The organism is Campylobacter sp. IFREMER_LSEM_CL292, assembly GCF_025771615.1.
Lineage (GTDB): Bacteria > Campylobacterota > Campylobacteria > Campylobacterales > Campylobacteraceae > Campylobacter_D > Campylobacter_D lari_D.
The window spans coordinates 57,672-114,883 of record NZ_JAKMQP010000003.1; the positions used below are offsets into that span (position 1 = coordinate 57,672).

The window sequence follows — 57,212 nt, forward strand, 5'->3', positions numbered from 1 at the left end:
ATCCTTTTTCATTTTAAAGCATAAATTTGAGTAAAAATTGTAGTATCATTAGTAATAAAAATCAAAGAAGTAAAAATGAATTTAAAAGAACTAGACTTAAAACACATTTGGCACCCTTGCACGCAAATGAGCGATCATGAGTTTTTACCTTTAATACCTATAAAAAAGGCTAAGGGAATGTATTTGTATGATTTTGATGAAAAATCCTACATAGACTGCATTAGCTCTTGGTGGGTAAATATCTTTGGTCATTGTAATGAATACATCAATGAAAAAACCAAAGATCAACTTCAAAATTTAGAGCATGTCTTGCTTGCAGGCTTTTCACATGAGCCTATCATAAAGCTTTCTCAAAGACTTTGCAAGCTTTTACCTTTTGATAAATGCTTTTTTGCAGACAATGGTAGTTCAGCCATAGAAGTGGCTTTAAAAATGAGCTTTCAATACCACTTAAACAATGGCTCTAAAAAGGATAAATTTTTATCGCTTAGCAATTCTTACCATGGAGAAACCCTAGGTGCATTAAGCATTGGCGATGTAGCACTTTATAAAAAAACCTATGAGCCTTTACTTTTAAAAAGTATCACAACGCCTGTACCAACAAGTAAAAACTATACAAAAGAACTCGAAATTCTAGAAAGCATTTTAAAAAATCATCATCATGAAATTTGTGCTTTTATACTTGAGCCTTTACTTCAATGTGCGGGCAATATGCATATGTACGAGCTTGGGTATTTAGATGAGGCAGTTAAACTTGCTAAAGATTATGGCGTGCAAGTGATATTTGATGAGATAGCCACAGGTTTTGGACGCACAGGGGAAATGTTTGCGCTTGATTATTGCTCACAAAGTATTGATTATATATGTCTTTCTAAAGCTATCACGGGTGGGTATTTACCACTTTCAGTGGTGCTTACTAAAGATGAAATTTATGAGAAATTTTATGATAGCTATGAGAGCCAAAAGGCCTTTTTACACTCTCACTCTTACACGGGTAATGCCCTAGCTTGTGCAGCGGCTAATGCGACTTTGGATATTTTTGAAAAAGAAAATATCATCGCAAAAAATAAAATCAAAAGTGCTTTTATAAAAACTCAATGGGAAAGTTTAAAAGAATTTGACTTTTTAGGAAATTTTAGAAATTTAGGCATGGTAAGTGCATTTGATATACAAAAAAGCAAATATCAAAGAGCAGGACTTGAAGTCTTTCAAAGAGCCTTAGAAAAAGGATTGCTTTTAAGACCACTTGGAAATACAATTTACTTCATGCCACCATATGTTATAAATGAAGATGAAATTAATTATGTCATGCAGTCTTTAAGAGAAATTTTCAAGGATTTTTGAAAGTTTTTCGCACACTTTATCATCAAATTCTATGATAGGAATTTTAGCGTAATTGCTTATAAAATCCTTGCTAAAAGTATCTTGAGTTTTTAAGATTAAAGCAAGGATTTTAATATCTCTTTGTTTTAGTGCTTCTATGCTTAAAAGCGTGTGATTGATACTTCCTAGATAGTCTTTTGCGACTAAAATCGTAGGGTGCTTAAACGCACTCATATAATCAATCATTGTTTTTTCATCATCAAGGGGCGAAAAAAGCCCGCCAGCTAGCTCGATAATGAGTTTTTCACTTTGTGGAATTTGTATATCAAAAGCTTTATAATTTAAATTCTCTAAAATCCTACCTTTGTGCGGGGAAGCAGGGGTTTTTAAAAACACACCTTCTTTGAAAATCTTAGTTTTTAGGCTAAACTCAGCTACTACCTCGCTATCTTTTGGCATACCTGCTTGAATAAGCTTAAAATAATCAAAACCCAATTCTTTACAAATTCTAGCACTTAGATAAGTTTTACCAACATCTGTGTCTATACCACTAATGTATATTTTCATTTTAAACCTATGAAAGTATTTTTAAACCCACGGTGCAAGCAATGATAAGAGCGATCAAAAGAAGCTTTAAAAAGCTTTTGCTTTCTTTATAAAAAAGCACCCCTATGATAACCCCGCCTGCAGTTCCAGCTCCTGTCCATATAGAATAAGCCACACTCATAGCAATACTTTGCATGCTAAGGCTTAAAAATCCAAATGAAAAAGCAAAACACACTATCAAAGCTAAAAGATAAAGCTTATTTTTAGTGCTTACAAGTTGTTTCATGATAATCACACCAAAAATTTCAAAAGCGGTCGCTAAAAATAAAAAAAACCATTCCATTACTTAGCTTCCTTGCTAATGATTTTAAGGCCTATGATACTTAAAAGCAAAATGGCTATTAAAGTAAGCTTGGTAATAGAGCTTGGCTCATTGAAAATAAACATCTCATTAAGCACCACTCCAACCGTGCCAATACCTACAAAAACACTATAAGCAATACTTACTTCAAGTCTTTCACAAGCTTTTAAAAAACATGTAAAAGATATACAAACTCCAATGGCTGTTAAAGCATAATGCCAAATTTCAGTAGAGTATTTTAAACCACTTACCCAAAAACACTCAACCAAACCACCTAAAATTACCATAAACCAACCAAAATTAGAGCTTATTTTTGTTCTTTCAATCATAATCTACCTTTTTTTTAAAAGTGCAAATTATAACCAAAATTACAAAATAATAAGCTCCTTGGTATTAAATTTTCTTACTTTCTACCTCTTTTAATATATCTTGAGAAATATCCCCTACTTCTTTAGTAGTTTCATTAGTAAAATTAGCTATTTTTACATTTTCTTTTGTGACATCTTCTAGTTGAATTATCGCATCATTGATTTGTGAAATACTTTGAGTTTGTTCATGCATTGATATAGAAACATCATTAACGCTTTGAACTAAAATATTTACATTAGCTTCTATCTCGCCTAAACTTCTTTCTGTCTTTTCAGCCAAATGACGCACCTCATCAGCAACCACAGCAAAACCTCTGCCATGTTCGCCCGCACGAGCAGCTTCTATGGCAGCATTTAATGCTAATAAATTTGTTTGTTCTGCTATGTCCTTGATCACATTTACTACTTCTTTAATATTTTCAGCTTGAGAAACAACCTCTGTAGTTTTACCTCCAACATTTTGCATAGAAATGTTTATTTGCTCTACTGCTTTTATGGATTTTTCCAAAGAATTTGATTGAGAATAAGTTCCATCAACAAGTTTTTGCATAAATTCTTCTAGTTTTTCACATTGTATAGTTAGTTTATGTGCAAATTTAGAAGAAGAAATCAACATCTTTTTGATTTCTGAACCTAAAACATTTGTTGTTATTTCTACACTTCCTTTTGCATTTTCAACCTGTGTTGAAAAATCTAAAGCCTTATAACTTTCAAGCACTCTATCAAGCTCGTTGATGTTTGATCCTATTTTCTCTTCTAAAATATCAAGCAATTCATTTAATACATTTTTTAACTCTATTAGTTGAGGATTTATAGGATCATTATCAATTCTAACAGATAAATCTCCAAGCTCTATCTCTTTCAACTTTTGAACACTTTCAAACACAGCCTTCTTGTCTTGTTTTAAATTCTTTTGGATATTTTTTATACCATTATTGATTTCTTTACCAATAATAGCAAATTCATCATTTCCTTTGATATTTAAATCTATATCCTTCATATCGCCTTTGTAGTTTAAACTTTCAAAAAAATCTTCTAAAGCTTCTTTAATAAATATAATTTTCTTAAGAAAATGCTCTATCATACCGCCCAAAATAACGATAATAACAAGGACAAAAATCACACCAAATATAACTTGGGTAATTAAAAGTCCGTTTAAAACCTCATCATAATCACTCAAAGCATTAGAAGAACACAAAGTTAAAGAATTTTCTCCCATAATACATACAGCTAAGCGTTCTTGACCTTTAAGTTTATACAAAATCAAATCAGTAGTTTCATTTGGAGTTACACTTGCAACATTAACAAAAATTTTTAACACTTCTTTAACTTCATTGTCTTCATAAAAATCTATATTAGCAGAAGAATGAGCTATCATTTCCTTTCTTTCATTGATTAAAAACACATTATTACTTGCAGTAGTTTTTAATCTTCCAAAAGCATTGCGTATATCATCTAGAAAAAACTCACCTGCTAAAACTCCATAAAATTTCCCATCAATAACAATCGGAATTGACACTGACAAAGCTATTTTTTTAGTTACGACATCTAAAAAAGGTTCTGAAATGCTTACCTTATTTTTATTTTTTGCATTTTGATACCACACGCGTTCTCTAGCATCAAAACCATCTTTTTCTTGATTTAAAATAAAATGTTTTCCTTTAGAATTAATATCTACATCAATTAAGCTACCATCTTTTTCATACCCAACATAAATAGCATTAAAAGAATAAAAACCAAACATCTTTTCTAAAAAAGAACCAATATATTCCTCACTTACATTTTTATGTTCAATAATATTTGCAGCGATTTTTTTAATATTCTCTATCTTAGTATTGAAGTATAAATCTGAAAAATTTTTTCCATTTTTAACACTTTCTTGCTTTCCACTTACAATACTTTGAAGAATATCCGTTTTAGACGAATAATAATTTAGTCCAACAAAAATACCAAATCCAACAACCAAAATCAAAGCTGTGAAAAATGATATTTTCTTAGCTACAATAGTTTTAAACATTAAAATACCTCCTAATTTTGCAATAAATATAAAAACATTTTAATTAATTTCTAAAAAATTTTTCAAAAATAACACCTATAAAAATAAAAAGTAGAATTTTTGTCCTAAAAATACTCATTTATTAATTAAATTTTAGTTATATTTAATTTTTATTAAATATAATAAATAATTTTAAAAAAGGAGTAAATAATGAAATTTTTAACCTGTAGTAAAAGAATTTTATTGACATTAACTAGTTTAATATTTTTACTAAGCAATAATGTCTTTGCAAAAGATTTTGAACCTATCATCGTTATACATGGTGGAACAAGTGGCTTAGGACTTACCAAAGAAGAATTTGCCAAAAGAGAAAAGGTAATGAAAGAATCTTTAAAAGCAGGTCAAAGCATACTTGAAAAAGGAGGAAGCTCGGTTGATGCAGTTATAGCCGCTATTAAAGTAATGGAAGATAGTCCTGAATTTAATGCTGGGAAAGGTGCTGTTTTTACCTCTGATGGATTTAATGAGCTTGATGCATCTATAATGGATGGAAAAAATTTAAAAGCAGGCGCAGTTGCTATGGCTAGGACGATTAAAAACCCTATAGAAGCAGCAAGACTTGTTATGGAAAAAACACCCCATACTTTAATAGCGGGCGAGGGTGCTGATAAATTAGCCAAAAAACATGGCTTAGAAATAGTAGGACAAAAATACTTTTTTACAGAGCACAGATACAAACAACTTCAAGAAGCTAAAAAAAGCAAGGAAGTTTTATTAGATAGTGATAAGGCAAAAGCTCATCTTGGTGTAAGCACCGAGCCATATTTAGGCACAGTAGGTGCAATAGCTTTAGATAAAAACGGCAACCTAGCAGCAGGTACAAGCACAGGTGGCACTACAAATAAAATGACAGGACGCATTGGGGATTCTCCTATCATAGGAGCAGGAAATTATGCAAATAATGACTCAGTAGCAATTTCTTGCACAGGAACAGGTGATATTTACATAAGAGTAGCTGCAGCTCATGAAGTTGCATCTTTGTATAAATACAAAAAACTTTCAGTGCAAAAAGCAGCCCAAGAAACTATCAAACAAGTTGCAAAACTTGGTGGTACAGGCGGAATTATTTCAATAGATAAAAATGGAAAAGTTGGTTATGCTTGGACTAAAGATAAACTTGGAATGTATCATGGACAAGCAAAAATCGGCGAAGAGCCAAAAGTATTTTGGCCGCTTGGAAATTAACGCAGTTTAACTTTTTTAATGCCTCGAAGTTTAAAAATCTTTGAGGCTCCACTTTCAAAAAACTTTTCATCTATTATTTTATCTGCATTTTGCATAGCCCAATTTAGATCAAATTTTTTTCCATGAATGTTTGCAGAAGTAGAATAAAGCCAATCAAACTTTTTTAAAAATTCCTCATGAGTGCAATCTTTCACAACGCGTATTGCTTTAGAATTAGGATATAAAAAAGTAGTTTTTTTGGATTTTCTAATAGTATTTTTAAAATGATTTGGCACTCTTGTAAGTTTTTTAAGCTCACTAAATTTAGCTGTGGTAATCAAACAATCTTGCTTTAAGGGCCTTTTTTTTAAAGTATTAAGGGCTTTTAAGTCCTTACTTAAAAACCCTGCTGTTGTATCAGTTTGAGCAAGATAAATCATGTTTTTAAGTATTCTTGTAAGCTCTTTACTTCAAGACATGATTTATTTTGTATAGCTTTGATAGCTTTAATCCCCGCATAAGCTGCTCTTAGATTTGTAAAATATGGGATTTTAAAGCGTAAAATATTTGCTCTAATTTTTTTAGTGTCGCCTTTAAAACTATGCTCATCGCTAGTATTTATAGCAAGTTGAATTTGAGAATTTTTTAATTTATCCTCTACATTCGGGCGTCCTTCAGAAATTTTATGCACAAACTCACACTCCAAGCCCGCTTCTTGTAAAACTTTATAAGTTCCACTCGTAGCAATGATTTTAAATCCTAGCTTAATATACTCATTAGCTAAATCTACTGCATATTTTTTATCTTGCTCTCTTAGTGATAAAAACACATTACCACTTTCTGGTAAGAAATTTGAAGAAGCAAGTTGGCTTTTTGCATAAGAGTTATCAAAGTCTTTACTTACCCCCATAACTTCACCGGTTGAGCGCATTTCAGGTCCAAGCTCAAGATCGCTTCCGCTAAGTTTAGCAAAAGGAAATACCACTGATTTTACACTAATATGTTTTGGCTTTTTAGCTCTTAAAATTCCGTTTTTTTCCTCTACCACTTTAAAGGTGTCATAAAATTTCAAGCTTTCTCTTAAATTTCCTTGCCACATCACGCGTGTTGCAACCTTAGCTAAAGGAATTCCTGTAGCCTTACTCACAAAAGGCACGGTTCTACTAGCTCTTGGATTTACTTCTATCATATAAAGTTTATTATCATAAATAGCAAATTGTATATTTAAAAGTCCTACTACACCTAAATTTAAAGCAATATCTTTTGTTTTTTGCTCAATCATTTCAAGCATAGCTTCATCAATATTTACAGCAGGTAAAGAGCAAGCGCTATCGCCTGAGTGAATTCCTGCTTCTTCAATATGCTCCATAATACCTGCTACATAAACTTCTTTTCCATCACTTATCGCATCTACATCAAGCTCAGTTGCATTGTCTAAGAATTGATCAATTAATACCGGAGATTTATCACTCACATCTACTGCTTCTTGCATATAAAGTCTAAGCTCACTCTCATCATGCACTACACGCATTGCACGACCACCCAAAACATAACTTGGTCTAACAAGCACAGGATAACCTATCTCATTTGCTTTTATAATCGCTTCTTCTACACTTATAGCTGTGCCATTTTTAGGTTGATTTATACCTAGATCTTCAATAAATTTAGCAAATTTCTTTCTATCTTCAGCTAAATCTATTACCCTTGCACTTGTTCCTATAATCTTTGCCCCAAAAGCACTAAGGCGTTTTGCAAATTTAAGCGGAGTTTGACCACCAAAATGCACTATCACTCCATCGGGTTTTTCTCTATCAATAACTGCTCTTAAATGCTCAAAATCAATTGGCTCAAAATACAAAATATCGCTTGTATCATAATCTGTTGAAACCGTTTCTGGGTTACAATTATACATTATAGTTTTTACGCCCATATCTTTTAGAGCAAAAGAAGCATGCACGCAAGCATAATCAAACTCAATGCCTTGTCCTATGCGGTTTGGTCCACCACCTATAATCATCACTTTTTTATCTTTTTTATCTTTACTTTCTTTTACTTGCGTAGCTTCATTTGTATTAATACTTGAGTATAAATACGGGGTCAGTGCTTCAAATTCTCCTGCACAAGTATCTACTTCACTATATTGAGCGATGATTTTGTGTTTAATTCTTGCATAATAAATATCATTTTGGCTTAACTCAAGATTATCTTTTTGATTAATTAAGCTAGCAATTTTTTTATCTGAAAAACCTAAGGTTTTAGCTTTTCTTAATAGTTGCTTATTACTTAAAATATCCATATCTATTTGATTTTCAAATTCCACTATTTCTTTGATTTGGTTTAAAAACCAAGGATCTATTTTGCAAAGCTCAAAAAGCTCTTGTGTGCTAAAACCTTCTCTAAAAGCTTGTGCTATATAAAGCAAGCGTTTTTCATTAGCTTGGCGAATTTTTGCTAAAAGCTCATTTTTATCACATTCTATAGTATCAAACCCACTTAAATTTCTCTCAAGTGAGCAAAGTGCTTTTTGAATGCTTTCTTTAAAAGTTCTCCCTATAGCCATAACCTCACCCACGCTTTTCATAGCAGTGCCAAGCTCTGTGCTTGCATTTGGGAATTTTTCAAAAGTAAAACGAGGAATTTTAGTTACGATATAATCAATTACCGGTTCAAATGAAGCAGGAGTTCCTGTGATATCATTTTTAATCTCATCTAAACTAAATCCAACTGCTAAAAGCGTAGCTACCTTAGCTATAGGATAGCCCGTAGCTTTACTAGCTAGGGCTGAAGATCTTGAAACCCTAGGATTCATTTCAATAACTATCATTCTACCATTAGTTGGATTGATAGCAAATTGCACATTTGATCCACCTGTATCTACTCCAATTTCTCTTAAAATAGCAAAAGAAGCATTACGCATCGCTTGGTATTCTTTATCAGTCAAAGTTAAAGCAGGAGCTATAGTAATAGAATCGCCTGTATGAACTCCCATAGGATCGACATTTTCAATAGAGCAAACGATAATACAATTGTCATTTTTATCTCTAATGACCTCCATTTCGTATTCTTTCCAACCAAGTAAGCTTTCTTCGATTAAAATTTCATGGATAGGGCTTAGCGCTAAAGCAGTATTTGCAAGTTCTGCAAACTCATCCATATTATACACCACGCCACTTCCTGCACCACCTAAGGTAAAAGAAGCTCTAATCATCAAAGGAAAACCAATCTCATCAACAGCTTTTAAAGCCTCTTCATAATTATACGCATACATAGATTTTGGTAAATCCATGCCGATTTTTTTCATACATTCTTTAAAAACTTGTCTGTCTTCGCCTTTTTTAATCGCTTCAGGATTTGCACCTAAAAATTTTACATCTGCAAGCTCGCCACTTTCATAAACTTCCATAGCAACATTCAAAGCAACTTGGCCACCCATAGTAGGTAAAATCGCATCGATTTTTTCTTTTTTGATAATACTTAGAATACTTTCTTTGGTAATTGGTTCTATATAAGTTGCATCAGCAAATTCAGGATCTGTCATAATCGTAGCCGGATTAGAATTGATCAAAACTACTCTATAACCTAGCTCTTTTAAAGTTTTTGCCGCTTGAGTTCCTGAGTAATCAAACTCACAAGCTTGACCTATAATGATAGGCCCACTGCCTATTAATAATATATTTTTTATATCTGTTCTTTTTGGCATGTATTTTCCTAAGCTAAATTTTTAGCCAAATTATAACAAATATAAGTTTTTTAGAAGTTGAATTTAACAAAGAATTTAGCTCTTAAAGAGCTAAATTTTATTGACGCTTACCAAAAGTTATAGCATAAGCTTCATTTCTTACATCAAATAAAGGATCTTGTGGTGGATTAACCCCTTGAGGTACATCCGAAGGAAAATATACATCAAAATTACAATCTTCATCGCTCAAGGCATTAACCTTAAAAGTCCCAACTAAACTTTCTTTGTGCTTACCACTCCATAAAGCCGTTGTTTCATTGGTAATATCATTTTTATTTGCATATACTAAATACATTTTATACTCAACCGGCTTATTAGCTTTTACACGATTTTGAAAATCTTCTTTTAAAAAATCACTACTCGCACTTTTCATTTGTGCTTCATTTAAATATGCCACACCTTCACTTGGAACTAATTTCCATCTTGCTGGTAAATAGTTTTCTCCGTTTGCTTGTTTAAAATAAAAAGTATGAATACTAAAAAATGGAGTATTTGCTACACTTTTACTAATGCCAATTTTATCAGTATATGCAGCAAAATTTCTATAAGAATCAACCTCTTGCATCATCTTGCTTATTTTTTCTTGATCGACTTTACCATTTACAGGAAGTCTCATTTCAAAAAACTGACCGAATTCTTTAGGATTTTTTGCGAAATTTATTTCTGTATTTAGCATAACCATAGTCCAAGAAGCAGAATCTTTAGGATCAGTAATTCTAATAGCCATACCTCTTGTTTTGCTTTTATCATCTTTAAAAGCTCCACCCAAAGAATATCTTACTTGGATTGGCAAACTTTTTTGTGTTAACAAAGGCACATCAACTTCTTTATTAATAGACAAAGCTGGCTCAAAAGTTCCCATAGCACAAAAGCCTTTTGCATGATTAACTTTTGCTTTTGGATTTTTAGGATCAGCATTAAGTTGATAAAAAATATCTGCTATTTTTTGTGCATCATATTCCACTTCATTTGCATAAATAGCACCACTTAAACAGCAAAAAGCTAAACAACTACTGATATATTTTTTCATTTAATCTCCTAAATTTTTAAAATTCGGAGATAATTCTAATATTTAATAGTAAATAATAATTTATATCAACTAAAATAAATAACTTTTTATTAAAAATTTTCTACCATATAAAAATAACTTGGTACTTTCATTTTTACATAAGGTTTAACATATGCATTTTGATAGGCACCTTCTTCTTCTATTTTAAAAATTTCGCCTACTGGAATTCCTGAAAAGAAAATCTCATCTAAGCCACTTGTATAAACCTTATCGCCCATTTTAAGTTCAAGCCATTTAGGAATATATTTAACTAAAACATAATCATTTCTACCATGAGCTATACCTGGTGCTTGTTCCTTACCTATATATACGGAAAAAATACACTCTTCATCACCTTGTAAAAGTCCCAAAGCTCTACCATTTTTTTCTATAACTATGCCTGCTGTATAGCCATTATAAATTAAGCCTTTAATTTTTCCTTTATAATCCACATCAAGCCAAACCTTATGATAATCGCTAATTTGAGCATAAGAAGTTGCCTTAACTAAACTAACATTAGGATAATAAAAACTTGAATTTTTATCACTTAAAATATTGTTTAATTCATTGGCAAAGTTTTTCATATAGATATTGTTTTTTTCAAGCTCAGCATTTCTTTCTCTTAATTTTTTAATTTCTTGAGCTTGATTAAAATGCTCATTAAATTTATCTTTTAAAAGATTAATGCTTTGAGAAAACTGATTAACAATAGCAATATTTAAATCTAAAACATTTCGTTTTATTATATCTCCATAATAAAACGAAACAAACACTAAAAAAGATAAAATTAAAACACTAAGAATTTTACTCTTCATTCGTTAGTTGGTGCAATAAAGAAATTTCTTCCAAAGCTTTACCTGTGCCTTTTGCTACTGCTAAAAGTGGCTCATCAGCTACATATACTGGAAGTTTTACAATTTCAGATAAATATTTATCAAGACCGCGTATTAAAGCTCCGCCTCCTGTTAAAACAACACCATTTTCAACAATATCAGCTGCAAGATCAGGCGGCATCATTTCAAGAACGATTTTTAATGCATCAGCAATTTCTTTTAAATGCTCACGCATAGCCTCTCTTACATCTTCACTTGTTAACTCTATTCTATTTAACAATCCTGTTACTTGATCGCGTCCTTTAACTACCATAGAAAGCTCTTTTGGAAGCTGAACTGCTGAGCCTATTGCGATTTTGATTTCCTCGCCCGTTCTTTCACCTATGACAAGATTGTATTTTTCTTTTACATAATTTACTATACTAGTATCAAGCTTATCACCAGCTGTTCGGATAGATTTTGAAATCACAAGACCGCCCAAAGAAGTAACACCAATTTCAGTAGTACCACCGCCAATATCTACCACCAAGCTCCCTTGAGGCTCTCTAATTGGTAAATTTGCACCAATAGCTGCTGCCATAGGCTCTTCTATCAAAAATACTTCTCTAGCACCCGCACTTAACGCACTTTCTCTAACTGCCTTTCTTTCAACTTGAGTTAAACCATAAGGAACTGAAATGATAATTCTAGGTCTTAAAAAAGATTTTCTTCTATGAGTTTTTTCTATAAAATAACGGATCATTTTTTCAGTCATATCAAAATCAGCAATCACACCATCTTTCATAGGACGGATTGCTTCGATATTACCTGGGGTTTTTCCTACCATTTCCTTAGCTTCTTTTCCAACAGCTAAAATTTTAACCCTACCATATCTTTCACGCTCTACCGCAACAACCGAAGGTTCATCAATCACTATACCTTTATCTTTTACCAAAACTAAAGTATTTGCAGTACCTAAGTCAATCCCCATATCGCTTGAAAAAAATCCAATTATTTGATCTAAAATCATTCTCAGCCTTTAACTTTTTTATTTTTTATAAATAAAGGTTTTGCACCTTCTTTGATCACTTCTTTAGTAATTACTATGCTATATCCATTATACTCTGGCAAATCAAACATCAAATCTACCATCATTTCTTCAATAATACTTCTTAAACCTCTAGCGCCTGTTTTACGCTCTAGCGAAAGCTTAGCAATCTCTCTTAGCGCTTCATCTTCAAATTTTAATTCCACATTGTCAATAGCAAAAAGTTTTTGATATTGCTTAATAATGGCATTTTTTGGCTCAGTTAAAATACGCACCATGCTTTCTTCATCAAGCTCTTCTAAAGAAGCAAGTACATGCAATCTTCCTATAAGTTCAGGAATAAGCCCAAAATGCACCAAATCATCAGGCTCTAGTCTTTGAAGTAAAGCTTCTTTTTCATCTTTTTTATCATCAGTAAAAAAGCCCATGACATTATCGCCTAATTTTCTTTTAATAATATCACTAATACCATCAAAAGCCCCGCCACACACAAATAAAATATTAGTTGTATCTATTTGTATGAAGTCTTGATTTGGGTGTTTTCTACCGCCTTTTGGTGGGATATTTACCAAAGATCCTTCGATAATTTTGAGTAAGGCTTGTTGCACGCCCTCACCACTTACATCTCTTGTAATGGAGCGATTTTCGCCCATTCTTGCGATTTTGTCTATCTCATCGATAAATATAATCCCTTTTTGTGCTCTTTGCACATCTCCATCAGCAGCTTGCAAAAGACGAGTAAGGATATTTTCAACATCTTCTCCCACATAACCTGCTTCAGTTAAAGAAGTCGCATCACAAATTGCGATAGGAACATCTAAAAATCTAGCTAAAGTCTGTGCCAGTAAAGTTTTTCCACTTCCCGTTGGGCCTACTAATAAAATATTTGATTTTGCTAATTCTGTATCATCATCTTCTAAGTCAGATCTAAAAAGCCTTTTGTAGTGATTATACACCCCTACACTAAAGATTTTTTTAGCTCTATCTTGCCCGATAACATATTTATCTAAATATGCTTTTAATTCCTTAGGAGTAATATCTTTAAAATTTTCTTTATCAACTTCTTTATTTTTTAATTCTTTTTCCTCTCCAAAGAAAATATTGCAAGCACTTTCGGCACAATACTCACATATAAAGGCATTATTATAATCATTTACTAAAATTCTTCTTTCACTTGTTTCTATTTCATTGCAAAAACTACATCTTTTAACCATGACTTTTTTCCTTATATATAGGAATTCCTCTTTTTGTTTCTAAGATAAAATTACACATTTTTTTCACATTTTCACTAGAAGTATTTTCTAGCAAACTTAAAGCATTATCTTTTAAATTTCCTTGTCTGAATAAAAATTTAAAAGCCTTACTTAAAACATCCACTTCTTCTTTATCAAAGCGTCTTCTAATGCCTACTAAATTTAAACTTCTAATGCTTGCTCGATTTCCTTCAGCTAAGCAAAATGGCACCACATCTTGAGAAAGCGCACTAGCACCTGCTATCATACACCCCTCACCTACCTTAACAAACTGATGTATTGGAGTAAGTCCACCTACCACAGTATAATCTCCAAGTTCCACATGACCTGCTAAAGTAGCATTATTTGCTAAAATAATATTATCTCCAAGCAAACAATCATGTGCAATATGAGAATAAGCCATTATAAAAGCATTATCACCTATTCTTGTAAAACCATCGCCCTTAGCTGTACCTGAATTTATAGTAACAAATTCTCTAATAACTGCATTTTTTCCTATAATAACACCTGAATTTATCTCATCTTTATAAGATATATCTTGTGGGATATCTCCAACTATGGCATAAGAAAAAACTTTAGAATTTTCACCTATGCTTACATTAGGTAAAATTCTTGCACCTTGTTTGATGATAGTATTTGCACCTATATTGGCATTTTTTCCAACATAGGCATAGGCCTCTACTACAACACCATCTGCTATAATAGCTCCATCTTCTATAACAGCACTTGGATGAATTTTGCTCATCATTTATCTACTATCATAGCTTTAAGTTCAGCTTCTGCAACCAATTGTCCATCAACAAAAGCTTTTCCTTGAAAAATCCACATATTTCCACGATTTTTCACCACACTCATCTCATAATCAAGCCTATCACCTGGACGCACTGGATTTCTAAATTTAGCATTATCAATACCTGTAAAATACACTACTTTAGTGCTTGGATCTACCTTATCATCCATACTTTCAAATGCTAAAACCCCTCCAGTTTGTGCCATACCTTCTAAAATTAACACACCCGGGTAAATTGGATGATCTGGAAAATGTCCCATAAAAACATGGTCGCTTATACTAATATTTTTATAACCTCTAACAACTTCTTTATTTTTTAATTCTACGATTTTATCTACAAGTAAAAATGGATACCTATGTGGTAAAATTTTTTGAATTTGCATTACATCTATCATAAATTTAGCCTTAAAATATATTCAAAATTCAGATTTTACAAAAAAAATATTAACAAACTAGTTAAGTTTTATAACTTCACAATCTTTTCTTTACTATCAAAATAAATTTCACTTTTTGCTATAAATTCATAAGCGCCTTTTGTGATATTTTCAACAATAATCACCGGCGAAAGATCATAAGCACCAAAATGCTTTTGCCTTATTTTGATTTCTTGCTCTATTTTTAAAGGATTTTGTAAAAAATCTTCAAAATTTTTAAATCGCATTTTGCACAAACTATTTAAATAATCAAAACTCCATAAATTAATCTCATCCTTTACGCTTTTATAGCACTTTAAATCCTCTTCTAAAATACTAAATTTAGTGTAAGAATTTTTAAAATGAGAATAAAATAAAACATGAGTTTTTATGGCTTTTTTGTTTTCTTTTATCAAAGCTCTTAGTAAGCGATAATTTAAAAATTTCTCTCTTTGAATTTCAAATTTAACACCCTTTTTTTCTAATTTTTTTACTTGATTGTAAAATTTTATCTTTTCTTCTATGCTTGAAGGTAATATTTGTTTATTTATAGGACTCATAAGCTCATCTATAAAAGCTTTTTGGCCTTTTTGTTTAGAAAGTGCATAAATACACCCACAATAATTTTGATGATAAAGCATATCTTGCTTAGCTAAGGCAAATTGTCTTTGCGTGCCTCCATTTTTTCTAAAATCAGGTGCCAAAAACTCTATACCAAATTTATCGCATTCTTTTTGTAAAGCTAATTTTAACTGCTCTAAGTCTTTTTTAGGGGATGTTAAAAGGGTTGTTGTAAGTTTTTTTTCACCAATTTTTTGAGCAAATTCAACACTTTTATGCATTCTAAAATCAAAACAAATTTGACATCTTGCGCCTTTTTCAGGCTCGTCTTCATAACCCTTTACACCCTCAAGCCATTTTTCATACTCATATTCACCTTTATAAAGTTTAATGCCTAATTTATCACAACTGCGTTTAACATCTAAAAATCTAAGTTCATGCTCACTATATGGATGAATATTTGGGTCATAAAAATACCCAATGATTTTCTCTTCAGGATAGGTTTTACTTAATTCTTGTATAAAATAATGGCTATCCACGCTACAGCAAATATGCACTAGCATAATTCTTTTAACACCTTAAAAGCATGATCTTTAGCTTTTACATTTTTATAAATTTTTAAGATTTTTCCATTTTCATCAATCACAAAAGTAGATCTTATAAGCCCTTCATACTCTTTACCATAATTTTTCTTTAAACCCCAAGCACCATAAAGTTTACAAATTTCTTTTTCACTATCGCTTAATAAAGTGTGTTTTAAATCATATTTTTTTATGAAATTTTCATGCGATTTAACACTATCTGGACTAATACCTATAATCACAGCATTTTGCTCTAAAAAATCCTCATAACTTTGACTAAATTCACAAGCTTGTGTGGTACAACCTGGGGTGTTATCTTTTGGATAAAAATACAAAATAATTTTTTTACCCAAGAAATCACTTAAAGAAATTTTAACTCCATCTTGATTTAAAAGTTCAAACACAGGAGCTTTATCACCAATTTGCAATTCTTTCATTTTTTATCTTTCAATCTTAATTTTTCTACACTTTCGCCACCAAAAGCAATATTATATGGCTCAATATCTTCTAACATAATCACTATATTTTGCTTTGGCTTGTTGTATTTTGTATGTAAAAGTTCTGTAATATCTGCTATTAACTCTTCTTTTTGTGTTTTGCTAAATTCTGGTTTAGCTAATTTGATATTTATAATTGGCATGATTTTTCCTTGTTTCAAATATAATAATTTTACTATATTCTAGTAATTATTAGTATATTTTTGATAAAATTAGTTTTATTTTCAACAAAAAGGCTTAGTTATGATTAGGGCAAAAAAAATTTGGATGGATGGAAAAATCATTGATTTTGATGATGCAAAAATTCATGTTTTAACACATTCATTACATTATGCAAATGCAGTTTTTGAAGGAACAAGAGCTTATAAAACACAAAATGGTTTAGCAATTTTTAGATTAAAAGAACACACCAAAAGACTTTTAGAGTCTGCAAAAATTACTTTAATTAATTCTCCTTTTTCTCAAGAAGAACTTGAAAATGCACAAGTTGAACTTTTAAGAGCAAATGATTTTCAAAATAACACCTATTTGCGACCATTAATCTTTTTAGGTGATGGTACTATGGGAGTTTATCATGCTAAAGCTCCTGTTAGGGTAGCTATTGCTGCTTGGGAATGGGGTGCTTATTTAGGCGAAGAAGGCTTAGAAAAAGGTATTAAGGTTAAAATTTCTTCTTTTGCTAGAAATAGTGTAAAATCTAGCTTAGGTAAAGCAAAAGCAAGTGCAAATTATTTAAATTCTCAAATGGCTAAATATGAAGCTATAGAAGCAGGATATGAGGAAGCCTTAATGCTCGATGAAGAAGGTTTTGTAGCAGAAGGAACAGGTGAGTGTTTTTTTATGATTAAAGATAATAAGCTAATCACACCACCAAATGATTTTTCATTAAAAAGTATCACTCAAGATACTGTTTTAAAAATTGCACATGATTTGGGCATAAGTGTAGTGCGTCAAAGAATTTCAAGAGATGAAGTTTATGTAGCTGATGAAGCATTTTTCACAGGAACTGCAGCAGAAATAACTCCGATAAATAATATTGATGCAAGAATTATAGGAGATGGAAAAAGAGGTGAGCTAACGACAAAGCTTCAAAATGCGTATTTTGATATAGTTTATGGACGCAATGAAAAATACGCTTCTATGCTAACTTATATTTAACAAAGGAACTAAATGCCAGCTGATTTGAATGATTATTTTAATAAAAAAAACAATCAAAACAACAATAAGCAAAATTTAAACTTCAAAACACCAGAATTTAATTTCAAAGGTTTTGGGAAATTTTCCCCATTAATTTATAGTGCAATTGCAATTATTTTAGTTTTTGCACTTTTTAAACCTTTTGCAATAGTAAATTCAGGGGAAATGGGGATCAAATCCACTACAGGTAAATACAGCCCTACCCCACTTGAACCAGGACTTCATTTTTTTATGCCTATACTGCAAAAAATCACTATCGTAGATACTAGAGTAAGACAAATCAACTATGCTTCAATCGAAGGAATAAATGAAAATTTACAAATAGGATCAGGCGTTGTTAATAAAAATAGCATTTCGGTACTTGATTCAAGAGGCTTGCCTGTATCTATTGATGTAACCGTTCAATACAGATTAAATCCTTTACAAGTTCCTCAAACTATCGCGACATGGGGGCTTAATTGGGAAAATAAAATCATAGATCCAGTAGTAAGAGATGTTGTAAGAAATGTTGTAGGTCAATACACTGCAGAAGAGCTTCCAACAAATCGTAATACTATAGCGGTGCAAATTGATCAGGGTATTAGAAAAACTATTGAAAGCCAACCAAATGAGCCAGCAGAGCTTCAAGCAGTTCAGCTTAGAGAAATTATCTTACCTATAAAAGTAAAAGAACAGATCGAAAGAGTACAAATTGCTAAACAAGAAGCTGAAAGAACTAAATATGAAGTTGAAAGAGCTAACCAAGAAGCACTTAAAAAAGCGGCTTTAGCTGAAGGGGAGGCAAATGCAACTATTATTAGTGCTAAAGGTAGAGCAAGTGCGGTAAAAATTGAAGCTGATGCACAAGCATATTCAAATAGAGAAATAGCAAAAAGTTTAAATAATCCTTTACTTGATTTAAAACAAATTGAAACCCAAAAGCAATTTAATGAAGCACTTAAAGTCAATAAAGATGCTAAAATTTTCTTAACACCAGGCGGAGCTGTGCCAAATATTTGGGTTGATAGCAAAGATAATAAAAGAACAAGTTCAGTAGCAAATTAAAAAATAAAGAAGTGATAATGAATGTTCAACATATCCGAGAGCAAATGATCTTTTATACAGCTCATTTGCACTTGATCGATTTTTTGTTAATGGCTTTAGTTGTATTCTTTTTCATTATCACTTTATTTATTGCTTTGATTGTTAGAAACAAACCTACTTTTGCTTTTATTATAATTTTTTTAGGAATTTTATGTTCACTTAGTATTGCGTATTTGGGATATTTTTTAATTGATACTAAAGTTAGATCCAGAATAGCTAGCTTAGATAATGCTCAATTTTTTGTATATGATAATTCTTTAAGTGTTGATTATAGCTTGACAAATACTTCTAAAAAAAGTTTTAAATTTTGCAAAATAAAAGTAGAAGTATTTAGAAAAAGCGATGAAAATAATACTTTTAAAAATTTAATACATTTATTAAAACCATTAAGAAGTAAATCTACCACTATCGAAAAAACAATAAGTCCCAACCAAACTATTAATCTAAAAACCAAATTTTCCGATTTTAATGAAGGTCAAGATTTTGACATTAAAATTAATTCAAAGTGTTTTTAATGGGATATTTTACTTTTTTTCATATTCTTATCATTTTTATTATGCTAGCTTCAACTTTCCTTACTTGGATTTTATTCTATTTAAAAATACAAAACAAAAAATATATAATAATTTTTTGCATAATAAGTTTTATATTAGCCTCAATCTTAACTATTTCTTTATTATTAACTATAGATCAATACACAAAAAAAGCTAGTTTGAGTAATTTTTCAACCTACAGACGCTTAGCTACAGAAAGTATTATTATAAAAGGTAGAGTAACCAACGATACTAATTTTAAAATTTCAGAATGCTTTTTAGAACTTAGAATTATTGATAATAATAAAAAGCATGAAATCAGTGGAGAAATTTTTAATCAACAAAATTTTAATAGCATAAAAAAAGCAAATCAACAACAAAGAGATGTTTCGTATAATATTAACATTGCAAATCAATTATCAGGTCATACCTACAAAGACTTTTCTTTTGAAGTGGGATTGCCACCTCATTTTCAAAGTTATAAAATTTTTAAACAATTAAAATGCAGATAAGGATTATTTAATAAAATAATCCCCATCAAAACTAATCAAAGAATATTTTCTTTCATTGCCTATGCTTGAAACTAGCTCATTAATATCTAAAAAAGTCAAACTATCTGCACCTGTATATTCTCTAACCTCTTCAATACTCTTATTAGCTGAAATTAACTCTTCAAAAGTTGGAGTGTCTATACCATAAATATCAGGAAATTTGATTTCTGGACAAGCTATAGCCAAATGAATTTTTCTAGCACCTGCTTGTCTTAAAAGTGTGATGATTTTTTTAGAAGTTGTTCCTCTTACTACACTATCATCAATCACCACTATATCTTTGCCTTCTAAAACTTTCTTCATAGGATTTAATTTCAGTTTTACTTTTAAATTTCTCATTTCTTGAGTTGGCTCTATGAAAGTTCTTCCAACATAGTGATTTCTAACTATGGCCATTTCAAGTGGAATTTTTAAATATTGCGCAAAACCTATAGCAGCACTTACTCCACTATCAGGAACAGGCACTACAAAATCTACTTTTTCTTTAAATTTTTTAGCCAAGGCTTCACCCATTTTTTTACGCACTTCATATACACTTTTACCTTCTATAATACTATCAGGTCTAGCAAAATAAATATATTCAAATGCACAAATTCTTGGATCTGTTTTATCAAAAACTTGAATGCTTTCAAACTCATCACTACCTTGAGTAAAAACTAGCATTTCACCGGGCTTTATATCGCGGATAAATTCAGCTTCTATCAAATCAAAAGCACAAGTTTCACTCGCTACAATATATCCACCATCTTTTAATTTTCCCAAAGATAAAGGTCTAACCCCATAAGGATCTCTTACCACAAAAAGTTGATTTTTACTGGCCAACATAAAGCAATATGCACCCTTACTTTGCATTAGACTTTCTATAAACCTATCTTTTAAAGTTTCTTTTTTGCTTTTTGCTATTAAATGTACAACATTTTCTGTGTCCATATTAGAATGAAAAATAGCTCCATTGTCAATTAACTCTTTTCTAACTTCTTCTTTATTAATCAAATTTCCATTATGCACTAAAGAAATATCACCCAAAGAACAAGTAGCTGCAACAGGCTGTGCATCATGCAAAGAAGAATTTCCGGCGGTAGAATAACGATTATGCCCTATAGCTATACTACCTTTTAAATCTGCTAAAATTTGAGTATTAAAAATTTGTCCTACTTCACCTTTAGCTTTATGAGTTTTGATATTTAAACCATCACTTACACTAATTCCACTTGCTTCTTGGCCACGATGTTGCATAGCAAATAAAGCATAATAAGCCACCGTGCTTGCATTTTTTGAATTAATTACTCCAACTACCGCACACATTTAAATTCCTAAACAATCGTCTATATCATATAAGCCATTTTCTTGAGAAACCAGCCATTTAGCACATCTAATAGCCCCCATAGCAAAAGTAGCTCTTGAAGTAGCACTATGATTTAATTCTATAAATTCACCATCATTATAAAATCCAACTCTATGAGAACCCACTATATCACCACCTCTTAAGCTCATCACTGCGATTTCATCTTTACTTCTTTGACCAATAATCCCATCTCTACCACTTACTCTAACCTTTTCCAAATCTAAATTCCTAGCCTTAGCGACATTTTGTGCTAAAGTCATAGCTGTACCACTTGGAGCGTCTTTTTTCTTATTATGGTGCATTTCAAGTATTTCTATATCAAAATCCCTTAAAGCTTCACTTGCTAAACATGAAAGTTTTTTTAAAATAGCTACACCCAAAGACATATTGGTAGCATAAAGAATTGGCATAGTAATGCTTGCACTTTGCATTAACTCATTTTGCTTAGCATCTAATCCTGTAGTACCTATCACTAAAGGTTTAGGATTGCTTCTTGCGTATAACAACAAATCCTCACAACCTTTCGGGGAAGAAAAATCAATTATTACATCGCATTTGTTAAAAAATTCTTCATAGCTTGATCCTTGATAAAAAAATGCACTTGCTTTAGCATCTTTTTGATCTTGTAAACAATTTTCAATTTGTTTACCCATGCGACCATTGCTCCCATGAATTCCTATACATATCATAAATTTATCCTTTATATTTGCAGTGAGAAATTGTATCACTAAGTTAATTAATACAATATTACATACCATGAGCAAAAGTTTCCAAAAAGTTTCCAAAAAACTTTAAATTTATAACACATTTTTAAAAGGAGTTTTATGAAAAGAAGAACATTTTTGAAAGGTTCAGCTTTGGGTTCTATGGTAGCATTTTTTGCTAGCTCAAATTTAAATGCGAGTTTATTAAAAGATAAAGATTTGCTAAATTTTAAAGAAATACCTGCTAGCACAGAAGATAAAGTTATCGTACCAGATGGCTACAAAGCAGATATTTTAATCTCATGGGGCGATCCTCTTTTTAGTAAAGCATCTATTTATGATGAAGAAAAAAATATCGATAAAAAAGCTGTGGAAAATGCTAAATTAACTTTTGGAGACAATAACGATGGTATGAGTTTTTTTCCTCTTTCAAAAGATAGGGCTATACTAGCTATTAATAATGAATATATAAATCCTGAAATTATATTTAAACATCAAGGTAAAAATCTTAGCTTAGAAGATATTTTATATGAACAAGCAAATTTAGGAGTGAGCATTTTTGAAATAAAAAAAGAAAAAGATCAATGGTCTGTGGTGCTTGATTCTAAATACAACCGCAGAATCGATGCAAATACAAAAATGAGCATTAGTGGTCCAGCAAAACAACAAGTACTTCAAAATGAAAATTTTATATATGGAACTTTAAATAATTGTGCCAATGGAAAAACACCTTGGGGGACTTATCTTACTTGCGAAGAAAATATAAATGATTTTTTTGGAAGTTTAGATGAAAAAATTAAATTTTCAAAAGAGCAACTTAGATTTGGATTTAAAGCTCAAAGTCAATATGGGTGGGAAAAATTTGATGAAAGATTTGATTTAAGTAAAAATCCAAACGAGGCAAATAAATTTGGATGGGTTGTAGAAATTGATCCATTTGATCCAAACAGCATACCTATAAAAAGAACAGCTCTTGGAAGATTTAAACACGAAAATGCAGAATTAATTGTAGAAGATGATGGAACTGTTGTAATTTATATGGGAGATGATGAAGCCAATGAATTTATTTATAAATTTATAAGCAAACATAAATATAAAAAAGGTCTAGATACTAGCAAAATTTTAGATGAAGGAACCTTATATGTAGCACAATTTAATGGAAAAATAGGAGATTTTAGAGGGAGTGGAAAATGGATTGAGTTAGAATATGGTAAAAATAACCTTAATAAAGAAAATGGTTTTAACTCTCAAGCAGATGTGTTAATCAATGCTAGAATTGCTGGATCTATTGTAAATGCAACTCCTATGGATAGATGCGAATGGATAGCAAGCCATAAAGAAAGTGGCTCAAAAGAAGTATTTGCTACCTTAACAAACAATAAAAAAAATAATAACCCAAATCCAGCAAACCCGAGAACAAAAAATATTTACGGACAAATAATTAAATGGGAGCATAAAAATTCTCATAAAGATGATGAATTTACTTGGGAAATTTTTGCACTTGCAGGAAACCCTGATAATCAAACAAGTTTAAATAAAGGCTCAAACAACATTACAAGTAATAATAAATTTAATTCCCCCGATGGATTAAGTTTTGATAGAGATGGTCGCCTTTGGATACAAACTGATGGAAACTATTCTAATCAAGAAGAATTTGAAGGCATGGGAAATAATTGTATGTTAGCAGCTAATCCAAAAACAGGGGAAATAAAAAGATTTTTAACAGGACCAATAGCTTGCGAAATAACAGGAATTACTTTTAGTCAAGATTATAAAACTATGTTTGTTGGAATTCAACATCCAGGAGAGAAATTAAAAGGCAGTCAATTTCCTTATGGAAAAACACCAAGATCAAGTATAATAGCAATAAGTAAAATTGATGGCGGAGTTATTGGAAGTTAATCAATTTACACTAGAAATTCTAGTGTAAATTTTCAATATAAGCTAAAGCGCTAAGCGCTGCAACCGCTCCATCACCTGCTGCACATATTACTTGTTTTGGAGCATCTTTTCTTAAATCACCTGCTGCAAATAACCCTGCTATATTAGTTTGCATTTTAAGATCAACGCTAACTTGACCACCTTCTTCCATAGCACATAAAAACTCACCATTGTCTTGTTTTAAGATTTCATTTCTTACATTTAATCCAACAAAGGTAAAGATTCCAGGCACATCAAGCTCTCTTTTAGAACCATCATTAAATGCTATTTTAATTTTATTAACACCCATATTATCACCGCAAACCTCATCAACAACCGCATTTGTGATCAATTCTATTTTGTCATTATTTTTTACTTTTTCAACTGTTGAAGGTGCTGCTCTAAACTCATCTCTTCTGTGGATTAAATACACTTTTGAACAAATATTAGCTAGATACAAAGCTTCTTCTAAAGCAGTATCTCCCCCACCTAAAACAGCCACTTCTTTATTTTTATAAAAAAAGCCATCGCAAGTTGCACAAGTACTCACACCTTTACCAAAAAATTCATCCTCGCCTTTAAAACCAGCACGACGCGGAGTAGAGCCTGTGCAAACAATAACTGCTTTTGCCTGTTCGTTTTTACCGCCTTCCAATTTTATATTAAAACTTCCATCAGAATTTTTACTAATTTGCTCAACACCTACCATCTCATGTTTTAAACCAAAACGCATACATTGTTCATTCCAAGGAGCCATAAAAGAAATTCCATCTAAAACTTGAGCAACTCCAGGATAATTTTCTATCTCTGAACTCGAAGTAATCTGCCCACCAGGCATACCTTTTTCAAACATTACAACATTTTTTAATCCGCCTCTTGTAGCATATAAACCTGCGCTCAAACCTGCAGGTCCACCACCTATAATAGCTAAATCTAACATGATATTTTCCTTATAGTTTTATTTATAAGTATTATACAAATTTTTCTTTAATTATAAATAATAAAAATTATTAAATAGTAAAAAATATAAAGAAAAGCCACAAAAAGTGGCTTAAGATTATAAAAGTGAGTTTAGTTTATCTGCTAAAGCTTGTTTTGATTGAGCACCAACTAGTTGATCAACCACTTCACCATCTTTAAAAAAAATGATAGTTGGGATAGATCTTACACCAAATTGTGCAGCCAAATCACCTTGCTCATCTGTATTTACTTTACAAATTTTAGCTTTACCATCAAAATCATTTGCAAGCTCATCAATTACCGGTGCAAGCATTCTGCAAGGTCCGCACCATGGAGCCCAAAAATCTACTAAAGCTACACCTTCTTTTGCTTGTGCAAAATTTTCTGTAGTTAAATCAATATATTTTCCCATTTTTTTCTCCTTTGTTTTTTCAAATTCTATTAAAATAGAATAAACATTCCCTTAATAACTAATGTTCTCTAAAAGTTTTATATCATCTTTATATACGCAAAGTAAATCTAGTTGATAATTTTCATCATTTTTATGTTTCATAAAGTAATATTCTATAGTCTTAATAATTTTATTATATTTTTTATTATCCAATCTATATTCTACCTCATAATCACCTTGCGTACTTTTAACTTCAATAAAATGTAAAATTTTATCTTTTTTAGCAATAATATCAATTTCTCCAAATTTAGAATGAAAATTCCTTTTTAAAATTTCAAATCCTTGTATTTTTAAAAATTCACACGCTAACTCTTCTCCTTTTTTACCAAAAAGATATTCAAATAATGCCATTACTCTTCTATTCTCATCATAAAAACATCATCTTTTACAAATTCCTGTTCTCTAAGCTTTTGAGTTAAAATTTGTATATTTTTTTCATAAGTTTGATGAGTGATGAAAAATAAAGTGCTATAATCTTGCTTTTCTTTTTTAGGTTTTTGCAAGAAAGTATCGATTGAAATTTGATGTTCGCTCATTAATTGTGTGATTTTTGATAAAACTCCTATTTTATCTAATACCTTTAATCTTAAGTAATATCTTGTATAAATTTCATCTTTACTTAAAAGTTTATAAGAAGTATCATTTAAATACCCAAAAATAGCACTATTTTTTTCTTTTCTTGCTATATCGATTAAATCAGCTATAACAGCACTTGCAGTTGCCCTGCCACCTGCTCCTGGGCCATAATATAAACTTTCACCCAATACATCTCCATCAATACTAATAGCATTCATTACCCCATCAACTTTTGCTAGTATTTTATCTTTGCTAAGCATGGTAGGATGAACTCTTAATTCTATTTTTTCATCTTTAATCTTAGCAATACCCAAATGTTTTATGGTATATTCAAATTCTTTTGCAAAATAAATATCCTCATTACTTACTTTGCTAACACCCTCAATCAAAATATCTTCAGGTTTTACTCTTAATCCATAGGCAATATTTGCTAAAATCAAAAGTTTATGCGCTGCATCAAAACCCTCTATATCAAAAGTGGGATTAGCTTCAGCATATCCTAAATCTTGTGCTTTTTTTAACACCTCTTGGAATTTGGTATTATCTTCGGTCATTTTACTTAAAATATAATTGCTTGTGCCATTTAAAATACCTTTAATAGAAACAATATTATTAGCACTCAAGCCCTCTTTTAAAATTTTAATAATAGGAATTCCACCCGCCACACTCGCCTCATAACCAAAAGCTGTATCTTGTGCTAATTTTTCAAGCTCATAACGATGATAAGCAAGCAAAGCTTTATTAGCAGTTACCACTGCTTTTTTTCTTTTTAAAATTTTTGAAATTATCTCAAAGGGTAAATCAATACCACCCATTAACTCCACAAATACATCAATATCTTCACGCTCTAAAACCTCATCAATATCATTTACCACAGGAATTAATGCATTTGGTTTTGGATTTCTTGCCAAAGCAATTACTGGAATAATTTCTTCATCACATCTTGCTTTGATTAAATCTTGATTTTTTAGCAAAGTTTCTACAACAGCACTTCCTACCGTACCATATCCCAAAATTGCGATTTTCATTTTATTCTCTTAAATATTTTTTTATATTTCTTGCTGCTTGACGAATGCGATTTTCATTTTCTATTAAAGCTATTCTAACATACTCATTACCCGCTTCACCAAAACCAACTCCAGGACTTACCGCTACATTTGCTTTTTGCAAAAGCTGTTTAGAAAATTCCATACTTCCAAGGTGAGCTTTACTTTGAGGGAGTTTTGCCCAAACAAACATACTTGCATTTGGTTTTTTCAGCTCCCATCCTGCCTGAAAAAATGAATCAAGCAAGACTTCTAATCTTTTTGCATAAGTTGCCTTAATCTCTTCAACACAAGTTTGATCTCCATCTAAAGCTATAGTAGCAGCAACTTGTATAGGAGTATACATACCATAATCAAACCAAGACTTGATTTTTTTCAAAGCCGCAATTAAGCGTTTATTACCCACTACAAAACCTACACGCCAACCTGCCATATTGTAAGACTTTGAAAGTGTATAAGTTTCTACCGCTACATCTTTAGCACCTTCAACTTCAAAAATAGAAGGGGTTTTATAAGAACCAAAAGTCAAATCTGCATAAGCAATATCAGAAATAATATAAAATCTTTCTTTTTTTGCCATTGCAACTAATCTCTCATAAAAACTTCTTTCCACAGTGACTGTTGTAGGATTGTGCGGAAAATTTACTACTACATATTTTGGACGCGGAATACTTTCATGTAGTGTTTTTTGTAAATTTTCAAAAAAAGTATTTTCATTTAATTCATAATTTTCATTAAAATCAAAATTCATAGTTGCTACATTACCACCTGCTATGATAAAAGCTTGAGTGTGTATAGGGTAAGCGGGTGTAGGTACAATAGCTACATCTCCTGGATTAATAACGGCTCTTGCTAAATTTACAAAGCCTTCTTTAGAGCCCATCGTTGCAACTACTTCACTTTCAGGATCTAAATCAACATCGTATTTTCTTTTATACCAATTACAAATTGCAAGTCTTAGTTTATAAATTCCACTCGAAGCAGAATAACCAGAAGTTTTTTCTTTATTTGCACTTTCACAAAGTTTATCTATAATGTGTTGAGGAGTTTTACCATCAGGATTTCCCATAGAAAAATCTATTATATCCTCCCCTGCTCTTCTTGCTGCCATTTTAATCGCATTAACTTCAGCAAAAACATAATTTGGAAGTCTTTCTATGGTATTAAAATGAATTTCTTCAAACATTTTCCATCCTTTTTAGCGTCTTAAGTAAATTTTTAAACCCCTTTTTATGTTATCAAGGCTAAACATATCGCCAATGATAGCATATTTTGCACCCAATGGTATATTTACATTTACTTCATTTTGTTTGTGTGTGTTTTCTATACCTTGAATAAAATTTAAATTTTTATCTAAAAATTGAATTTTACAAAACCAAGAATCAAGATTGTGCGCGCTAAGCTCTATACTTTTTGCTCCTTGTAAATCAACAATATATTCCCTTAAAGGCTTATTTAATTGAGTGATGGTATTTAGTGGAATTTGAGTATTAACTTTAGGTTTTGCTTTTGAAAAATCTAGCTCATACTCATAATTTAATTCTGAAATTTTAGAAATATCTTTAATAAAAACAGAGCTTGATAACAAGGCTTTATAGAAAACTCCTGGATCAAGCATATATTGAGAATCTACAGCTAACTTATAGGTGATATAATTTTCCCTTAAAGTTAATTCAGTTGGTATAAAATACACATAGCCTAATTCATTTAAAGTATCATTAATAGTTTTAAAAAATAAAACAGAATCAGCTTGAGCTTTAAAACTAAAAGTTAGAGTTTTTGGCTCATTTAATATAAAATTTGCCAAAGAATTAGTTTTTAAAATTTGAGAAATAGTGTAAATATCTACGTTTCCGCGTTCATCTTTATAATCATTCCTTGCAAACAAAAGCTCTAATTTCGCATCTTTAGAATTATCATTAACAATATGTTTTGCAACTTCTAAAGCACTTAGTGCAAAAGCGTTAAGAGTAAAAAAAATGGAAAATATTAAAATTCTTACCATAATTTTCCTCTATTTTCTTTGATAAATTCAGCTTTTGTAATTTGTTTGATTTTACCATCTTTAATCATTAAAAATTTAGACACACCGTTTTTAAACTCTAAAGTATTATTATTTTCATCGTTTAAGCTAAAAGCAGCGTGGCCTGTGGTAATTAACATATCTTTATCCAAAGGTAAAACATAATCATTTTTAATAGTTAAAGAGCTCTTTCTAAAAGTTTTTAAATCCACCATACCAAGCCAAAGCTCTGCACTTGGTTTTATAATGCTTTCATTGAGTAAAATCATATTTTCTTCAGGCATATTTGAGCTAACATTATCTTCTAATGTTTTTTCTGTATTATTGTTCTCGCTTATTGGTTCTAAAATAGTCGCGTTTGTTTCATTATTTTCCATAGCATCATCAGCAAAAAAATTAAGAACTGGTGTTTCATTTTCATCAACTTTTTCTTCTAAAACAACCTGCTCTTGATTTAATACATTGGTGGTATTTTCATCTAAAGTAGAACTTTGAAAAAATCTTGAAACACCCCAGGCCAAAGCTACTATCAAAAGTACTACTACTATAATCACAATATACCATACACTTGAGCTTTCTTTGGTATATGAGTTCATTCTAGGTGAAATATGCACATGATTTTTTTTCTCAATACCATTTTCTTCTAAATAGACATGATATTCTTCTAAAAAATTAGAAAAGTCAAGCTCATACTCTCTTTGTAAAATTTTAATAAAGCCATTTACATTAAAGCGAGATAAAGACTTAAAATCTTTCTTAATGATATATTCAAGACAAGCTATTTCTATTTGTGTTCTTTTTTGAACTTCTAACAAATTTAAATCTTCTAATTTTTTCCAACTATCCATTTTTCATCCTATCGCAAAGTATTGCAAATGCTGCACTAACATTTAAACTATCAAAATCATTGTGCATTTTTATACCTACGCACTCATCGCATTTTTTAAGTACCTTTGGCGCTATACCAAAACCTTCACTTCCCATAATCAAAACTTTTTTATCTTTGGCCTTGATAGTATGTATATCACTACCTCCGCTTGCACTAGCATAGATATAAAAACCTTTTTGTTTTAACTCATTTATCATGCTTAAAATATCATCATTTAAGACTATTTTCATATCTAAAGCTGCTCCACTACTTGCACGAATAACTCCATCCATAGCCACGCTTTTAGCTACCAAAATAACCCCATCAGCACCTAAAGCATAAGCACTACGCACGATAGCACCTATATTTCCAACATCGCTAATATTATATAAAATAACTATAAAATCTTTTTCTTTTAAACTCTCAAAAGAGCTAAATTCAAATTCATCAATTTCCATTAAAAAACCTTGATGATTTCCACCTCTTGCCAAACTTTGTGCGGCTTTAAAATCGAGTTTTTTAATTTTTTTTGATGCCCTTGTTATTTTTGTAAAATCAGCTTTTTCACATTCTTTCGCTAAATAAATTTCTTTAATTTTTTCTTCATGCTTTTCTAAGATATAAAAAAACACTTGCTTACCATAAACTATCATTTTTAAATAATAACCAAATTCAACTTAAAAGCAGTTTTTGATAATTTTCTTTTGGAGATTTTGCATTGATTTTCGAAAGAAGTTTTGCCTTTGCCTTTAAAGATAAATCAAGCTCATAAATATCTTGCTCACACAAGGTATTTTGATGAAATTGCTTTTCTTTAGCATTTACCACTACACACCACTCACCGCGTAAATCCATTGTTTTTAATTTTTCCAAAACCTCTAAAGCTTCTGCTCTAAATTTAGTTTCAAATTTCTTTGTTGCTTCTTTTATGATAAAAATTTCTCTTAAAGGATCAATTTTACTAATTTCTTCTACTAAATTAAGTATTCTAGTGGGTGCTTCATAAACTATACTAGGATAAGGATTAAGCATTAAATTTTCAATATCTTTTTGTCTTTGAGGATTTTTATTGGCCAAAAAACCCATAAAAATAAATTCTTTTTTACAAAATGCGCTTGAAACCAATGCAAGCAAAGCGGCATTTGATCCTGCTAAGACTTCATAGTCAATATTGTTTTTAATAGCATATTCGATTAAAAATTGCCCCGGATCGCTAATACCTGGCATACCTGCATCACTTAAATATGCAATATCTTGTTCAAAAAAATTACCATCTATTTTTGCTAAAAAATCTTTTTCATTATGAGTATGTAAGGCTAGATATTTATCAGGTTTTATTTCTAAATTAAATTTTTCATTAAGAAGATGAATTAAAGATTTGCAAACTCTTGTATCTTCACATAAAAAGAGCTTGCATTTTTGTAAAATTTCTAAAGAATGAAAAGAAATATCGTTTAAATTTCCTATAGGTGTAGGAATAAAATATAACATTATTGCATTGCGTATTTTTTCTTAAATTTCTCTACACGACCCGCAGCATCTACGATTTTTTCACTACCTGTAAAGAATGGGTGGCAGCTTGAACAAATATCAACTTTAATTTCTGATTTATTTGACTTAGTAGTAAAAGAATTTCCACAAGCACAACTAACTTTACACTCTACATATTCTGGGTGAATTTCTTTCTTCATTGTTTATCCTTTTTCAAAACATTAAGGCGTAATTATATAGATTTTTATATAAAAAATAGCTAAATTTAAGCATGCTTTTAAATTATAAATTTTGAAGCAACCCCTATAAGTGCTGTTTGTGCTTTAAGTATATAGTTGGCTTGTAATTTTGCTCTTTTTATATTTATTTCTCTTTCTTTTTGCGAAAATCCGCCTTCAGTGCCAACCAAAAATACATACCTACCGGGATCAAAATTCATCAAATCTTCACCTTCAAAATCTATCAAAACAATATTTTCATAAGCTTGCTGAAATTTTTTAAAATCATCAAAACTTTCAAGTTCCATTAAAGAAGCACGACCGCATTGCTGGGATGATTCTATAAGAATTTTTTCCATTCTTTTAAAATCTAATTTAAAATTTTTTTGCGAGTATTCCATATACACAAAAGAAAGTTTTGCTACTCCAAGTTCATTTAAAAAAGGTAAAGTTTTTTCTATAACCTTTGGATCAATCACCGCTAAAGCTAAATGTATATATGTTTTTAATTCTTGTTTTTCTTCTTTTTTATCAAGTAAATTTAATATGCAAGAGCGTCTAGAAAGCTCTATGCATTCATAAGTGTAAGCATAAAAATCTTTCAAATTCTTTAATATAATTTTATCACTCACTTTAATTCTTCGAGCCTTTAAATGTAAAAAGGCTTCATTTTCTAGCTCTAAACTTGCAGTACCACTTTGTGGGTGATATAAAAATTGCATTAAAAATAAAACCTCTTAAGTAAATAAGGTACAAAAAGTAAGAATATGCCTAAACACAAAATAAAAAAACTTAAAAATCTAAATTTAGCATAGCGTTTAAACAATCTTGCTTTTTTAAATAAAACAAATTGATAAATAGCCAAAGCAAAAATCAAAATCCAACAAAACCACATAGAAAGCACATAGAAATTAAATTCAAAATGCTTTAAAGCCCATAACAAACTTCCAGTAAAAAGTGTAATTGCTAAAAACAAATAATAAATTGGCAAAAATAGACGAATTCTTTTTATAAAGATAAATTCTTGTGAGAAGTTACTTTGAGTCAAATACAAATAAAACAACATTAAAAAACCATTTGTATATAAACTATACACATGCAATGCTAAAAAAAATTCATAACTTTGATCCATTATTGTCCTTGTGTATTATTTTCATCTTGTATATCATCATCAACAGGTATAGGAAGTGTTTCATCATCTATAATGACATTAGAATCACTTTGTTCAATCTGAACTTGCTCAGTTTGTATTTCTTTTTTTATATTTTTATTCTCTTGATTTGAACAAGCCATAAAAAGCAATATTGGCACAATCAATAAAATCTTTTTCATTACACCTCCTTTTGATTGATAAAAACAAAATTTACATCTTGAAGTTTTTCAAAAAAATCTTTATTTTTCCATTCATCTCTTATAGCTTGCGAAAAGTCAATATCTGCCAAATCAATCTTTGGTAAAAATTCACTATAAGCATCTTCTCTAAAACCTTGTGCATAACCTGTTCTTGTTTCATGTACAATAATGCTTTTTAAACTAACACCTTGCTCACCATTGACCATCTTAGTCTTTAAAAGCAAAGTATCAATCAGTACAAAAAATATGCGTACAAAATTTTCCGCACTTACATTCACAGGTAAACTCACCCATCTTTGTGAATGTTTTTTCATATCTTCTAAATAAACTTTATCATCATCTTTAAAAAGCGTAATAGCATGATCAAAACTATCAATAATTTGTTTTATCTCATCTTTTAACAAGCCAAAATCATACACCATTCCAGCATTGTCAAGGTATTTACTCTCAAGTAAAATTTCTACCTTATAAGAGTGACCGTGTATGCTTGTTTTACATCGCTTGGAGCTACAAAATCTAACAATATGAGCATTTTCAAATTCAAACATTTTTCTAATAATCATACGCCTTCTTTATCTCCCCAAATTCTAATATGCAATCTATCAGAGTAATTATATCCATTTTTTATACAAAATTCAGCAACACTTAAGGCATTTTTAGAAATTTCTTCTTCATTTGACCCCATAGGCATACAAAACACCTCATTTTCACAAACTTGTAAAATTTCATTGATTTCTTCTAAGGCTTTATTTTCTTGTAAAAAATCCTTATCTAAAACAAATTTGTAAAAGCTATCCTTAGCGTAGTATTTAAAAGCTTTTAAGGCTTTTTCATTAATCCTTTTTTCTTTTTTAACCCCACTATTGCTAAGCTTTACTCCTAAAGCAAAATAACATTTTTTATACAAAGGATATTTTTCAAAATCAATTTCAATGCTTGCATTTGTTTCAAAATGCACCATAAAATCATTTTCTAAAAGTAAATTAATAAAACACAAAAAATCTTTATTTTGATAATTTAACAAAGGCTCACCGCCCGTAATTACAACTATAACTTTGCGTGAATTTACTAGCTTCAAAACCTCATCAAAAAGCTTTGCTGAAGTATATGTTTTATAACAAGTTTTAAATTCTTTAGTAAAAACAGCTCTTATAGTATCACAGCCCAAAAGTATTTTAGAATCTTTTTCTTTTTTTACTCCAAAGCCTGCGCAGTTAAAATTACACCCGGCAAATCTTACAAATATAGCCAAATTTCCACTATATTTTCCCTCACCTTGCAAGCTTAAAAAAGTTTCAACAACTTCCATTATCCACCTGTTTGATAAAAGGCTCTTGTGGAACTTTGATTGGCTTCATTTTCTGCCCATCTATTTTTTTCTGATTTATTTTTTATCACGGTTTTTAAAACTTCACAAGCACCTGCTATGTCTTTATTGCGTATAGCTTTTTTAATGCTTAAAGCCTCATCATAATATAAACAAGGTATTAAAAGCCCTTCGGCTGAAAGCCTTATACGGTTACAACTATCACAAAAATCATGGCTATGTGGATCAATAATGCCAAACTCATACCCATCTTCAAGTCCATAAATAGTCGCAGGTGCATTTGGACTTTTTTGTCCTTGTTTAAAAGAATACTTTTGAGCAATGATATTTAAAATTTCTGTTGATTTTAAGCCTTTTAAATCTCCATAAGCATGATAATTTTCCATAAATTCTATAAAGCGAATTTGGCTTTTGCGTGCTTTGGCAAATTCTAAAAGATCGATAAATTCACTATCATTAATCCCTTTAAGAGCTACGGTGTTAAATTTAATATTAAAACCTAATTCTAAAGCCTCATTAATACCATTTAACACATCTTTGAGTATGTTTTTTTGAGCTAATTTAAAGGCCACTTCTTCTTTTAAAGTATCCAAAGAGATGTTAATTCTTTTTAAGCCCGCTTGTTTTAAATCCTTTGCTTGTTGTTTTAATAAAGAAGCATTAGTAGTAAGCGCTAGATCTATATCTTGCTTATACTCACTAATCATAGCAATAAATTTATGCAAATCTTTTCTTACTAAAGGCTCACCACCTGTAATACGAATTTTCTTAACTCCTTCATCAATGCAAACTTTAACAAACATAAAAAGTTCTTCAAATGATAAAAGATTTTCCTTAGCACTCCATTCAAATGGAGTTTTTGGCATACAATAAAGGCAACGAAAATTACATCTTTGTGTTACTGAAATTCTTAAATAATCAATCACTCTTCCATAGCTATCTACTAACATCAAAGGCCTTTATAATAATTTATTAAATTTTAAAATAAGCTCAACCCTGCCCATACCTATACGCAAATCTTTGGCAATTTGCTCTATGGATTTTTTTTGATTAAAAAGTTCGATAACTTTTTGCTCTTCATTATCATAGCTTGGGCTTAATTTTGTAATACTTTGGGTTTTTTGTTCTAAATTTAATAAACGATTTTTTTGCTCACTTTGAAATTCTTCAATTACTTCTTCCACTTCTTTTAAAGCACTTAAAATAGGAATAATATTTTGATTGATTTTTTGTTCTAGCACCTGCAAAAGCTCTTCTTTTAATTCTTCTCTTATGGCTTCAGTGTCTATTTCTTCTTTTTCTTGCTCTTGCTCATCTAAACTTTCTTTTTTTAAATAATGATATTGTTTATTTAAATCTTCTATCATTTTACCAAGCTCATTAATCTTAACAATACTTTCTTTTTCTTTAATCATCATATAAGCAAACATAGCAAAAATTAATAAAGCTACAACTAGCCACAATAATAAATCACTATCCATTTTCTTGCTCCTTTAAAATTTTAATCATTGCTCTTTGCATATTTGCTACAAAATTATCATACACGAGCTCATCTTCTGCTTTTATTTGCGTGATTTTTGCTTCATTCTCATTTAATGCTTTAAAAAAAATACTAATTTTTTGACCATTTAAATTAAATCTAGCATAATAATCTTCATCTTGCATTAAACACCTATCTTTAAATTGAATATGTGTAAAATTTACCCCAATCACAAAAGATTTATATTTTAAATTAACAAATAATTTTGTTTTATTAATATCATTTTTTATCAAATACAATTCTTGCTTTAAATCCATAAGCAAATCAAAAATCAACTGCTCACCCTCGCTAAATTCTACCCTTGAAGCAAGCTTTTTCCATTTGCTTAAATTGACATAATTATTACTTGAAACATATTCTTGCAAAAACTCTTCATATCTTTCTTTGCTCTCTTCAAACTCTAATTCCAAAGAACTTTTAAAAAATTTCATCTCCATAAAAGATCAACCCATATAAAAATAAAAAACACTATACTTAAATACCCATTTAAAGTAAAAAATGCTTTGTCAATTTTTGCAAAATTCTTTCTAACAATGCGGTGCTCAAAAAATAAAATAACAGCACTAACAATCACACCTAAAAATGCAATATTTCCTGTTGGAGCTACCCAAACAAATAAAAACCAAAAAAGCACTGCTAAAACATGACAAAATGCTGAGATGAACAAGGTCGCTTCAAGCCCAAATTTAGCAGGTATAGAGTGCAAGCCCGTCTTTTTATCATACTCCATATCTTGCAAAGCATAAAGTAAATCAAAACCAGCTGTCCAAAAAGTAACACCCAAACACAAAATAACACTATAAATTTCAATACTTCCCAAAACCACAATACTGCCTGCAATAGGAGCAAGTCCTAAGCAAAATCCTAATACTAAATGGGCTAGGGATGAAAATCTTTTAAAGGCTGAATAAATAGCTAAAATAAACAATACCGGCAAAGAAAGAGCAAAGGCTAGTTTGTTGATAAAATAACTTGCCAAAACAAAAATAATAGCATTTAAAATAATAAAAAGCAAAATGCTAGTTTTACCTATACGACCATCGATATTAGGTCTATTTGCACATCTTGGGTTGTTTTTATCAATGTCCTCATCCATCAAACGATTGATTGCCATTGCAAAATTTCTTGCACTTACCGCGCAAATAACACCTAAAAACAAAGCTTTAAAACCAAACCAAGTGCTATCATTTAAAATAACAGAAGCTACAATCATAGAAACAAACAAAAATGGTAAAGCAAAAATAGAATGCTTAAAAACAATCAAATCCAAAATATCTTTTAATTTTTCTTTTAATAAAGGCATTTTTTCTCTTTATAATATATTTTTGTTATGATTTTACTAAAATAATTTTAAATTTAGGATATTTTTACGATGTTTTTTGAATTTGCTCTTATTGGAACTACTGCAAGTGGCAAAACAGAACTTGCTAACAAACTAGCTTATGAATTTAATGCAAGTATTTTAAGCCTTGATAGTCTTTGCGTGTATAAACAAATCAACATCGCTTCAGCCAAAACAGAGCAAAAAACCTTAGATGAGCTTGATTATTTTGGCATAAATTTATTAAATGTCAATGAGCATTTTAACATCGCTTTGTTTTTTGAAGAATATAAAAAAGCAAAAGCTTTTGCACAAAAAAACGATCAAATGCTTATCATCACAGGTGGAACTAGTTTTTATTTAAAAGCTTTAATGGATGGCTTGAGTGAAAATTTCAAAGAAAGTCAAAGCACGCTAAGTAATGATGAAATTTATCATTTAATGATAAAAACTGATCCACATGCCAAAATAGAAAAAAACGACACCTATCGCTTAAAAAAATGGCTTGGAATTTATGAGCAAACTAATAAAATCCCAAGCGAAGTTTTAAAAGAAACAAAACAAGAAGCTTTAATTAAAAAACTTGATATTTTTGAAATTTCTTGGCAAAAAGATCTTTTGGAAAAACGCATTATTAAACGCACTAAAAATATGCTTGATGAGGGTTTAATAGATGAAGCTAAAATGCTATATAGTAACTACGATCATCATTTAAAAGCACTAAATTCCATAGGCTTAAAAGAATGTAAAGATTTTTTAGATAAAAAAATAAATTTAAACGAGCTTGAAGAACTCATCATCATTCACACAAGACAACTTGCCAAAAGACAAAGAACTTTTAATAAAAAATTCAACAAAGAAATTTTAGATTTTCAAAACGCTTATGAAAATTTAAAAGCTTATATTTTAAAAAAACATCAAGGCTGAGTGTTTAAGACATTTAATTTATCTTTACATAAATTTTGCCAATTGCTTGTCGTGTTAATATCTATACAATTTTGCAAACTTTGCTTTTGATTTTGCATATCTTTTAAATCTTCATAAATATTACTTTGCATATAAAAAGCTCTTGCGCGCTCATCATCTTTTAAAGGATTAGCAAGCAAATCTTTAAACAAAGTTAAGGCTTGTTGAGCTTGATTGTTTTGTTTTAAGGCTTTGATATAGATAAATTCTAAATCCGGACTAAAAAGATTTACTCCTTTTAAATTTTGATAATCAATAGCCTTTGGAGCATAAGTTAAAATACTTGTTAGAAAATTATTTTTTTCACAATAACGCAAAAACTCATAATATAATTCCACCATACGATAATTCATAGGAAATTGCTCTAGTTTTTGCAAAGTTCTTATCATAGCATTATAATCTTGCAATTTAAGTTCAGCAAAAAATTTAATATAATTTGCTTCAAATTTTTCATCATCGCTAATAATAGTTCTTGTATTTAAAATATCATTAATTGTTTTTACAACAAAACGATAACGCTTATCTTTAAGCGCTAAATCTGCACTTTGGAGTTTATAAAAAATAATATCATCATTTTCATTTTCCACTATATATTTTTTAGCTTCTTCTATACGAGTAGTACGCTTAAAGCATTCAAGCATTTGTTTTTTATTTTGTATTTTATTTCCCACATCATAGACCTTAAAATCATCATATATTTTAACAGCAGCTAAGCACTCATCATTTTTTAAATTTTGTTCTAAAACTAAAATAGCAGCTTGTTCTAAAAGATTTTTGATTTCTTTGTTGGAATATTTTTCTATGTCTTTTTGATAACTTACAACTTTTTCATAATTTTTTTCTTGAAAATATAATCTCACATTATCAAATAAAGCCATACTAGAAATTTCTCCAGCATACTTTTGCATGATCTCTTCATATCTTTGATGTAAAAAACTTGCATTATTATCTTTTAAATATAAGAAATTTTTATCTTGAGCTTCTTTTATTAAACTCACATATTCACCCAAAGGAAAATCTTCTGTGTAAAGATCTAAATACTTTTGAGCTTTAGTATGTTCATTTGCATTTAACAAAGCCAAAGAAAGATCTTTTAATACTCTTTCATATTCTTTATCGACTTTAGTCAAATGCGTAAAAATATACTCATAAATTTTAGAACTTAAATCATAAATTCTATGATTACTAAAAGCCTTAGCTAAGGATAAAGAATTTTCTAAATCACTCATAAAAAATTCAGGATTTGACTCTAAAATTTTACTTGCTAACTCTTTGGCTTCTTTTGTATTTTGCGCTTCTAAATAATTTTTAGACAAAAATAAAGCAGCCCTACTAGCTAAATCTGCATTCGGAGTAGAATAGTATACATCTTGATAAATATTATTTGCTATATTTTTTTTACCCAAATGATATAAATAATCTGCATAATCAAGTAAAGCAATTATGGTATATTTATCATCTTTATGCTCAGTACTTAAAGTATCAATAATATAATCAACATTAGACCTTTGAGATAAGCCCATATAAACTCTCATCATGATATACATTACTTCCGTATAATCTTTATCATTAATATAAGTTCTCACCCATCTTTTAGCATCATCTAGCATTTGCTCTAAAATTTGCTGATCTTTATCAAGCTCATAAGTGTAAAGCTTATTTTGCGCTCTTAATTTATAAAGCTCAAATTCATTCATAAATACACTACCTTGATAACGCTTAATAGCATTAACAGCATCTCGTAAAACTTGATCGTATTTTTTGGCTTCATATTCTTGTTTGATATTAAAATATGCATTAAAATCTGCACTTTTTGAAGTTTCCATAGGATTAGAATTTAAATCCAATGCTCCAATATAAGGCATTAATGCATCATCAAAATAAATATCAAAATCAAGTCCATCGCTAGGTTTATAATACCTTAAATCCTTAGTAAAAATAAACACAAAATGTTTAGAAGTATCTCCATTTTGACTTTGAATTTCTTTAGCATTAAAAATATCTTGAGAATAATTAAACATTTTAGCTAAAATTTTAGGATATATTTTAATTGTCAAAAAAGTTTGGTGTTTTTCAAAATAAATTGTAAAATCATCAAATTCTTTATTTTGAAATTGCATATTACTAACGCCCAAAACATTACACTCAAAATGAGTTTTTTCAAATTCAAAAATACTCTTGCAAGTAAAATCTTTATTATCTTTTAAATGCAAAAGTGTAAAGGGACGATTTTGTTCTTCCCCTTTATTAACAATAACCTCAAAAGAAAATATATAATTTATGCTTAATAATAATAAAAATAAAATCCTTATCATGAGCGTGATTATAGCAATATTATTTCACAAAAGCAAAAACGCACATGATAAGCTTCCGATAAAACATAAACTTAAAATAATCTTTTGCTTAATATCTAAATTTATACTCTTTATAGATTGACTTTTTTTAAAAAAGATATAAATTAAAATTTTCAAATAAGCATAAAGCATGATCATGGAACTTAAAGCTATAGCAAATATAAGCACATAATAGCCTGAATTTAAAATAGAAGCTAAAATTAAAATTTTACCCCAAAAAATCCCAAAAGGTGGAATTCCTGCTATACATAAAATAAACATAGCTAATATTATAGATAATACGGGTCTTTGATCAAATAAGCCAGAAAAACTTTCAAATGAGCTTTTTTGAAATAAACTTAAGATTAAAAAAATTCCATAGTTTGCAAAAGCAAAAGAAACCCAATAAACGAACAAGGCAAAAATTGAAAGCAGGTAAGAAGTTCCATCTCCTTGAGAACTCACACTCATACTAGAAACAATAACAGCCAATATAAAAGAAGAATGAGTAATAGAGCTATATGCAAGCATTTTTTTTGCATCTTTTTGAATTAAAGCTACTATGCTTACAGCAAGCATAGAAAAAATTGCTAACGATGCGACTATATATTCAAATTTTACTCCACCGCCTAAAGCAGAAAAAATTCTTAAAACTACTATTATCATAGCAATTTTTGGAACAATAGATATGAAAGCTATAAAATTTGTATGAACTCCACAATATACATCTTTTAGCCAAAAATGAAAAGGAGCGATAGAAAGTTTTACTCCAACAATAACCAAAAACATTACTCCAGCACATAATAATATAGGATCTGAAATATATTCAGAATGCAATAAATTATCCAAATCCAAAGACTTTGTTTTTAAATACACAAAAGCACAAGCAAAAACAAAAAATCCAGCCCCTACTGCAGCTAAGGCAAAATATTTTATGCTAGAACTAATAGCATTATGAGTTCCTCTTAATGCTATTAATGTATAAAGAGCTAAAGAAGATCCTTCTAAAGCTAGGAAAATCACAATCAAATTAGTACTTGAAACCATTAATATTAAGGAAGCAACCATAAACAAAAATAAAGAAAAAAATTCTGCTCTTTGTTCATCTTTGTCTATAAGCAAATAAAGCATAGAAAAAAACAAAATAATTATTTGCGCAAAAATTGCATAATTATCGCTTACAAATAAACCAAAAAAAGCATGAGAATTATCTAAAACAAAACCATTATAAAGCAATAAAAAACACAAAGTACTAAGCAAAGCTATAACACTTGCTCCTATATAAAAATTTCTAGAAAGTTTTTTAAATGCACTCAATAAAAGTAATGCAATAGCCCAAAAAAGCAATGACAACACAGGAAATAATAATACAAAATTTAATTTTTCTAAACTAAAACCACTCATTAAAAACCTCTTATACTATCTATGATTTTTTGATTTTCTATGGCGATATTTCTTGTTTGCATAACTTCAAGAATACTATTTACATTAGAAGCAATTTGATCTAGCATAGCACTTGGAGCTACCCCTAAATAAATCACTAATGCACTTAAAATACTTAAAACAAAAATTTCACCTTTTTTAAGCATAAATTTACTGTACACTTCTTCTTCGCAAGTAGTAAAAAACATATTTCTATAAATATTTAGCATATAAATAGCTCCTAAAACGATTACACCGCCCGCAAATAATGCATACCATAAATTTACACTTGCCACACCTTGCAAGATCAAAAACTCACCTACAAAGGAAATAGTCAAAGGCAATGAAATAGATGAAAACAACAATACTGCAAAGAAAAAGCTAAATAATGGGGCTGTTTTAGCTAAATTTTTATAAAAGTCTAAATCAAAAGTATGATATCTTTTGTAAAGCATATAAGCGGCTAAAAATAAGCCACCTGTTACTATACCATGTGCAAACATATAAAATACAGAACCACTAACCCCATTATAAGTAAAAGTTACGATACCTAAAATTACCACACCCAAATGCGAAATTGAGCTATAAGCAATTAATTCTTTTAAATCCTTGGCTTTAAAAGCAATTAAGGCTGCATATAAAATTCCAACTATACATAAAATAGCAAGTAAAGAATAATAATGATTCAAAGTATCAGGCGCTAAAGGCAAAATAAATCTTAAAAACCCAAAAGGTGCCATTTTAAAGCTTACAAGCATTACAGATACTAAAGTCGGACTTTTGGTATAAACCTTTGGAGCCCAAGTATGAAAAGGAAATAAAGGACTTTTAATCGCAAAAGCAATAAAAAATCCTACAAATATTAGATTTTGTGCATTCTCAGGTATAAAAAATTCACTCTTATACCAAGCTAACAAATCAAAACTCCAATATCCAAAACTTTGATAATACAAAAATCCCACATAAATAATAGCTAAAAGCATAAGCATAGAACCGCAAAATGCATAAATGAAAAATTTAATCCCTGCCTTATAATTATCTGAATATCTACCTATTAAATAAATAAGCGGTATAAGAGAAAACTCCCAAAATACATAAAACAATAAAGCATCCAATGAAGCAAAAAGTCCTACAATGCAAAATTGTAATAAAAATATACTTATTACAACACTTTTATCTTGAATATCCAAACATATAAAAGATAAAAAAATCATAATAGAACAAAGTAATATTAAATAAAGCGCTATAGCATCTACACCTATGTGAAAATTAACTATCAAAGAATTTAAACTAAATTCATAAGCCATGCCACCATCGTAGTTAAATAACAAAAAAACATTAAAAACTAAAATCAAAAAACTAACTAAAACAGCAAAGGACTTGCTATCTTCTTTTTGTAAAAATAAAGCTATAAAAGCCGCAAAAAATGGAAATAACATTAATAAACCAAGCATATTACACCGCCAAAGCTAAACAAAATAAACACACAAAAGCCAAAACTACAATCCTTAAAGCCAAAGAATAATCCTTACCCATACTAAGAACCCTAGCAAATGTTTTAAGGAAAAATGCAATACTATCTACCAAAGCATCTAAAATTTCTTTATCAGCTTTTCTTAAAAATTCACAAAATAAAGCATACTTACTAACAATAAATTGATGATAAAATTTTGGTATGTAGTATTCATTAAACAAAAGTTTGTAAATACTTGTTTTAGAAAGTGATGGTTTAAACCAATTTTTCCAATAAGCTATGATAGCTAAAAGCACTCCAAGTACCGCAGAAACACTTGCAAGTATCATAACTAAAGAATTTTGACCATCAATAAAAGCTAAATTTTTACTTACAAAATCCATAAAGCTATGCTCAAAAAATCCTGCTATAATAGCAAGTAAAGCCAAAGGACTCATCGCAAGCAAAGCTATTTTACTAGCTTCATGGGGATGTTCTTCATGTCTTTTTGGAGTAAAAAATACAAGCATTAAAAGTCTAAAGCTATAAAAAGCTGTCATAAAAGCTGCTATTAAAAGTACTAAAAAAATTCCATGATGATGGCTTATAAAAGAAAATCCTAAAATTAAATCTTTAGAGAAAAATCCTGCAAAAGGATAAATTCCTGCTAAAGCTAAAGAACCTATAAGCATTAAAATAGCACTAAAACGCATACTTTTATAAAGTCCACCCATTTTACTAATGTCAAGCTTATCATTCATAGCATGCATAACATTACCTGCACCTAAGAATAATAAAGATTTAAAAAATGCATGAGTTGCAAGATGAAATAAAGCTATTGCATAAGCTCCAAGACCTGCTGCTACAAACATATACCCAAGTTGAGAAAGCGTCGAATATGCAATAATTCTTTTTAAATCTTTAGCCACCATGGCCATAGAAGCAGCAAAAAGTGCTACAAAAGCTCCAAGTATAGCGATAAAATACCCTACTTCAGGAACTTGTAAATAAAGCTCCCCTGCGCGAATTACCAAATAAACTCCCGCAGTAACCATAGTAGCAGCATGGATTAGAGCTGAAACTGGCGTAGGTCCTGCCATAGCATCAGCAAGCCAAGTATGGAAAGGAAATTGTGCTGATTTACCCATAGCACCTACAAAAAGTAAAAGTGCTATTAAAATCAAAATCACATCATTTTCATGCCCTAAAGATAAAAGGGTAAAAAATTCATCATATTTTAAAGAGTTAAATTCTATATAAATTAAGAAAATTCCTAAAAGCAAAGCCAAATCTGCAATTCTATTCATGATAAATGCTTCATTAGCAGCAAAAGTGTATTTTTCATTATGATACCAAAAACCTATCAAAAGCCATGAGCAAAGTCCAACACCTTCCCAACCTATGAAAAGTCCTAAGAAATTATCACTCATAATCAAAAACATCATAGAAAAAACAAAAAGCCCCAAATAGCTAAAATAGCGATTAAACCCTTCATCATGCTCCATATAAAATATACTATATAAATGCACAAAAGTCGCTACTATACTTACCACATTCATCATAATCAAAGCAATAGAGTCTATTTTAAAACCAAAACTAACATCTACTAAAGATATCCAAGTGCCAAGTTCAAAATTAAAATGTACTCCATTATTTAATAAAATAATTGAGGCAAGAGCTGAAAAAGCTATAAATAAAGAAGCTAAATAACCTAAAATAATTTTCTTGGTACTAAAAGCAAAAATACCTAAAATAGCAGCTGAAGCCAAAGGAGAAAAAAGTGCAATTAAAGCTAAATTTTGCATTTTATCTCTCCTTTTTCAGCTAAAGAGCTAAGCTCTAGTGTTCCTGTTTTTCTATACCATAAAACACAAAGCGCTATCCCAACAGCTACTTCACAAGCTGCAACTCCCATTACAAATAAAGCAAAAATTTGACCTTCTATGTCTTTATGAGAAGCTCCTGCTGTAACTAAAGCCAAATTAGCAGCATTTAATAAAATTTCACTTGAAATAAAAAGCATAATTAAATTTTGGCGTTTTATGATACCTATTAGACCAATGATAAACATCAAAATAGCCACAATGTAGTATTTTTCTAACATCATTGTTCGTCCTTTTTTACATTTTTTTGAGTAAGTGCTATAGCACAAATTAAAGCTATTAAAAGTAAAATTGCCATAAATTCAAAAGCAAGCATATATTTTGTAAATAGAGCAAAGCCTATTTGCTGAGTAGAATCAAGACTATAAACTTCACTAGTTTCATTTAAACCAAACTCATATCCCATAATAATACTAACTAATAAAACAGCACTAAAAATCACAGCAAAAATGAAGATTCTTTTACCTTTTAAACTTTCTTTTACTTTTATAGAAGCATCAAAAAACATCATAGCAAAACTATAAAGACCTAAAATAGCTCCACTGTAAACAATTATTTGAATTGCTCCAATAAATTCAGCATTAAGTAAAAAATAAAATCCACTTAAAAAAACCATAGCCACAGCCAAAGAACTGATAGCATAAAGCACGCTAGTGCTTAAAACACTAATTAAAAAAAATCCCAACACCAAAACACTTAATAAACAAAAAGCTATCGTTTCAAACATTTTCTTCCTTTGGAGCATCTTGCTGTCTTTGCAAATCTATCTCATAATAATTTGGAGTTTTCTTTACTAAATCATCAGCATCTTTTCTTAAACTACCACTTCCTTCAAACACCACTTGATTTTTAAGCTCATCGATAGGGGTTAAAAAATCTTCCTTTTGACCAAAATAAGATCTTTGCTCTGCGGCATTTTCATATTCTTTACCATGCACAATGGCAAGTTCAGGACAAACATCAGCACAAAATCCACAATAAATACAACGCCCTAAATTAATACTATAATTTTCGACCTTTTTGCGTCCATCTTCACTTAAACTCGTTTCCATTCTTATACAATTACTAATGCAAATTTTTTCACACAAGCCACAACCAATACAACATTCATTTTCACTTTCAATAAAACGCATCAAACGATGAACTGCACGATATCTATCATCTAAAGCAACTTTTTCCATAGGATATTTAATCGTTGCACTATTGTTTTTTTTAAACATTTCTCTTAATACGACAAATAAACCTACAAAAAGCTCCGTATTTAAAGAACGCTTGATTACTTGTATGAATTTTTCATAAGTATTTTGAGGATTTTTACGCTCAAAATCTACTTTAAAATAACCTTTTTTCATTGTTTTTTCCTATATCACAAGCACTAAAGCACTAATTAATAAATTTAAAACCGCTAAAGGTATTAAAATCAAATAACACATTCTCATTACTTGATCAGGACGCAGTTGCGGAAAAGCACCTCTAGCCCAAAAATACCAAAAGAACACAAAAGACACTTTCAAAAGCATCATAATAGCCCCTGGTATAATCCAAAAATCATTAAATCCACCCAAAAATAAAAGCGATATCATAATCGCTCCGGTAATCATGGCTGTATATTCTCCGATAAAAAACATACCCCATCTAAGTCCGCTATATTCAGTGCCATAACCTGAAACAAGTTCGGTTTCGTTTTCACTTAAACAAAGTGGGGTTCTATTAGTTTCTATAAAAATAGCTATCACAAATAAAATAAAAGCTAAAGGTTGTTTAAAAATAAGCCAAGAAAGTATGCCATCACTTTGATAGTTATTAATATCTACTAAAGACAAAGATCCAACAAGCATTACAACACACACCAAAGAAAGCCCTGCAACGCTCTCATAAGAGATAATAGAAACAAGCCCTCTTGCCCCGCCTAGCAGCGACCATTTATTATTACTTGCTAAACCTCCTAAAAAAATCGCATAAAAACTAACTCCACCCATACCTACAACAAAAAGCAAGGCTACATTAATATCAGCGATAATAGGACGAATCACTCTACCAAATAAAGTAAATTCAGGAAAAATAGGTATAGCTGCAATTGCTACAAAAGCACAAATTGCTGCAATCAATGGAGCAATTAAAAATACCACTTTTTGAGCATAAGTTGGCACTATATCCTCTTTAGTAAAAAGTTTAATCATATCAGCAACTACCTGAAGCAATCCAAAAGGACCTACCATATCAGGCCCTAAACGACGATGAAATAAAGCCAAAGCCTTTCTTTCAAGATAAGTTGCCAAGCCTGCTAAAGTAGCAAAAATAGCTATAACAAGCACACATTTTATAATTGTTTCTACAATAAAAAAAGTAATATCACTCATATTTTAGCTCCTGCTTTTTCAAGCCAAACTTTTACATATCGAGTATTATCAAATAAAGATTTATAATCAATCTTACTATCATAATCCCCTAAATACGCACCATTTTCTAAAGATTCATCACATTTTACACTTATAGCAATTTGAGTTTTTTCATTTTTTAAAATAACACTATCATCTTGGTTTAAATCAAATTTTTGCATTAAATCAGACGATAAAAATAAAGCTCCAACCTCATTAAAAGCTCTATTACTAAGTTTTGAAAACTGATGAATGCTATTTGCATGATATAAAGTTAAATTTCCTTCATTTTGCTCTTTAACTTCTTGAATGCTTAATGTTTTTTCAAACTCAAAATGGGAAAAATCAAGCTCATAACCTCTATGATTTACCCCACCATTATCATAATGATTTTCTAACTCATCAAAGTCAATTACCCTAAAGCCTTTATTTTGTGGTAAAAATTTAGTATAGTTGATCGTAAATTCTTCATCAAAACCTAAGGCATTTGCCAAATCATTTAAAAAATAACCTTTAAATTCTAAAGCCGCATTTGTAGGAACTAATCTTTTATCATAATTTACAAAGCTACCTTCTTGTTGATTTAAACTAGAACTTGCAAGATCAAAATGCCCATCATAAGAAAAAGTAAAATCGCCTTTTTCGTTATAACCTAATGTTTTTCCTGCTTGAAAATCTTGACTTAAATCACAAATTAAACTCACACCTAAGGTATTAGTACAAGTTGGATTTAAAAAGACTTTAAATTCAGTATATTTTTGCACCAAAGCACAAAGTTTTGCTAGCTTAACACTTTGCTCATCATAGTAAAAATCACTTCCTATAATAAGTGTAAATTTTTGCTTTTTTGCGAGTAAAGTTTCTAAAATATCCTCATCTATGCCAAGATTTTTCGCATAATTTGATCTTTGCACCTCTATGCTTTTTTTAATTTTTTTAGGCACAAGTTTTTTAACTTCTTCTATAATAGTTTCGCCGTTTTCATTTTGCTTTTCTATCTTTTCAACAACTTCTTCATTAATAGTTTCTTCTATTTCTTTTGTATCTTGATAATACGCATTTTCTAATGTGTTTTTAAAATCCTGCGGAAACTCTTTGGCAAATTTTTGCAAGATAAATAATAAAATACTTTCATTATCTTTAATATTATGATCAATCTGCAAGAAATTTTTAGAATATTTATCCACGCCTTTATCTTTTATAGGGTGAAAATATAGCCCTGCACCTTTATTCATTACCAAAGCGTTATTAACTTTATATCCTAGCGTTGGCGCATCATAGCGTAAAAACGAACCTACGATGATTAAAAAATCACTTTGAGTGATATCGTCTGTATTTGCATTATACATTGCATTTGCATTTTGATAAAAACAAGCTAGGAAATCTTGGAATTTTTTAGCTTCATGATTTATAAGATTAAGATTAAATTTTTTACTTAAATTTTGCAAGATTAAAGCTTCTTCATTAGTAATAAAACTATTAAATAAAATATTTTTTATTTCATTATTTTTTATCATATTTACTAATTTTTCAAAGGCTTTTTCGTCTTTACCTTGAACTTCATTTTGGGTATTAAAACCATATCTTGCAGCTTTATTTAGCGTAGCAAAAGCAAAATCATTACTCACTCTATAAATTTTTTCTTTTTGATTATTAATACTAGTTTGTTTAATATCATAATACATCAACTCACAATCACTTGAATGGGGATTACTAGCTGGAATTTTCTTTAACTCCCAAGCATTAGATGTATATTGAAAAGCCGAACCCACCAAAGCTCCCGTTGGACATACACTTGTACATTCTCCGCAAAAAGAACAATCAAGCATATCGCCACTACTCGGTACAATTAAACTCTTTTGAAATTTAGTCCAAATAGCTAATGCATCTTTACTCATACTTTCTTTAAAGCTTGCATCGGGCGCGCTTGCCCCTCTTGGAGTAGTTTTTAAAGCACTTTCTCCTATTTTATCTTTGCAAACTGTGATACATCTTTCACACACGATACATAAAGCTGGATCATAATTAATCTCGCCCCATTTTTTATGCTCTTTATGGGTATCTTTAATCCAATAATTTTGCACATTTACTCTTGCTTTGTGTGTAAAGTTTTGAAGCTCACACTCACCGGATTTATCACATACCCCACATTGTAAAGGGTGGTTGATGCAATATGCTTGCATGATAGCATTACGCTCATCCCATAAATTTGATAAATCACTCTCTACTACCATACCTTCTTTAACTTTAGTATTGCAAGAATAAACCTTTTTACCATCAGCTTCTACCATACACATACGACAAGCAAGTGTTGGAGAACAACCATTTAAATAACAAATTGCAGGAATGAAAATATCATTTTTTCTTGCGACATTTAAGATATACTCACCCTCATTTGCCTCACATTCTATACCATTAATGATAACTTTCATTTTATAACCTTAACTTGAGCTTTTGAAAAAGCAAAATCAGCGCTTTCATAATCAAACAAAGCCACCGTGCCTTTCAAATCATGATTGATTTTTACTATAGTTATAAATTCTTGAGTGTTTATTTTTAAATTAATTTTATCCTCATCCTTAACCTTAGCAATTAAAGCAAAGGAAGAAGAGCAATGCAAATTTTTGTCTCCCAAAGGTGCTTGCATGATAATAGTTCCATCAAAATTATCAAGTTCTAAAAGCTCACTAAAAGAATTTTGTATTGATAAATTTTCTTCATTTTCATTAGAGCAAATTAGCAAAAGATTAAATTTATGACAAAGTTTTTCTAAAAAATACTTAATATTTTCAAAATCTTTATGTTGATATAAATTTTCATCAAAAATAATACATTTTGCTTCTTTTAAAAACTCCAAAATCTCTAAAGCTTCTTCTTCACCAAAGCAAGATTCAGCACTTAAATACCCCTCATCAAATTCGTTAAATTCAGTCTCCAAGCTCATCTTACAAAGCAAAGCAAGCACGAAAGGCACACTTGCAATCTCACATTTATAAAAGTTTGCTTTTAAATTTTTATCCTCTAAACAAGAAATATTATAATTTTTACTTTTGTTAAGCTTAGCGCAAAGTGAAGGATTTTTTAAAGAAAGCAAATCCACAAAACACAAAGCATTTAAGCCTTCTTGATATTTTGCTAATTTCATTGTCCCACCTTTTTAAAAACTATAGTCCAATCTACTTGATTAAATTTTAAAGAATTTAAAAGTTCACAATTTTGCTCTTTTATGAAAGCAAAACTTTTTTCTACATTAGAAAAATCTCCTATTTCAAATAAAACTACTAAAACTTCACCCATGTAAGAATTTTGAATGATTTGTTCTAAATCCTTAAACAAATCTTGACTTTTTCTTAAATCCACGCGTCTCATCGGTCTATCTCGCCTAAAACTATATTAATACTTCCTAAAATTGCCACTGCATCAGCCAAATATGATCCAACAAGCATTTCTTCTAAAAATGCACAATGAAAAAAGCTTGGGGTTCTAGCTCTTAATCTATATGGCCTACCGCTACCATCTGAGTGGATAAAAAATCCAAGTTCGCCTTTTGGACTTTCAGTTGGCACATACACCTCTCCTTTTGGTGGTTTTAGACCTTGGGTTACTAGGACAAAATGTTGCATAAGAGAATAATTTTGCGTCATGATTTGCTCTTTTGAAGCACTTACATACTCAGGATGATTGCATAAAATTTCAGGCGGAGTATCTTGATAAAGCTTAGCACATTGAACTAAAATTTTTAAACTTTCTCTAAATTCTTGCATATAAACCTTATATCTTGCATAAGAATCACCCATTTTGGCCACAGGCACGCCAAAATCTACCTCATCATAAAGCAAATAAGGCTCTTCTTTTCTAATATCATAAGCAATACCACTTCCTCTTAGCATAACCCCACTACAACCCCAACTTAGCGCTTGTTCTTTGCTTACAACTCCTACATTTTCAGTTCTTGCGCGCCAAATTCTATTATCATCAAGCAAAGCTTCATAATCTTTTATATCATTTGGAAATTTATTACAAAATACCAAAAGTTCATCTAAAAAACCTTCAGGTAAATCAAGCATTACCCCGCCTATTCTCATAGATGAATGCGTAAGTCTTGCCCCGCAATATTTTTCTATTAGATCAAGCACATACTCACGCTCTCTAAAGCAGTATAAAAATACTGTCATCGCACCAATATCAAGCGCATGTGTAGCAAGCCATAACAAATGCGAAGCAATACGGTTTAACTCAAGTAAAATCATCCTTATCACACTTGCTCTGCGTGGAATTTCCAAACCACAAAGTTTTTCCACAGCAGCTACATAGGCATAATTATTTGCACTAGCTGCGATATAATCCATTCTATCAGTAGTTGGGATAAACTCTTGATAGATCATATTTTCAGCCATTTTTTCCATACCACGATGCATATAACCTATACAAGGAGCAGCCTTGGTGATTTCTTCTCCATCAAGCTCTAAAATAAGGCGTAAATTTCCATGAGCACTTGGATGTTGAGGGCCAAGATTTACTATCATGGTGCCATCTTCACGCTCAAAGCTTATATTTTCATAATAAGGTTTTAATTTAGTAGAAATTTGCATTTTATCTTCTCTTATCTAAAATTTTTACTTGCGTTCTTTTGGCTTTTTTAACAAAAGGCACGCCACCTTCTTCTTGATATTCTTGTAGGTATTTATCCTCTCTTGGAGCTTCGCCTTTACCAACCTCATGATAAATTCTACTAAAGTTTAGCGTGTCTTTTTCATCTACAAAACCTGGATCTCTATTTTCCTCACCTACAACCTCGCGGTATTCTTTTCCAAAAATTTTATCTATCTCATACCACTTAGCAAATTCATCACCATGCAAAGGATAGCTTTTTAAAAAAGGATGTCCATACCAATCATCAGGCATTAAAAGTCTTTTTAAATTTGGATGATTGATGATGAAAATTCCAAACATATCATATATTTCTCTCTCACACCAATTAGCACCTTTAAAAACCCTTATAACACTTTGAAGCCTTTCTTTTAAACCAACGAAAGTTTTTATTCTCACTCTTAAATTTTTCTCCATATTTAAAAGCTGATAATATACTTCAAAACCCTGTTTTTGAGCGACAAAATCAATCGCACTTGCATCAGTAAAACAGCTATAACCTAAATTCTTGAGCTTATCAAGAATAGCAACATTATCATCTTTGTTTATCTCAATCACCCAAAAATCAAGCTCTATAAAAGAATTTTTTAACTCAAATTCTTGACTTAAAATTTGATGATCACTCTCAAAAGCACTACTCTCTGTACTTAGTTTTTTAGTTGCAGGTGCATGGTAAAATCTATCTTCATAATAATTTTTTAGCTGAGCATTTTTTTTATCGCTATATTTTCTCATCATATAAGCCTTTTTGGAGCTATTTTTCTGCTTGCTTTTTCTTTACGAATTCTTTTTTGTAAAATCATCAAAGCAAATTGAAAAGTTTCAGGGCGTGGGGCACAACCTGGCACATAAATATCAACAGGAATGATTCTATCTACCCCTTGAACAGTAGAATAAGTATTAAACATACCACCGGTATTTGCACAAGAACCCATAGAAATAACCCATTTAGGATCAGGCATTTGATCATAAAGTCTTCTTGTAAATTCAGCATGTTTTTTACTTAAAGTACCCGCTATAATCATTACTTCAGATTGTCTTGGACTTGCTCTAAAAATTGTTCCAAATCTATCAAAATCATATCTTGCACCACCTGCTGCCATCATTTCAATAGCACAACAGGCAAGTCCATAAGATAGTGCCCATAAAGAATTACTTCTACCCCATTGCACTAACTTATCAACCGTAGTTAAAACAACTGGTGCATTACTCATTTTTTGATACTCTGCCATGCAAATGCTCCTTTTTTATAAGCATATAAAAAGCCTACTGCAAGTAATAAAATAAAAACAAACACTTCCACTAAGGCAAATAAAGATAAGCCATATTTTGAAAGTTCTGCGGTTAAATCTTTAAAAATCACCGCCCAAGGAAATAAAAACACCACTTCAATATCAAGCAAAATAAAAATCAATGCAAAAACAAAAAATTGAGAATTGATTTTATTTGCTTGTTTAGAAGCCATAGGCCCGCACTCATAAATTCCTAGTCCAAGTTTTTTTCTATTATGAGAGGCTAGCTTAGAGCCTATTTTAGAAGAAATATACACCAAAGTAAAAAATATAACACTTGCAATAACAAGCATTGCAAAGATGCCAAAGTATTGATGCTCTATAGTTGCGTGCGTCATAATAAACCTTTTATTTAAGCATAATTAAATTTATTTTACTTCAATTTAGCTATATAAAAACTTATTATCAAAAAAATAAATTTTTATGTATTTCAAAATGAAACAGTTTTTATCTTTATTATAAATACATTTTTTTATGGCAAATATCTTGTAAGATTTTTTCCTGATGAGAAATAAAAATATAAGTAATATCGTATTTTTTTTGAAAAGCATATAAATAATTTAGAATTTTACAAGCAGTTGGTATATCAAGTGCTGCTGTGATTTCATCTAAAATAAGCAATTTTGGTTTTAAAAGCAAAGCTCTAATCAAACCTAATCTTTGGCTTTGACCGCCACTTAATTTAGAAGGTTTTAAATTTAAAATATCTTTTTCAAGCTCAAAAGCATCAAAAAGTTTAAAAAGCTCTCCAAAATCGGGCTTAAGTTTAAAATTTTCATACACATCAATCAAAAGTCTTTTGGTATTTTTGTAAGGATTTAAAGCTAGCTTTTGATCTTGGAAAATATATTGAATTTTTTGGCGTAATTTTCTTTGAGCGTTAAAATCTAAATTTAATATATTTTCATTTTCAAACAAAACCTCTCCAGTATTTGCACATTCAAGCATACAAAGAATTTTAGCTAAAGTGCTTTTACCACTACCACTTTCCCCACAAAGCAATAAATTTTCATTTTGATTTAAAGAAAAACTCACATCTTTAAAAACAAAAATTTCCTCTTCCTTTAAATACCAATGTTTTTTAAATTTATAAGATTTGCTTAAATTTTTAACTTCTAAAAACATTCTCATTCTCAAAATAATTTAACAATTCTTTAGCAAAAACACCTTTTGGATTGCTTAAAAACTCTTTCACGGGCATTTGATAAATCAAAGTTTTATCTTCTATGATAGCCACCTCATCACAAAGCTCTTTAGCTAAATTTATATCATGAGTAATGAAAATGAGATTTTTAAATTGTGTTTTTAACTCTTTTAAAATAGCGATGATTTTTTCTTCATTAGCTCTATCAAGTGAGCTTGTAATCTCATCACACAATAAATACTTAGCCTCGCTTAGTAAAGCTAGAGCTATTTGAATGCGTCTTGCCATACCACCACTTAACTGATATATAAAAGAATGCCACAAAAGATCATGATTTTTAAGCCCTAAACACTCAAAATAATAAAAGGCTCTTTCTTTAATCTCTTTTGTGCTTAAATTAGTATGAGTTTTTAAAACTATATTAAAATAACTCCCTATATCAACAAGAGGATAAAAACTCCCATAAACATCTTGAAAAAGTAAATTTACCTTAGTTCTTAAAATATTTAGCTCTTTTTCTTTTAAAATTAAAATATCTTTTTGATCTATCTGAAATTTTTGTGCATTGAGTTTATAGTGTTTATCAAAAAGCTTAATCATGCTTTTTAAAAGCAAGCTTTTTCCCGCTCCACTTTTACCCATGATACCCAAAGCTTTACCATCTTCTAAATTAAGATTTATATCTTTTAATAAGATCTTATCTTTAAAGCTAAGATTTAAATTTGCAATTTCTATCATGCTTTAATCTCTTCTTGTAAGTCATTACCCAAAGCAAGCAAAGGTAGGATAAGCATAAGTATAAAGGCCACTGGAAAAACTATCATCCACCAAAATCCTAAAAACACAGCCTTACTTGCTTCATTTAACATATTTCCTAAACTTGGAGTCCAAAGCTCTACACCCAAGCCAAAAAAGCTTAAAGTAGCTTCACTTGTAATAGCATGAGCGATATTTAAAACAAAAAGCACAAAAAGCAAATTCCAACAAGCAGGTAAAAGCTCGCTAAATAAAGCTTTCATCTTACTAGAGCCTAGAATAATAGCATTTTGATAAAACTCAAGTTTTTGAAATTTATTAAGCTGAGTATCAAGTACTTTTGCCACAAAAGCAAAATGCCCCAAAGCGATGATAAAAATCATACTCCACAAAGATCCCGCCAAAAAGCTTTGAAAAAACATAATCACAAGCAAAGAAGGTAAAGCCAAAAGCATATCAAGCACTCTAGCGAAAAAAGCATAAGCAAAAAATCTTGTTAAAAACACATAAACACAAGCAAAAAGCACGCTAAAAAATGCTGCCATTACCCCTACAAATAAAGAAACACGCAAGGCATATAAAATACGCGTAAAAATATCTCTACCAAGTAAATCTGTGCCAAAAATATGACTTAAATTTGGGGCTATTTTAGCCTTGCTTAAATCCACTAAATTAGGATCATAAGAACTTATTAAAGGTACAAAAAGCGCTAAAATAAAACTTAGCAAAATCATCATCACATAAAACTTACGCATTAGCAAACCTTGGATTAATCATCTTGCAAATTATCTCTACGATCAAATTTACAAGCACTACCACTAAAATGCTAAAAATTACCACAGCTAGCACCACAGGATAGTCTTTAAACAATATACTTTTAATCACTAAATTTCCAACACCCTCATAAGAAAACACACTTTCTACTATATAAGTTCCCATTAAAAAACTCACAAAGGAAGCACCAAAATACGCGAGTATAGAAGCAAAAGCATCTTTTAATACAAAATGCAAATAAATTCTTTTTTTACTAAGCCCTCTTGCAAAAGCACTTTCTATAAAGCCCTGATTTAAACTATCAATCAAACTTGTCCTTATAAAACGCACAAAAACAGCTAAATGTGAAAGCACTAAAGCACATACTGGTAAAAACAAATGCCACAAACGATTAAATACATCATCTTCAAAGCCAATATCAGCAATAGCCGAACTTGGAAAAAGCTTAAAAAATACAGCAAAAACTAAAATAAGCATTAGCGATAAAGAAAAAGTAGGCAATGCAAAAAAACTCATCGTTGAAAAGGTAATAATTTTATCCAAAAAACTATCTTTATAAAGAACGCAAAAAAGTGCCAAAACCAAAGACAACACAAAAAGTATAAAAAAAGCCAAACTTCCTAGTATGATGGTATAGGGAAGTTTTTCTTTTAAAATTTCACTAACCTTTTCTCCGCTGATTAAAGAGTAGGAAAAGTCGCCTTTCATGGCATTAAAAAGCCAATTTTCATACTGCTCTAATAAAGGCCTGTCTAAATTTAAATTATGCTCAATTTCTTCTTTTATTTTAAGGCTAGTTCCTTGAGGCACACTAGCAAAAACCACACTTCCTTTAGCATGATAAATCATCGCAAAACATAAAAAACTTGCAAAAATCATCAAAAAAAACGCCCATAAAAGGCGTTTAAAAATGAGTTTTAGCACTAATTTTTGCTCCACTCATAAGCATTCCAAGTAAAACCTACCCCATGATGACCTAAAATATGAGGTTTTATACCTTGGATATTTTTAGCAAAAACTAAAGGATAATCGATATAAGCTATAAATAAAAATGCAGGATCTTTATATAAAGCGTCAATAAATTCTTTATAGTA

General features: G+C 30.2%; 64 protein-coding genes and 1 pseudogene (1 of these 65 only partly in view). 8 read left to right on the forward strand and 57 right to left on the reverse strand.

Features of this window, described 5'->3' with window-relative positions; genetic code table 11:
- Positions 1-75 precede the first annotated feature (75 nt).
- Entirely contained in the window at positions 76-1,344 is a 1,269-nt protein-coding gene (locus tag L8T82_RS02975) for an adenosylmethionine--8-amino-7-oxononanoate transaminase (protein WP_263725836.1), read from the forward strand.
- Here the strand turns inward: L8T82_RS02975 and bioD are convergent.
- The 5 genes and pseudogenes from bioD to L8T82_RS08035 form a co-directional block, all read right to left on the reverse strand.
- Positions 1,318-1,890 (reverse strand): dethiobiotin synthase, encoded by a 573-nt coding sequence (gene bioD, locus L8T82_RS02980; RefSeq protein ID WP_263725837.1) that lies wholly within the window; start codon positions 1,888-1,890, stop codon positions 1,318-1,320. The genes L8T82_RS02975 and bioD overlap by 27 nt on opposite strands.
- A gap of 7 nt (positions 1,891-1,897) precedes the next feature.
- On the reverse strand, positions 1,898-2,212 hold the full coding sequence (locus L8T82_RS02985; protein ID WP_220566562.1) for a DMT family transporter: 315 nt from the start codon (positions 2,210-2,212) through the stop codon (positions 1,898-1,900).
- On the reverse strand, positions 2,212-2,559 hold the full coding sequence (locus tag L8T82_RS02990) for a DMT family transporter (RefSeq protein ID WP_087699708.1): 348 nt from the start codon (positions 2,557-2,559) through the stop codon (positions 2,212-2,214). Before L8T82_RS02990 ends, L8T82_RS02985 begins: the two co-directional genes overlap by 1 nt.
- Positions 2,560-2,623: 64 nt before the next feature.
- Entirely contained in the window at positions 2,624-3,817 is a 1,194-nt protein-coding gene (locus tag L8T82_RS08030; protein WP_404842198.1) for a methyl-accepting chemotaxis protein, read from the reverse strand.
- Between the two features lie 24 nt (positions 3,818-3,841).
- Positions 3,842-4,615 (reverse strand): annotated as a pseudogene (locus tag L8T82_RS08035) (cache domain-containing protein); the annotation flags it as partial.
- A 189-nt stretch (positions 4,616-4,804) separates the two neighbouring features.
- Here L8T82_RS08035 and L8T82_RS03005 point away from each other — a divergent pair.
- Positions 4,805-5,839 carry an isoaspartyl peptidase/L-asparaginase family protein gene (locus L8T82_RS03005; RefSeq protein ID WP_263659513.1) on the forward strand — a complete coding sequence of 345 codons (1,035 nt, stop codon included), beginning with the start codon at positions 4,805-4,807 and terminating at the stop codon, positions 5,837-5,839.
- Here the strand turns inward: L8T82_RS03005 and L8T82_RS03010 are convergent.
- From L8T82_RS03010 to L8T82_RS03060, 11 genes are all read right to left on the reverse strand, one after another.
- The gene (locus L8T82_RS03010; protein ID WP_263665489.1) at positions 5,836-6,258 is read right to left on the reverse strand and encodes a Sua5 YciO YrdC YwlC family protein; all 423 of its coding nucleotides are present in this window, start codon (positions 6,256-6,258) and stop codon (positions 5,836-5,838) included. The genes L8T82_RS03005 and L8T82_RS03010 overlap by 4 nt on opposite strands.
- Entirely contained in the window at positions 6,255-9,518 is a 3,264-nt protein-coding gene (gene carB, locus L8T82_RS03015; protein ID WP_263725838.1) for a carbamoyl-phosphate synthase large subunit, read from the reverse strand. The genes L8T82_RS03010 and carB overlap by 4 nt, the downstream gene beginning before the upstream one ends.
- 97 nt (positions 9,519-9,615) lie before the next feature.
- Positions 9,616-10,587 carry a catalase gene (locus tag L8T82_RS03020; RefSeq protein WP_263660462.1) on the reverse strand — a complete coding sequence of 324 codons (972 nt, stop codon included), beginning with the start codon at positions 10,585-10,587 and terminating at the stop codon, positions 9,616-9,618.
- Between the two features lie 89 nt (positions 10,588-10,676).
- A complete protein-coding gene (gene mreC / locus L8T82_RS03025) occupies positions 10,677-11,420 on the reverse strand; it encodes a rod shape-determining protein MreC (RefSeq protein ID WP_133319511.1) in 744 nt (247 codons plus the stop codon).
- Complete coding sequence (locus tag L8T82_RS03030; protein WP_012662095.1) at positions 11,410-12,447, reverse strand: rod shape-determining protein; 1,038 nt, start codon at positions 12,445-12,447, stop codon at positions 11,410-11,412. Before L8T82_RS03030 ends, mreC begins: the two co-directional genes overlap by 11 nt.
- Positions 12,448-12,449: 2 nt before the next feature.
- Positions 12,450-13,679, reverse strand: a complete 1,230-nt coding sequence (gene clpX, locus L8T82_RS03035) for an ATP-dependent Clp protease ATP-binding subunit ClpX (RefSeq protein WP_039619273.1) — start codon at positions 13,677-13,679, stop codon at positions 12,450-12,452.
- Positions 13,672-14,463, reverse strand: coding sequence for an acyl-ACP--UDP-N-acetylglucosamine O-acyltransferase (gene lpxA / locus L8T82_RS03040; RefSeq protein WP_263666638.1), 792 nt, complete (start codon positions 14,461-14,463; stop codon positions 13,672-13,674). The genes clpX and lpxA overlap by 8 nt, the downstream gene beginning before the upstream one ends.
- Positions 14,463-14,903 carry a 3-hydroxyacyl-ACP dehydratase FabZ gene (gene fabZ, locus L8T82_RS03045; RefSeq protein WP_039619275.1) on the reverse strand — a complete coding sequence of 147 codons (441 nt, stop codon included), beginning with the start codon at positions 14,901-14,903 and terminating at the stop codon, positions 14,463-14,465. The genes lpxA and fabZ overlap by 1 nt, the downstream gene beginning before the upstream one ends.
- Before the next feature lie 68 nt (positions 14,904-14,971).
- Complete coding sequence (locus L8T82_RS03050) at positions 14,972-16,045, reverse strand: epoxyqueuosine reductase QueH (protein WP_263725839.1); 1,074 nt, start codon at positions 16,043-16,045, stop codon at positions 14,972-14,974.
- Positions 16,039-16,500 (reverse strand): thioredoxin-dependent thiol peroxidase, encoded by a 462-nt coding sequence (gene bcp / locus L8T82_RS03055; RefSeq protein ID WP_133319509.1) that lies wholly within the window; start codon positions 16,498-16,500, stop codon positions 16,039-16,041. The genes L8T82_RS03050 and bcp overlap by 7 nt, the downstream gene beginning before the upstream one ends.
- Entirely contained in the window at positions 16,497-16,703 is a 207-nt protein-coding gene (locus L8T82_RS03060; protein ID WP_133319508.1) for a tautomerase family protein, read from the reverse strand. The genes bcp and L8T82_RS03060 overlap by 4 nt, the downstream gene beginning before the upstream one ends.
- Positions 16,704-16,803: 100 nt before the next feature.
- Between L8T82_RS03060 and ilvE the strand changes: the two genes are divergently transcribed.
- Genes ilvE through L8T82_RS03080 form a run of 4 tightly spaced genes read left to right on the forward strand, consistent with a single transcriptional unit; the run spans position 16,804 to position 19,885 of the window.
- Complete coding sequence (gene ilvE, locus L8T82_RS03065) at positions 16,804-17,718, forward strand: branched-chain-amino-acid transaminase (protein WP_133319507.1); 915 nt, start codon at positions 16,804-16,806, stop codon at positions 17,716-17,718.
- Between the two features lie 12 nt (positions 17,719-17,730).
- Complete coding sequence (locus L8T82_RS03070) at positions 17,731-18,801, forward strand: prohibitin family protein (RefSeq protein WP_133319506.1); 1,071 nt, start codon at positions 17,731-17,733, stop codon at positions 18,799-18,801.
- 17 nt (positions 18,802-18,818) lie between these two features.
- A complete protein-coding gene (locus L8T82_RS03075) occupies positions 18,819-19,355 on the forward strand; it encodes a DUF2393 family protein (RefSeq protein ID WP_133319505.1) in 537 nt (178 codons plus the stop codon).
- A 41-nt stretch (positions 19,356-19,396) separates the two neighbouring features.
- Positions 19,397-19,885 (forward strand): DUF2393 domain-containing protein, encoded by a 489-nt coding sequence (locus L8T82_RS03080; RefSeq protein WP_263725861.1) that lies wholly within the window; start codon positions 19,397-19,399, stop codon positions 19,883-19,885.
- A 3-nt stretch (positions 19,886-19,888) separates the two neighbouring features.
- Here the strand turns inward: L8T82_RS03080 and purF are convergent, their stop codons facing one another.
- Together purF and dapB are read right to left on the reverse strand one after the other, a co-directional pair.
- Positions 19,889-21,229 (reverse strand): amidophosphoribosyltransferase, encoded by a 1,341-nt coding sequence (gene purF, locus L8T82_RS03085; RefSeq protein WP_220566553.1) that lies wholly within the window; start codon positions 21,227-21,229, stop codon positions 19,889-19,891.
- On the reverse strand, positions 21,230-21,958 hold the full coding sequence (gene dapB / locus L8T82_RS03090) for a 4-hydroxy-tetrahydrodipicolinate reductase (RefSeq protein WP_133319502.1): 729 nt from the start codon (positions 21,956-21,958) through the stop codon (positions 21,230-21,232). It lies immediately after the preceding gene.
- Positions 21,959-22,093: 135 nt separating this feature from the next.
- On the opposite strand from dapB, the gene L8T82_RS03095 reads away from it, so the two are divergent.
- Complete coding sequence (locus L8T82_RS03095; protein WP_263725840.1) at positions 22,094-23,875, forward strand: PhoX family protein; 1,782 nt, start codon at positions 22,094-22,096, stop codon at positions 23,873-23,875.
- A gap of 19 nt (positions 23,876-23,894) precedes the next feature.
- Here the strand turns inward: L8T82_RS03095 and trxB are convergent, their stop codons facing one another.
- From trxB to mqnP, 19 genes are all read right to left on the reverse strand, one after another.
- Positions 23,895-24,833 carry a thioredoxin-disulfide reductase gene (gene trxB / locus L8T82_RS03100; RefSeq protein ID WP_258107683.1) on the reverse strand — a complete coding sequence of 313 codons (939 nt, stop codon included), beginning with the start codon at positions 24,831-24,833 and terminating at the stop codon, positions 23,895-23,897.
- 117 nt (positions 24,834-24,950) lie between these two features.
- Entirely contained in the window at positions 24,951-25,265 is a 315-nt protein-coding gene (gene trxA / locus L8T82_RS03105) for a thioredoxin (RefSeq protein ID WP_039619298.1), read from the reverse strand.
- 51 nt (positions 25,266-25,316) lie between these two features.
- Complete coding sequence (locus tag L8T82_RS03110) at positions 25,317-25,655, reverse strand: YraN family protein (protein ID WP_263665497.1); 339 nt, start codon at positions 25,653-25,655, stop codon at positions 25,317-25,319.
- Positions 25,655-26,908, reverse strand: coding sequence for a homoserine dehydrogenase (locus L8T82_RS03115; protein ID WP_263725841.1), 1,254 nt, complete (start codon positions 26,906-26,908; stop codon positions 25,655-25,657). The genes L8T82_RS03110 and L8T82_RS03115 overlap by 1 nt, the downstream gene beginning before the upstream one ends.
- Position 26,909: 1 nt before the next feature.
- The gene (locus L8T82_RS03120; protein ID WP_220566550.1) at positions 26,910-28,112 is read right to left on the reverse strand and encodes an LL-diaminopimelate aminotransferase; all 1,203 of its coding nucleotides are present in this window, start codon (positions 28,110-28,112) and stop codon (positions 26,910-26,912) included.
- 12 nt (positions 28,113-28,124) lie between these two features.
- Entirely contained in the window at positions 28,125-28,931 is an 807-nt protein-coding gene (locus L8T82_RS03125) for a hypothetical protein (RefSeq protein WP_263665499.1), read from the reverse strand.
- Complete coding sequence (locus L8T82_RS03130) at positions 28,925-29,797, reverse strand: hypothetical protein (protein ID WP_263725842.1); 873 nt, start codon at positions 29,795-29,797, stop codon at positions 28,925-28,927. The genes L8T82_RS03125 and L8T82_RS03130 overlap by 7 nt, the downstream gene beginning before the upstream one ends.
- Entirely contained in the window at positions 29,790-30,470 is a 681-nt protein-coding gene (gene rlmB / locus L8T82_RS03135; protein ID WP_263665501.1) for a 23S rRNA (guanosine(2251)-2'-O)-methyltransferase RlmB, read from the reverse strand. Before rlmB ends, L8T82_RS03130 begins: the two co-directional genes overlap by 8 nt.
- Positions 30,471-30,489: 19 nt before the next feature.
- A complete protein-coding gene (gene rsmI, locus L8T82_RS03140) occupies positions 30,490-31,308 on the reverse strand; it encodes a 16S rRNA (cytidine(1402)-2'-O)-methyltransferase (RefSeq protein WP_263725843.1) in 819 nt (272 codons plus the stop codon).
- Positions 31,308-31,508, reverse strand: a complete 201-nt coding sequence (gene rpmE, locus L8T82_RS03145) for a 50S ribosomal protein L31 (RefSeq protein WP_039664588.1) — start codon at positions 31,506-31,508, stop codon at positions 31,308-31,310. The genes rsmI and rpmE overlap by 1 nt, the downstream gene beginning before the upstream one ends.
- A 77-nt stretch (positions 31,509-31,585) precedes the next feature.
- On the reverse strand, positions 31,586-32,248 hold the full coding sequence (locus L8T82_RS03150) for a 16S rRNA (uracil(1498)-N(3))-methyltransferase (RefSeq protein WP_263725844.1): 663 nt from the start codon (positions 32,246-32,248) through the stop codon (positions 31,586-31,588).
- The gene (locus L8T82_RS03155; protein ID WP_220566545.1) at positions 32,248-32,658 is read right to left on the reverse strand and encodes a hypothetical protein; all 411 of its coding nucleotides are present in this window, start codon (positions 32,656-32,658) and stop codon (positions 32,248-32,250) included. The genes L8T82_RS03150 and L8T82_RS03155 overlap by 1 nt, the downstream gene beginning before the upstream one ends.
- A complete protein-coding gene (locus L8T82_RS03160; protein WP_133319490.1) occupies positions 32,658-32,858 on the reverse strand; it encodes a cytochrome C in 201 nt (66 codons plus the stop codon). The genes L8T82_RS03155 and L8T82_RS03160 overlap by 1 nt, the downstream gene beginning before the upstream one ends.
- Positions 32,858-33,442 (reverse strand): 6-pyruvoyl trahydropterin synthase family protein, encoded by a 585-nt coding sequence (locus L8T82_RS03165; RefSeq protein WP_263688028.1) that lies wholly within the window; start codon positions 33,440-33,442, stop codon positions 32,858-32,860. The genes L8T82_RS03160 and L8T82_RS03165 overlap by 1 nt, the downstream gene beginning before the upstream one ends.
- Positions 33,439-34,188 carry a 7-carboxy-7-deazaguanine synthase QueE gene (locus tag L8T82_RS03170; RefSeq protein WP_263725845.1) on the reverse strand — a complete coding sequence of 250 codons (750 nt, stop codon included), beginning with the start codon at positions 34,186-34,188 and terminating at the stop codon, positions 33,439-33,441. The genes L8T82_RS03165 and L8T82_RS03170 overlap by 4 nt, the downstream gene beginning before the upstream one ends.
- Positions 34,188-35,156 (reverse strand): GTP 3',8-cyclase MoaA, encoded by a 969-nt coding sequence (gene moaA / locus L8T82_RS03175; RefSeq protein WP_263725846.1) that lies wholly within the window; start codon positions 35,154-35,156, stop codon positions 34,188-34,190. The genes L8T82_RS03170 and moaA overlap by 1 nt, the downstream gene beginning before the upstream one ends.
- Before the next feature lie 9 nt (positions 35,157-35,165).
- Positions 35,166-35,687, reverse strand: coding sequence for a DUF6115 domain-containing protein (locus L8T82_RS03180; protein ID WP_133319486.1), 522 nt, complete (start codon positions 35,685-35,687; stop codon positions 35,166-35,168).
- Positions 35,680-36,177: a hypothetical protein gene (locus L8T82_RS03185; RefSeq protein ID WP_263659526.1), complete on the reverse strand. Its 498-nt coding sequence runs from the start codon at positions 36,175-36,177 to the stop codon at positions 35,680-35,682. The genes L8T82_RS03180 and L8T82_RS03185 overlap by 8 nt, the downstream gene beginning before the upstream one ends.
- Positions 36,174-37,049, reverse strand: coding sequence for a menaquinone biosynthesis prenyltransferase MqnP (gene mqnP, locus L8T82_RS03190; protein WP_263660452.1), 876 nt, complete (start codon positions 37,047-37,049; stop codon positions 36,174-36,176). Before mqnP ends, L8T82_RS03185 begins: the two co-directional genes overlap by 4 nt.
- A gap of 69 nt (positions 37,050-37,118) precedes the next feature.
- On the opposite strand from mqnP, the gene miaA reads away from it, so the two are divergent.
- Positions 37,119-37,994, forward strand: coding sequence for a tRNA (adenosine(37)-N6)-dimethylallyltransferase MiaA (gene miaA, locus L8T82_RS03195; protein ID WP_263676250.1), 876 nt, complete (start codon positions 37,119-37,121; stop codon positions 37,992-37,994).
- Here the strand turns inward: miaA and L8T82_RS03200 are convergent.
- The 20 genes from L8T82_RS03200 to L8T82_RS03295 all read right to left on the reverse strand — a co-directional run.
- Positions 37,985-40,348, reverse strand: a complete 2,364-nt coding sequence (locus L8T82_RS03200) for a tetratricopeptide repeat protein (RefSeq protein ID WP_263664553.1) — start codon at positions 40,346-40,348, stop codon at positions 37,985-37,987. The genes miaA and L8T82_RS03200 overlap by 10 nt on opposite strands.
- Before the next feature lie 24 nt (positions 40,349-40,372).
- Positions 40,373-41,770, reverse strand: coding sequence for an NADH-quinone oxidoreductase subunit N (locus L8T82_RS03205; protein WP_263662756.1), 1,398 nt, complete (start codon positions 41,768-41,770; stop codon positions 40,373-40,375).
- Positions 41,770-43,242 (reverse strand): complex I subunit 4 family protein, encoded by a 1,473-nt coding sequence (locus L8T82_RS03210; RefSeq protein WP_263725847.1) that lies wholly within the window; start codon positions 43,240-43,242, stop codon positions 41,770-41,772. Before L8T82_RS03210 ends, L8T82_RS03205 begins: the two co-directional genes overlap by 1 nt.
- A 1-nt stretch (position 43,243) precedes the next feature.
- The gene (gene nuoL, locus L8T82_RS03215) at positions 43,244-45,046 is read right to left on the reverse strand and encodes an NADH-quinone oxidoreductase subunit L (protein ID WP_263725848.1); all 1,803 of its coding nucleotides are present in this window, start codon (positions 45,044-45,046) and stop codon (positions 43,244-43,246) included.
- Positions 45,034-45,345, reverse strand: a complete 312-nt coding sequence (gene nuoK, locus L8T82_RS03220) for an NADH-quinone oxidoreductase subunit NuoK (RefSeq protein ID WP_087699810.1) — start codon at positions 45,343-45,345, stop codon at positions 45,034-45,036. Before nuoK ends, nuoL begins: the two co-directional genes overlap by 13 nt.
- Positions 45,345-45,851, reverse strand: coding sequence for an NADH-quinone oxidoreductase subunit J (locus tag L8T82_RS03225; RefSeq protein WP_263662753.1), 507 nt, complete (start codon positions 45,849-45,851; stop codon positions 45,345-45,347). Before L8T82_RS03225 ends, nuoK begins: the two co-directional genes overlap by 1 nt.
- Positions 45,844-46,476 (reverse strand): NADH-quinone oxidoreductase subunit NuoI, encoded by a 633-nt coding sequence (nuoI, locus tag L8T82_RS03230; protein WP_133319477.1) that lies wholly within the window; start codon positions 46,474-46,476, stop codon positions 45,844-45,846. Before nuoI ends, L8T82_RS03225 begins: the two co-directional genes overlap by 8 nt.
- A gap of 9 nt (positions 46,477-46,485) precedes the next feature.
- A complete protein-coding gene (gene nuoH, locus L8T82_RS03235) occupies positions 46,486-47,484 on the reverse strand; it encodes an NADH-quinone oxidoreductase subunit NuoH (RefSeq protein ID WP_133319476.1) in 999 nt (332 codons plus the stop codon).
- Positions 47,481-49,934 (reverse strand): NADH-quinone oxidoreductase subunit G, encoded by a 2,454-nt coding sequence (locus tag L8T82_RS03240; RefSeq protein WP_263725849.1) that lies wholly within the window; start codon positions 49,932-49,934, stop codon positions 47,481-47,483. Before L8T82_RS03240 ends, nuoH begins: the two co-directional genes overlap by 4 nt.
- A complete protein-coding gene (locus tag L8T82_RS03245) occupies positions 49,931-50,647 on the reverse strand; it encodes a hypothetical protein (protein WP_220566533.1) in 717 nt (238 codons plus the stop codon). Before L8T82_RS03245 ends, L8T82_RS03240 begins: the two co-directional genes overlap by 4 nt.
- The gene (locus L8T82_RS03250; RefSeq protein ID WP_133319473.1) at positions 50,644-50,871 is read right to left on the reverse strand and encodes an NADH-ubiquinone oxidoreductase subunit E family protein; all 228 of its coding nucleotides are present in this window, start codon (positions 50,869-50,871) and stop codon (positions 50,644-50,646) included. The genes L8T82_RS03245 and L8T82_RS03250 overlap by 4 nt, the downstream gene beginning before the upstream one ends.
- A complete protein-coding gene (gene nuoD / locus L8T82_RS03255) occupies positions 50,868-52,094 on the reverse strand; it encodes an NADH dehydrogenase (quinone) subunit D (protein WP_263725850.1) in 1,227 nt (408 codons plus the stop codon). Before nuoD ends, L8T82_RS03250 begins: the two co-directional genes overlap by 4 nt.
- 1 nt (position 52,095) lies before the next feature.
- Positions 52,096-52,887, reverse strand: a complete 792-nt coding sequence (locus L8T82_RS03260) for an NADH-quinone oxidoreductase subunit C (protein WP_263705179.1) — start codon at positions 52,885-52,887, stop codon at positions 52,096-52,098.
- Entirely contained in the window at positions 52,887-53,384 is a 498-nt protein-coding gene (locus L8T82_RS03265; protein WP_039619352.1) for a NuoB/complex I 20 kDa subunit family protein, read from the reverse strand. Before L8T82_RS03265 ends, L8T82_RS03260 begins: the two co-directional genes overlap by 1 nt.
- Positions 53,363-53,782, reverse strand: coding sequence for an NAD(P)H-quinone oxidoreductase subunit 3 (locus tag L8T82_RS03270; RefSeq protein ID WP_220566531.1), 420 nt, complete (start codon positions 53,780-53,782; stop codon positions 53,363-53,365). Before L8T82_RS03270 ends, L8T82_RS03265 begins: the two co-directional genes overlap by 22 nt.
- Positions 53,783-53,900: 118 nt before the next feature.
- Entirely contained in the window at positions 53,901-54,569 is a 669-nt protein-coding gene (locus L8T82_RS03275) for an ATP-binding cassette domain-containing protein (protein ID WP_263725851.1), read from the reverse strand.
- Positions 54,553-55,326, reverse strand: coding sequence for an ATP-binding cassette domain-containing protein (locus tag L8T82_RS03280; protein ID WP_263725852.1), 774 nt, complete (start codon positions 55,324-55,326; stop codon positions 54,553-54,555). The genes L8T82_RS03275 and L8T82_RS03280 overlap by 17 nt, the downstream gene beginning before the upstream one ends.
- Positions 55,323-56,099 (reverse strand): ABC transporter permease, encoded by a 777-nt coding sequence (locus tag L8T82_RS03285; protein WP_263661959.1) that lies wholly within the window; start codon positions 56,097-56,099, stop codon positions 55,323-55,325. The genes L8T82_RS03280 and L8T82_RS03285 overlap by 4 nt, the downstream gene beginning before the upstream one ends.
- Entirely contained in the window at positions 56,092-57,057 is a 966-nt protein-coding gene (locus L8T82_RS03290) for an ABC transporter permease (RefSeq protein WP_263725853.1), read from the reverse strand. Before L8T82_RS03290 ends, L8T82_RS03285 begins: the two co-directional genes overlap by 8 nt.
- On the reverse strand, positions 57,042-57,212 hold the final stretch of the coding sequence (locus tag L8T82_RS03295) for an ABC transporter substrate-binding protein (RefSeq protein ID WP_263725854.1). Its footprint extends 1,365 nt past the window's final position; only the last 171 of its 1,536 coding nucleotides appear in the window; the start codon falls outside the window, past its right edge; the stop codon is at positions 57,042-57,044. The genes L8T82_RS03290 and L8T82_RS03295 overlap by 16 nt, the downstream gene beginning before the upstream one ends.

Bases quoted from the DNA above. Each gene is read 5' to 3' on its own strand.
- L8T82_RS03050 (WP_263725839.1), bottom strand. From the start codon at position 16,045: ATGCTAGTGCATATTTGCTGTAGCGTGGATAGCCATTATTTTATACAA.
- mqnP (WP_263660452.1), bottom strand. From the start codon at position 37,049: ATGCCTTTATTAAAAGAAAAATTAAAAGATATTTTGGATTTGATTGTT.
- L8T82_RS03260 (WP_263705179.1), bottom strand. From the start codon at position 52,887: ATGAGAAAATATAGCGATAAAAAAAATGCTCAGCTAAAAAATTATTAT.
- nuoK (WP_087699810.1), bottom strand. From the start codon at position 45,345: ATGTTAGAAAAATACTACATTGTGGCTATTTTGATGTTTATCATTGGT.
- L8T82_RS03150 (WP_263725844.1), bottom strand. From the start codon at position 32,248: ATGCAATTTTTATATCACCCACAAAGTGGTACTGCAAGTTTAGAGCTA.
- L8T82_RS03020 (WP_263660462.1), bottom strand. From the start codon at position 10,587: ATGAAAAAATATATCAGTAGTTGTTTAGCTTTTTGCTGTTTAAGTGGT.
- L8T82_RS03155 (WP_220566545.1), bottom strand. From the start codon at position 32,658: ATGGATCAAAGTTATGAATTTTTTTTAGCATTGCATGTGTATAGTTTA.
- L8T82_RS03005 (WP_263659513.1), top strand. From the start codon at position 4,805: ATGAAATTTTTAACCTGTAGTAAAAGAATTTTATTGACATTAACTAGT.
- L8T82_RS03070 (WP_133319506.1), top strand. From the start codon at position 17,731: ATGCCAGCTGATTTGAATGATTATTTTAATAAAAAAAACAATCAAAAC.
- L8T82_RS03160 (WP_133319490.1), bottom strand. From the start codon at position 32,858: ATGAAAAAGATTTTATTGATTGTGCCAATATTGCTTTTTATGGCTTGT.
- L8T82_RS03010 (WP_263665489.1), bottom strand. From the start codon at position 6,258: ATGATTTATCTTGCTCAAACTGATACAACAGCAGGGTTTTTAAGTAAG.
- L8T82_RS03060 (WP_133319508.1), bottom strand. From the start codon at position 16,703: ATGCCAATTATAAATATCAAATTAGCTAAACCAGAATTTAGCAAAACA.
- lpxA (WP_263666638.1), bottom strand. From the start codon at position 14,463: ATGAGCAAAATTCATCCAAGTGCTGTTATAGAAGATGGAGCTATTATA.
- L8T82_RS03110 (WP_263665497.1), bottom strand. From the start codon at position 25,655: ATGGCATTATTTGAATATCTTTTTGGTAAAAAAGGAGAAGAGTTAGCG.
- L8T82_RS03180 (WP_133319486.1), bottom strand. From the start codon at position 35,687: ATGGATAGTGATTTATTATTGTGGCTAGTTGTAGCTTTATTAATTTTT.
- L8T82_RS03280 (WP_263725852.1), bottom strand. From the start codon at position 55,326: ATGATAGAAATTGCAAATTTAAATCTTAGCTTTAAAGATAAGATCTTA.
- L8T82_RS03165 (WP_263688028.1), bottom strand. From the start codon at position 33,442: ATGATTATTAGAAAAATGTTTGAATTTGAAAATGCTCATATTGTTAGA.
- L8T82_RS03030 (WP_012662095.1), bottom strand. From the start codon at position 12,447: ATGATTTTAGATCAAATAATTGGATTTTTTTCAAGCGATATGGGGATT.
- L8T82_RS03205 (WP_263662756.1), bottom strand. From the start codon at position 41,770: ATGAGTGGTTTTAGTTTAGAAAAATTAAATTTTGTATTATTATTTCCT.
- L8T82_RS03170 (WP_263725845.1), bottom strand. From the start codon at position 34,188: ATGGAAGTTGTTGAAACTTTTTTAAGCTTGCAAGGTGAGGGAAAATAT.
- rpmE (WP_039664588.1), bottom strand. From the start codon at position 31,508: ATGAAGAAAGAAATTCACCCAGAATATGTAGAGTGTAAAGTTAGTTGT.
- L8T82_RS03185 (WP_263659526.1), bottom strand. From the start codon at position 36,177: ATGAAATTTTTTAAAAGTTCTTTGGAATTAGAGTTTGAAGAGAGCAAA.
- L8T82_RS03075 (WP_133319505.1), top strand. From the start codon at position 18,819: ATGAATGTTCAACATATCCGAGAGCAAATGATCTTTTATACAGCTCAT.
- L8T82_RS03270 (WP_220566531.1), bottom strand. From the start codon at position 53,782: ATGACGCACGCAACTATAGAGCATCAATACTTTGGCATCTTTGCAATG.
- trxA (WP_039619298.1), bottom strand. From the start codon at position 25,265: ATGGGAAAATATATTGATTTAACTACAGAAAATTTTGCACAAGCAAAA.
- L8T82_RS03250 (WP_133319473.1), bottom strand. From the start codon at position 50,871: ATGAGACGCGTGGATTTAAGAAAAAGTCAAGATTTGTTTAAGGATTTA.
- L8T82_RS03130 (WP_263725842.1), bottom strand. From the start codon at position 29,797: ATGGATAGTTGGAAAAAATTAGAAGATTTAAATTTGTTAGAAGTTCAA.
- clpX (WP_039619273.1), bottom strand. From the start codon at position 13,679: ATGGTTAAAAGATGTAGTTTTTGCAATGAAATAGAAACAAGTGAAAGA.
- miaA (WP_263676250.1), top strand. From the start codon at position 37,119: ATGTTTTTTGAATTTGCTCTTATTGGAACTACTGCAAGTGGCAAAACA.
- purF (WP_220566553.1), bottom strand. From the start codon at position 21,229: ATGTGTGCGGTAGTTGGAGTAATTAATTCAAAAAATGCAAGCACGGTG.
- fabZ (WP_039619275.1), bottom strand. From the start codon at position 14,903: ATGATAGATGTAATGCAAATTCAAAAAATTTTACCACATAGGTATCCA.
- L8T82_RS02975 (WP_263725836.1), top strand. From the start codon at position 76: ATGAATTTAAAAGAACTAGACTTAAAACACATTTGGCACCCTTGCACG.
- L8T82_RS08030 (WP_404842198.1), bottom strand. From the start codon at position 3,817: ATGGGAGAAAATTCTTTAACTTTGTGTTCTTCTAATGCTTTGAGTGAT.
- L8T82_RS03265 (WP_039619352.1), bottom strand. From the start codon at position 53,384: ATGGCAGAGTATCAAAAAATGAGTAATGCACCAGTTGTTTTAACTACG.
- carB (WP_263725838.1), bottom strand. From the start codon at position 9,518: ATGCCAAAAAGAACAGATATAAAAAATATATTATTAATAGGCAGTGGG.
- nuoH (WP_133319476.1), bottom strand. From the start codon at position 47,484: ATGAGTGATATTACTTTTTTTATTGTAGAAACAATTATAAAATGTGTG.
- L8T82_RS03285 (WP_263661959.1), bottom strand. From the start codon at position 56,099: ATGCGTAAGTTTTATGTGATGATGATTTTGCTAAGTTTTATTTTAGCG.
- rsmI (WP_263725843.1), bottom strand. From the start codon at position 31,308: ATGTTATATTTTATTCCTACACCTATAGGAAATTTAAACGATATTTCT.
- L8T82_RS03200 (WP_263664553.1), bottom strand. From the start codon at position 40,348: ATGATAAGGATTTTATTTTTATTATTATTAAGCATAAATTATATATTT.
- L8T82_RS03115 (WP_263725841.1), bottom strand. From the start codon at position 26,908: ATGAAAATCGCAATTTTGGGATATGGTACGGTAGGAAGTGCTGTTGTA.
- rlmB (WP_263665501.1), bottom strand. From the start codon at position 30,470: ATGATAGTTTATGGTAAGCAAGTGTTTTTTTATATCTTAGAAAAGCAT.
- mreC (WP_133319511.1), bottom strand. From the start codon at position 11,420: ATGAAGAGTAAAATTCTTAGTGTTTTAATTTTATCTTTTTTAGTGTTT.
- L8T82_RS03225 (WP_263662753.1), bottom strand. From the start codon at position 45,851: ATGTTTGAAACGATAGCTTTTTGTTTATTAAGTGTTTTGGTGTTGGGA.
- L8T82_RS03120 (WP_220566550.1), bottom strand. From the start codon at position 28,112: ATGTTTGAAGAAATTCATTTTAATACCATAGAAAGACTTCCAAATTAT.
- L8T82_RS03095 (WP_263725840.1), top strand. From the start codon at position 22,094: ATGAAAAGAAGAACATTTTTGAAAGGTTCAGCTTTGGGTTCTATGGTA.
- L8T82_RS03240 (WP_263725849.1), bottom strand. From the start codon at position 49,934: ATGAAAGTTATCATTAATGGTATAGAATGTGAGGCAAATGAGGGTGAG.
- moaA (WP_263725846.1), bottom strand. From the start codon at position 35,156: ATGTTAGTAGATAGCTATGGAAGAGTGATTGATTATTTAAGAATTTCA.
- nuoD (WP_263725850.1), bottom strand. From the start codon at position 52,094: ATGCAAATTTCTACTAAATTAAAACCTTATTATGAAAATATAAGCTTT.
- trxB (WP_258107683.1), bottom strand. From the start codon at position 24,833: ATGTTAGATTTAGCTATTATAGGTGGTGGACCTGCAGGTTTGAGCGCA.
- bcp (WP_133319509.1), bottom strand. From the start codon at position 16,500: ATGAAAGAATTGCAAATTGGTGATAAAGCTCCTGTGTTTGAACTTTTA.
- ilvE (WP_133319507.1), top strand. From the start codon at position 16,804: ATGATTAGGGCAAAAAAAATTTGGATGGATGGAAAAATCATTGATTTT.
- nuoL (WP_263725848.1), bottom strand. From the start codon at position 45,046: ATGCAAAATTTAGCTTTAATTGCACTTTTTTCTCCTTTGGCTTCAGCT.
- nuoI (WP_133319477.1), bottom strand. From the start codon at position 46,476: ATGAAAAAAGGTTATTTTAAAGTAGATTTTGAGCGTAAAAATCCTCAA.
- L8T82_RS03210 (WP_263725847.1), bottom strand. From the start codon at position 43,242: ATGCTTGGTTTATTAATGTTATTTCCATTTTTTGCGGCTTTTATAGCT.
- L8T82_RS02985 (WP_220566562.1), bottom strand. From the start codon at position 2,212: ATGGAATGGTTTTTTTTATTTTTAGCGACCGCTTTTGAAATTTTTGGT.
- L8T82_RS03080 (WP_263725861.1), top strand. From the start codon at position 19,397: ATGCTAGCTTCAACTTTCCTTACTTGGATTTTATTCTATTTAAAAATA.
- L8T82_RS03245 (WP_220566533.1), bottom strand. From the start codon at position 50,647: ATGAAATTAGCAAAATATCAAGAAGGCTTAAATGCTTTGTGTTTTGTG.
- bioD (WP_263725837.1), bottom strand. From the start codon at position 1,890: ATGAAAATATACATTAGTGGTATAGACACAGATGTTGGTAAAACTTAT.
- dapB (WP_133319502.1), bottom strand. From the start codon at position 21,958: ATGATATGTATAGGAATTCATGGGAGCAATGGTCGCATGGGTAAACAA.
- L8T82_RS03275 (WP_263725851.1), bottom strand. From the start codon at position 54,569: ATGTTTTTAGAAGTTAAAAATTTAAGCAAATCTTATAAATTTAAAAAA.
- L8T82_RS02990 (WP_087699708.1), bottom strand. From the start codon at position 2,559: ATGATTGAAAGAACAAAAATAAGCTCTAATTTTGGTTGGTTTATGGTA.
- L8T82_RS03125 (WP_263665499.1), bottom strand. From the start codon at position 28,931: ATGGTAAGAATTTTAATATTTTCCATTTTTTTTACTCTTAACGCTTTT.